The organism is Arthrobacter sp. TmtSoilC79 (genome assembly GCF_059739405.1).
Window position 1 is genome coordinate 785039 of record NZ_AP046051.1, and the last position, 54748, is coordinate 839786.

Sequence of the window (54748 nt, forward strand, 5' to 3'; positions counted from 1 at the left end):
GAAAGGTTCGGCGGTGGGGGCCGCACTGGTGCTGGGGTTTATGGCCTTGATGGTTCTTGCAGCTGCCTTGGAAGCCGGGCCAACGCTGGCGAGCCTCGGCGGACCACTGATGGAAGCGGGCCTGACTCTGACATTGACGGGGTCCGCAGTGGTGGGTTCCTTTGCCTTCACCGCTGATTTCCGCACAGGAAGCTTCAGCCGGCGGGTCTTGCTGTTCCAACGAGGGCCTGTGTTCCTTGGCCGGACAGCAGCTACAGCACTGGCAGCGCTGGTCAGCGGTGCGGTCATTGGCCTGATCTTTTTCCTGGCAGGGAAACTACTGGATGAAGCGTGGCAGTTGGGTTTGCCGGCTTGGCCGGCCTTCGCGGGGATTGCCGGTATGGGATCAATTTGGGGGTTCGCCGCGGGGTCGCTCATCCGCAATCATCTGGTGAGCCTGTTCGCGGTCCCCCTTACGTTGCTGCTTCCCGAGATGTTGCTGGGGCCCGACTCCCGCTTCTTTCCCGTCCTGGCGGCAGACTGGGCCACCCAAGCAACTGTCAACATACCGGCCTGGGGCTCTTTCGCCGAGGCTGCAGCCTGGCTTTTAGTAGTCCTGGCAGTAGCCTTCCTCATTTTCCACAAGCGCGACCTCGCCTGACTGTTCAACCCTTCTCGAAGGAAGATAAAAATGAATCGCAAACCCCTAATCTGGCTGCTGCTGGCCCTGGTGCTCGCCGCCTATTCAGTCTCGATCTTCGTTACCGGCACGGGCCAATCGCCGTGGTCCGTGCTCTCCGGAGTCATCATCGGAGCGGCCTCGCTGGTGATGGTGTGGAAATACAGTCGGGAGACCAGGAACAACCGGCCATCTTGACGGGGCGCGAGATCTGTCACCCACCCAAGAATCCCCGACCGGAGGCACGGGGACGAGCCTGAGTCTATTACAATAGGTGCACATATATGTACGTGTGCACCTAAAGGATGGGTAGATGCTAGCGGTTCTGCGGAACGTGACGTACCGGCAATTGTTCGCCGCCCAGATTGTGGCGCTGATTGGCACGGGCCTTCTTACGGTTGCTCTTGGCCTCTTGGCCTACGATCTGGCCGGGAGTAGCGCCGGTGGCGTGATCGGGACCGCGTTGACAATCAAAATGCTCGCTTACGTGGGACTGGCGCCGGTGATCAATGCCCTGGTTGCCCGTTTGCCGAAGAAGCGCGTGCTGATCGGGGCCGACCTGATCCGGGCCGCCATGGCGTTGTGCCTGCCTTTCATCACTGAGGTGTGGCAGATCTACGTGGTGATCTTCCTGCTGCAGTCGGCCTCGGCGACGTTCACTCCGGCCTTCCAGTCTCTGATTCCGACCATCCTGACCGCTGAGCGGGACTACACCCGGGCTTTGTCGCTGTCCCGTCTGGCATATGACATGGAAGCATTGGTAAGCCCTGCCCTTGCAGCGCTGCTGCTGACCGTAACCAGCTACAACAACCTCTTCGTGGGCACGGTCGCCGGATTCCTCTTCTCCGCATTGCTCGTGGCGCTCACAAACCTGCCCAGGGGAGCCACAGGGACTGGATCGCCGGCCACGTCGCTTTGGCACCGGACTACCTTGGGTACCCGGATCTTCTGGCGAAACCGGCGGCTGCGATCCTTGCTGGCCTTAAACCTGGTGGTTGCCGCGCCGACGGCTCTGGTTCTGGTCAACACCGTGGTCTACGTCCGGAACGTTTTGCACCGGCCGGACTCGGATCTGGCGCTTGCCCTGGCCTGCTTCGGTGTCGGTTCCATGCTGGTTGCTCTCAGTGCTCCACGGTTCCTGGACCGGTTCGGGGACAGGGCCGTGATGCTCACCGGAGCCGCGCTGATCCCCGCAGCTTTGGCCGTGGCGACAATCGTGACTGCTGCCGGGGTTGCCGGGGCGGGGTGGTGGTTCCTGCTGGCCTTGTGGTTTGTGCTGGGAGCTGCGAACTCCACTATCCTGACCCCGTCATCGCGGCTGCTGCGCGATGCGTCAACAGACGAAACCCGCTCCTACGTTTTTACCGCCCAGTTCTCCCTGTCCCATGCCTGCTATATCCTGACATATCCGCTGGCAGGTTGGATCGGGGCCACCGCGGGATTGGGTTGGGCTGCTGCAGCCTTGACGTCTATCGGCGTTATGGGCGCCGTTGCCGCGTTCCTTTCCTGGCCAAGACCCGGTAAGCCGGCAACAGAACCCAACGCCAAGGAGCAGACCAATGACCGCCCAGTCGAGTCCAACACCTGATGCCACTCCCGGGCGCGGGGAATCTTCACTTGTTCACGAGATCATCCCAGGTCCGGCTTTGCTGAACACCGCCGCTGAGACCCTGCGGATGCTAGCCGAACCGACCCGGTTGCACCTGCTCTGGCAACTCGCGGACGGTCCTAAGACTGTCACCGAGCTCACCAATGTCGCAGGGGCACCACGGACCGTGATCAGCCAGCATCTGGCGAAACTGCGCCTCAGCGGGTTGGTGGACACCCGCAAGGATGGGCGTCACGTCATTTACTCATTGCATGACGGTCACCTGATACGGCTGATCAGGGAAACCGTCAATCATGCCGACCACCGCCTTACCGGGGAACCTCTCCACGACTAAAGGCACCTCCAGGTGCAGGCTGGATCCTCCGGAGTGCATGTGGGCGGGGCGCAAACCGCTACCTGCCCGGTTTGACCGGTTTGACCACGATGGCTGAACCACCACCACGTCTGGTGGGTTCGGCAGCAGCGGTCATCTGTCCGTCTTTACCGAACTCGATGGCTGTCGCAGCCCCGATCTCGGCAGCCGATGTGAAGGCGTCCCCGGCCGGAACCAAGTCATGTCCCAAGGACTCAAGCGCAGGACCATAAGCCTCGATGAAGGCCGGTTCCGAGCTGACGGTGGCGCCATTCCGTGGTGCGGCCCGCGGTGCAGCGAGGGCCTCGGAGACTGTCATCCCCAGGTCGAGGCGGTTCAGGATGGTCTGCAACACCGTGGTGATGATGGTCGACCCTCCGGGGGAGCCCAAGGCCAGGAACGGCTTCTGGTCTTTGAGGATGATGGTGGGGGACATCGACGAACGCGGACGCTTGTTCGGCTCGATCCGGTTGGGATCCTTCGGATCGTAGACCGTGCTGAAGTCGGTCAATTCATTGTTCAGCAGGAAGCCGCGGCCCGGTACAACAATCCCCGAGCCACCGGTCTGCTCGATCGTCAGCGTGTACTCCACCACGTTGCCCCACTTGTCGGCGACCGTCAGGTTCGTCGTGGAGATGTTTTCTGTATCCGTCTCATTGGCGAGGGGCGCTACGGGAGCCGGGCACGCGCCGTCGTACGTCTCTATATTGCCGGGGGCTACCGGTTTGGGAGCGGCCGCCGTCGGATCGATTTCGCAGGAGCGTTCCTTGGCGAAGACGTCGTTCAGCAACGTGGTGGTGGGCACCTTGACGAAGGCGGGATCGCCCACATAGGCGCCGCGGTCAGCGAAGGCGAGCGAGCTGGCTTCGAAGTAGTGGTGCAGGGCATCAACGGGCTTCATGCTTTTGAGGTCGTAGTTTTCCAGGATGTTCAGCGCTTCGCCCACCGTGGTGCCGCCGCTGCTGGAAGGAGCCATGCCGTAAACGTCGTAACCCCGGTACCCCACTTTGGTGGCGACCTGGTCCAGGGCCTTGTAGTTGGCAAGATCCTGGGTGGTCATGGATCCGACCGGGACGGGAAGCGTGGTTTCGGCAGTCTTCGGCGGGGCCTGCACGGTCTTGGCGATCTCCTCCGCGAGCGGGCCGCCGTAGAAGGCGTCGGTGCCCTCCTTGGCGAGCAGGCGGTAGGTCTCGGCGAGGTCATGGTTCTGGAAGACGCTTCCGACGGCGGGAGCGTCACCACCGGGGAGGAACAGGTCGCGGGTAGGAGTGAACGCGTCGAAGCGGACCTTGTTGTCCAGGGTCTGCTGGCGGAATGTCTCATCTACAACGAAGCCACGGTTTGCCACCTTGATGGCGGGTTTCAGAGCCTCGTCCAGACCCACCGTCCCCCACCGCTCCAGGGCCCGCGCCCACGTTGCAGGCGTGCCGGGGACACCGACGGAGACGCCGCTGGTGACCAGATCGGGCGTGAATTTGTAAGGTTTCTGGGTGGCAGGGTCGATAAAGGCATCAGGCTTAATGCCCGCCGGAGCTGTTTCCCGGCCGTCAATGGTGCCCACCTGCTTGGTCTTCGCGTCATAGAACACGAAGTAGCCGCCGCCTCCAATGCCGGCGCTGTAGGGTTCGGTGACGCCGAGGGTTGCTGCAGCTGCAACAGCGGCATCAGCTGCATTGCCGCCCTTCTTCAGTACCTCGATGGCTGCCGCGGAAGCCTCCGGATCCACGGTACTCACGGCACCCCCGTAGCCGGTGGCCGTAGCGTTCTTGTCGGTTGCGCGGGGATCGGCGAAGGCCGGACTGGCCATCGCCCCGCTCGTCGCGGTTAGTGCCAGGGCTGCCGTTACGGCAGCCAGCTGACGTCTCACATGTGTCATGGTTTCTCCCAGAGTTGTTCCAGACGGTGATGTGGGTGGACGGTTTGGTCACCCTACCCCGGGGCTCTGCGAGGGGACAACGGTTGAAATTCGGGGCGGATTGGGAGTAAGGGCGTTACTGGGCGGGGATGCTGGAGTGGGCGTTCAGAAACCAGCCTCGCCGGACATATAGGCTCGAAATCTACTCCGGGTCGACGTGTCCTGGAAACGTCACGAGGGAAATAAGTTGATGTATGCCGCTCCCGAATTCGTCAGGTACCAGTCGACACAAGTAGATGCCCGCGGAATCTACGTCGGCATATTCGGCCTGGCCAACGGACTGGCGAAGGACGGAAGGCTAAGCGAAGAGGATCACCGGTGGTGGCAGACCGCGAATGCTTGGTACGACGCCGCTTACCCTGATCCCAACCTCATAGATCCCACGGTGTATGACCGCACCATCAACCCTTACGCCCAAGCGTGGTTCAAAACCAGCGCAGCTCATCTACTGACAAGGGTCCCGGGCTATTTGGACCTCTTGGATCGTCACGACGTGAAATGGCAGGAACTTCGTTCATCAGCCCCGGGACGTGTCCTCTACGAGGACGACGTTCAGGTTGTGGTGGTACCGATCCGCTGAGTAGGTACCGTTGAGCCATTGTTGCCGACGGGGCGGAGAAGGTCGAAGACGGCGTAAAGGACATCCGGATGGTCCGTACCATCCACCAGGACTAGCCTGCAGCCGGGGAACGCCGAGCAACGACAGCCTGAACCCCGACACCTACAAGACCAATGCCCAAGGCCAGCAGAAGAGTCGGAAGTGCCGCTCCGTCTGGACCGAGGGCCTGGCCGAAGACATCGCGTCCCATCGCGAGCATCTCGGGGATATCTCCAGCGAGTACACGTGTTCCCAGAACTGATTGGACCGAGGTGAAGAGTGCAGGAAGCAACCACAGGAAGACAAGGTTGAGCACCCAAGCCACCACGTGACGGGCGTGCCGGAGCCCGCACCAAGCCAGCGCGCAACCGACCAAAACGGCCGGCACCCAGCGGGCAACGGTTGGGACAGCGGTTGGTACGTTCAGGAATCCCACACCGTTCACTACCCACACCACGGCCCATGAGGTGACTGGTATGGCCATGAGTCCGAACCCAATGGTCGCCGTGACGGTTGAAGGTGAAGCGATCAGCAATAACGCGAGCAGCGCTGCAAGTACGCAACCGATAACGCCGGCCAGAAGACCTCCGAAGTAAAGCCCGGACAGGCTTCCAGGCAATAGCCCTTCTTTGAGTACCGTGAACGACTGGATGGTGGCGGTGAAGTGCACCACGAGGACGCCGGATGCGGCGCACCACGTAACGAGTCGACGGCGAACGGGCGACCAGATGCGAACCGCCAGCCCGGCAACACCCCCACCAACTGTGAGAAGAGCCAGGATAGTGGTCGCCTCGTACTGGCTCAGGGGCAGCAGGGCGGGAGGCATCTGCGCTGGCAAAACCTGGGTAGCCCACAAATTTTGTAGCGGTAGGGTGGCTCCAGTGATCCACCAAGGCGCCAGGCCAAGAACGCCGGCGAAAAGCCCTATCAGCCACCCCCGCAGAGCGTCACGTCCGGGAGTACTGGGTGGTTTCCCGGACGGCACGGAATGCTGCACAGTTTGCTCGGGCTGGCTCACGAGGCTCCTCGTTTGAGTCTGACATGGAGTGCCCAGCCTCCAGGAGGTGGGCCAACCGCCAAGACTACACCGAGTGGACTAATTGGAAGTTCAAACAACCAGCCGCAGCGGCCTCTGCCCAAGCTGCACCGTGATTTCCTGCCCCCACGACGCCGTCAGCCGGTCATCCTCAATGCCATCGCCGAAGACCACCAGCTGATCCGACGCCACGGTAATCCGCAGGGCTTCGCCGGCTTCCAGGACACCTTCCGTCAGTGAAGCGCCCGTGACGGGTGAGGGCCAGGCTTCGCGAACGAACCACGCGAGCCGAGGATCGGTGGGTGCCGGCAGTGCCCGTCCGCCGCGTTCCAAGGCAATCGAAGCGCACCAGCCGGTGGCGCCGGTGCCTGTGGAAACGATCAGGCCCGACGACGACTGCCGCTCGGTTTGCCCGCCGGGTTGGGTGAAACTGGGCGCCGTCACGGTGTACTTTGCCGACTGGTGCGAGGCGTGCCCGACGAAAACTTCGTTGAGGGCCGAAAGCTGCTGCCCGTCGTCGAGCGTTGCTGTCACGGTGGTGAGATCCTGGCAGCGCAGCCGTCCGACGTCGGCAGTGGCCAGCAGCGCTGCCGCCGCCGCCGGAGTGTGGCGGACCAGGACGCCGGGGTTGGCGCCGGGCTCCGGGTCGATGCCGATGACGGGCTGGCCGTTCAGGTATTTGGCGACGTTCGCCACCAGCCCGTCCTGCCCCACTACGGCGATGATGTCCTCGGCGGTGAGCAGGAAGCGGCTGAGGTCTGCGCGTTCCACTTCGGCCTGACGCCAATCGGACGGCACGGCAGCGCGGATGGTTGCAAGGGCTGCGGTGAGGTGATCGTGCCGGTCCTGCACGTCCTGGATGCTGCGGCCGCGGGTGCGGAGGAAGAACTCGGCCTGGCCGCGGGTGGCGTGCCGGTCCAGGAGTTCCTGGAGTTCGGTCCGCCGGTGGACAATGACGATGCGCGGGGTGGCCATGATGGGTCCTTACTTGGTGGCTTCAACAGTAGCGGCGGGTTCCTTGAACAGCCCCGCAAGTGCTCCGCTGAGCAGGTCCGGAGTGATGGTCAGGTTCCCGATGTTCGGCAGGCTGCCCGCCGCGTCCTTCAAGGCCAGTGCCAAAAGCGTGGCCTGATCCATAGTGCGGTATACCTCCATGGTTGCGGCTTCGCGGGCGGCGGCGGCTTCACCTACGAGGCGAATCTGGTTTGCCTCGGCCGCTGCGCCAATGCCCTGCCGTTCAGCGGAGCCCTGGGCCTCGATCAAGCCTGCCGCGGCCTTCTCTTCCGCTGCCCTGCGGGCGTTCGCACCCTCTTGGGCTACCAGGTTTTCACGCCTCACGGCCAGTTCGATCTGGCTCGCCATCTCGTTCTCGGAAATGGTGCGTTCACGCTCGACGGCGACTGCCCGCCTCTCGTACACAGCCCGGTCCGCTTCGGCTTGGAGCTGTTCACGCACCGGCGTCTGGAGGGCGCGTTCGACGTCGGCTTCGGGCCGGACGGCCAACACCTGCACGCCGAGGATTTCGATGCCGGTGGACTGCAACCGGGCATCTGCCCGCAGCGCCTCGGTGAGGACAAGCCGGAGTTGGCTGACTCCGCGTTCGAGTGCCTCGGCCAGTGTGGTGGTGGCGATCTGGTCGATCGCGTGACTCTGGCACAGCTGGCCGATGATCGTGGAGACCTGCTCGCGTCCGGTGGCCGGTGCCTTGCCCGCGGTCTGCAGGCCGAAGTCCAGGCGGGTGGAGACAGCCACGGGATCGATGAAGCGGTACGTCACGTTGGCCTGCACGCTGACGTCCTGGTGGTCGCGGGTGATTGCGTGGAACAGGGTAGGGAGCTCCTGGTCGTCCACGGGAATCTCGCTCAACACGGAGTTCGCGGGGCGGAAGAAGAAGGCTTGGCCCACTCCCTGGTGTTTGACGGCGCCCTTTTGAAGGTGGACGACGTATCCGGTGGGGCTGCCAAGGAAGTGGCTGATCCAGGGGTAGCGCTTGATGGTGGCCATGATGTTCTCGCTTTCACATTTCTCTTATCGTCCTTTTGACGATAACTAAACGATAGAGGGACAGAACCTTTATTGTCAACATGACGATAACTTCCTACACTTGATACATGCATGCATCCCATTCCGCCCCCGAGCGCTTCCCGGTGACGGTGGACGTCGTCGCCCTTACTGTCCGTAACAGCCAGCTGAACGTCCTGCTCATCACCCGGCTCATCGAGCCCTTCAAGGGAAAGCTGGCCCTCCCCGGCGGCTTCGTGCTCGCTGGCGAGGACCTGCTGGAAGCGGCGGGTCGGGAACTGGCGGAGGAAACCGGCGTCGAGCATCTTCCCGGGCACCTGGAGCAACTGGGGAGTTACGGCCCCAAGGGCCGCGACCCCCGAGGCGACGTCCTGACCGTCGCGCACCTGCTGCTCGCGCCGGACTTCCCGGTGTTATCAGCCGGCAGCGACGCCGAGCAAGCTGCCTGGTACCCGGTGCGGGAGGTCCTCGACGGGACGCACCAACTGGCGTTTGACCATCCGCGGATCCTCGACGACGCGTTGGAACGCGCCAAGTCGAAACTGGAATACTCGCCGTTGGGCGCGGCCTTCTGTGGGGAAGAATTTACGATCGCGCAGCTCCGGGCCGTTTACGAGGCTGTGTGGGGGACACGCCTGGACCCCCGGAACTTCCACCGAAAAGCGACCGGGACGCCCGGCTTCCTCGAGGACACCGGGCGGATGACAGCGGGCGACGCCGGACGCCCGGCTGCGCTGTTCAGGCTCGCCCCCGAAGCGCGCCCTACGCCGGGCCACCCGGCCCGTGCGGTGCTGAACCCGCCGCTGATGCGGCCGAGGGATTAAGTCGGCTAGGGCTGTGTTTGGGGGGTAGGGATTCAGGATGTTGTAGAGCCAGCGAGAACGAACCTTCACGCACCAATGATCATCGTTGGAACCACGCCCAGACCAAATACTCCGTTCTATGAGCATCGACGGCCAGTACTGGCACCGCACCCTGGGGGAGCAACAATCAAAGCCCCTTAAGGGCGCGAGGATTAGTACAGTGCACGGGTAGAGACTGAGAAGTCCAGAAGTGGCCCGTACGCATAAGCCGATCCCTGACCGGATGGGCGTCTGCAGCGCGCTCACAGTACTGTCAGAGCATGGAACCAATCCGTCGCTTTCCTAATGACGCTTATGCGGGCGCTCTCGAGTCCTGGACGTTTCTAGAGCTGGCGGGCAAACAACCGCTGTTCACATCGCCCTTTGGCGATGTGTTCTTACAAAACACTGATGGATTCTGGTTTCTTGACGTGGTTGGCGGCGAGCTAAGCCACCGATGGCCAACGGAGAAGGAATTCTCCGAGTCCCTAAACTCCCGCGCCGGTCAGGATGAGTACCTCATGCTTGGACTGGCCTCAGGCGCCGATGAAGCCGGCCTGAAGCCCGGGGAACTCGAGATTTACGATTTCAAAATCCCTCCGGTTCTCGGCGGTGCAACCGAACTAAGCAACGTTGCATTGAGCGACTTCGTCGTGGCGCTCAACCTGGCCGGTCAAATTCATGACCGAGTGCGGGACCTTCCATCCGGCACTCCCATTAGCGGTGTCTCACTGACGTAGACGCTAAGTATGTCCCCGGCCCGCGATGTACGGGCGAAGGCAGCAGCTGGAGTTAGGCAAACCGGCGGGCGGAGTCGGAGCCCTACACGCACACATACCGATACCGGATCCTCCACCGGATTTGCTCCCGGCGGTGGGCCAACAGCAGCGGTAAACTAAGGGACCGAGGTTCTGTCGGGAAAGGTAAGACGTGGTATGCCAGGGCAGGTGACAATCGAACTCGACGAGGATCAAGCACTGGTGTTGTTCGATTGGCTATGTCATTTGAACGACGGTAAGGCCCCTGTAGTTACTCATCAGGCCGAGAAACGGGTCCTGTGGGACATTCAATCTGACCTTGAGTCAGTTCTTGTCGCGCCCTTCGAAGCAAATTACACCGAGCTGCTCGCGCAAGCGCGGTACCGCGTGGCAGATGCTGGCCAATAGTCCACTTAGTTCGTCGAACAGGGACGTCCGGTAAAGGATCGGCACGCGGGCACGGATAAAGGCAAGCACAGTTCCCGAAGGCGTCGGTGTGGGCTACTCAGATGGCGTCTCATCGATCCGGGCGAGGAAAACCCACCAAAGATTGTCTCTTCCATCCGGTGAGACTTGGCGTTCCTTTCGAATCTCGTAGGCGGAGTCCACCTCGACGTCTTGACCGACAAGGGCCTCAAGCTCACTGAGAATGTCCTCCATGTCAGTTTTATCTTCGTCAGTGACCTGCGAGAGCTGGAATAGCAGCTTGATCTTGACACCATGGATCTCCACACCCACCGCGAGAGCATGTCTAGGGATCTGACCGCGACTGGCGGACACGGTTTGAGCGACGATGTATATCTCCCAAAGCGGCGCGTGAGCAAGGTCGTTCGGTGCTGGCATGCGCATGGCTTTCATCCTTTTGGCTAAACGACCAAACTCAACCGCGTCCATCCTTTATCTGAAAAATACATCAGTCGCCACAGGCAACACGCCTTAGGGCGCGCGCCCGAAGCCGGTCCTCCACCGGTCGCTCTGCACTCGCTTGGTGCTCCGCGCCAAGCCGTCGACGCCTTGAGGCATTCGGATTCCCGTAAGACCCGCCCGCAAATGCCCGGTGAAGGCGCCTAAAACGCTACACATACACCCAGGTCTTTCGGGCTGGCCCGTTAGCAGGCACGTTCACAGGAAAACTGGTGCGACGACCGCTGGAAATCGCTGCCGGTCACTTCAGAGTCTCCTGGTTCGATCCACGGGCGGCTGAACCCACGTCCATGCTCTTCTTATGGTGCGTACGGCGAGGGCTCCGGTGGATACTGCGGTCATTACTGCGGCGGCGGATGCGGCGACGATCGTCACTCCGATGAGGTGAACGATCACCACACCTAACATCACGAGAGCGTGCGTGTTGATGGATTCCATCTGTAGTTTCTCTGTTTTAGGGGGTTGCTCCGCCAGGTGTGGCGGGGCCCGGTCCAACAAGTTGCACCCTCAGCCGGACGGGAATGCCGTTCGCGGCGAATTCGGCATCCATGTAGCCCTGCGGGGTGGCGAACTTTTTGGCGGGGTCGTTCTGGACCGCGAAGCCTTGAAACTCCCAGTTGTAGACGCTCGTCCACCTCTCTCCGAAGTCTGACAGGTACCGTCCGTTGTCCTGCAATCTGGCGAGGTTGTAATAAACATTGCCTCCGTCCAGCCCGATGGCTTTGATACCGGCATCGGAGATGGAGTATGCCAGCCAGCCTTCAGCGCAACCGAGCACGGTGTAGTACTGCTGCTCCGGTTCCGGGATGGGTTTGATCGCCCGGACCTGGTCGTTGCGGCGGATGTCGATGTTCGCAGGTACGCAAGCGCCAGGGGCGGGACCGGCCGGTGCCGTTGTCGGTGCGGTAGTTGTCGGAGCCTGAACCGGTGGTATCACCGGAACAGTCGGCGTCGGCGCTGTGGTGGCCTCCGCCGTCGACAATGGCGTTGGTGTCGATGTAGGTGTCGGAGTCACTGTTGGTGTTGGTGTCACCGTGGGCGTTGCCGTGGCCGATGCAGTTGCTGTGTTCGTGGTTGCCGGCGCCGGCGCCGATTGTGGCGTCAGGTTCCCGGCAACCACCACGGCCCCGACGACGGCTGCGGCTGCGAGGACCACGCCGGCAGTGGCGCCCCAGGGGGTCCGGCGCGTTCTGCGCTGAGCCATCGGCACCACCTCGGGGTCGGTGGAAAAGACTTCCGACCTGGTCGGGAGCACACCCGGGCTTGTTCCAGGGGCGGGTATTGAAGGTTTGGCGTTCTTCATGAGTTGTTCGATGCGGTCCATGGTTAGACTTCCCGTTCTGTCATGAGATGTGAAGGGGCGGCTTTCGCGAAGGCCTTGCGGGCCCGGTGAAGCCTGACGGCCGCGGCCGACGCCGTACATCCCAGGCTCTCTGCCAGTTCGGCGGTGTTGAGATCGTCCCAGTAGGAGAGCATGAGGATCTCCCGGTCCCGGTCCTTGAGCTTGGAAAGCACGTCAGCGACCTCAGCCTGATGGTCACCGTTGCTCTCGGCGCTTTGGACGCGTACCTCCTCTGCCAGACGGACCATAAGCTCTTCCCGGCGGCGGCGGCCCTTGTATTCGTTGCCCAGAACATTCCGGGCTGTCGCTATCAGCCACCCAATGCCAGGCGGTTCGGCCGGCATTTTTTCCCATACGATCCGGAACACGTCGTTGGCCAGCTCCTCGGCCCGTTCCCGGTCATTAATCCGATACGCGATGTATTGGTAGATGCGGCTGAAGTGTTCAGCATGAAGAGCACTCAGTTCCTGCTCTCTGGTAGCCAACATCTTTATTTCTTTCCCCCGGGCTAGCTCTTGACGATTCAAACACTTAGTTTCCGGCAGGAGGCTGTTTCTTACATAACTGACGAAAACTTAAAAAGAGATGCCCGGCAGGCCTCTGGTTGACTTGCCGGGCATCTGGAGCGCGTGGTCAGGCAGCGTAGCGAAGACTGGTCAGCAGTGCCCGCAGTTTGACGTATTGGTCCGTTTTCATCCACGTTTCAGCGGTTTCCGCCGTCATGGACGCGTCGATCTCGGCGACCGCTGTTGCTGCGCCGTTCGGCATGATCATGAAGCTGTTCAGGGAAGTGCTGCCGGGGCCTTCCGTCATGAAGTAATCAGCAACAACCCCCATGTAGTAACGGACCGGAAAATCAGGGGAGGGATAGTCATCCCGAACGAAAACGAAGTGCGAAGCGCCATCGCGGCTGTGGAACGCGCCAAGTTCCTGGGAGTCGAGGATTTTGCGGTTGACTGGTCCTCCAACAAGACCCCCTGTACCTCCGCTGGAGATATGGGCAACCTTGCCGCCGGTCTCGTCGAAGATGTAGGCCACCAGCGAATTCTCTTTTCCACCGGGATTTTCAGCGTTTTCGTTATACGAATCCTGCTCCACCTGAATACTCCAGCCTGCGGGCACATCGAAGGAGATGTGGCCGTCCGGGAAGGTAAACGTGCCATTCCCGTAGCTAGGGGAGACATGCGGTGTTGAGGGGACAACGGGGGTAACCGGCGCCTCTACGTTGACTGCCGGCGGAGTGGCCACCTCTGAAACGGGGACCGTAGGCTGGGCAGGGACAAGGGGTGCTGCCGGCACTGAAACCGAAGTTGACCTTGACGGCGTCGCAATAACCGGTGTGACTGCTGCAGGTGCCGGAACAGCGGCCGTGGCAGGCTCATCGTTCTGCGTAACAGCCCCGGATCCGGCGGAGGGAATCTCTTCTTCCACGGAAACAGCCGGTGGCAGTGTGAAGGCCGGGACTTCCTCTGAAGCTGCAGCTGTGGTTGACGTTGCAGCCACATGTGCAGCCGGCGTGCAGGCAGTGAGAGTAAGTGCAAGTGCAAGCGATGTGAGCGTGGCAAACTTCGCGTAGTCGGATCGGCGGTACTTCATGGCTGGGTTCCTTCCCCCTTGGACGAGCCGAGCAGATCAGCCTGCTCACACATATTGTTTCCAGGTAAGAACGAGTAATTACACCCGACTCCAAAATCTTTTCGAAACCTGATTCTTTTCCACGGGGGAGGGCCGCTCAAAGCCCGTAAGCCGGTCTTCAAAAGGGCATTGCAGCGCACCAAGGGGAACTTTTACCGGAACATGCCGGCCCATCCATTCAAGGAATGGTGACGTGTTCGTCGACCCAATCTGTGAATGGAGGCTCGTCCGGACAGGCGACCGAAGCCATGACGGGACCCCCGGCATTCGCCGTGTATCGGACACATGCGTTGACAGTCCGCTGCTCCGCCCACCAGCCACCACTGGTGGTGAGATGTTCGCGGTAGTACCGGTCGGCGAAGAAGTTGCCGTCGGGGTCCCAGCCGAACGAGTAGGGAGCACTTACTCCTTGCAACCGTGAGCGCACCTGATCCCGGTCGGATGTATCTACGTTGGCAGTGAATTGGGTGAACCACTCCATGCCCTCTGCAGCGCGTTCCCGGATGGTCCGTTGGCCCATTTCCTCGATGCTTGGACGAGCGCAGGAGGACAAAGCAAAGAGAATAACCATTGCGCAGCAAAGCTTCCAGACACGTGCCATTCATTCCCCCAAGGATGGTGAAGCCCTAGCCTAGCCTTCCGAACTGAAAGGCGGGCTGGCCGAAACTGCCATACCGTTTGGAAGTCATCTGTCCTTCATTTTGCCAACGTGGGCCAGGACCGCCGTGGCTGTGGATTCGGGGTCAGGCGTGGAGATCAACCACGTGCGGGTGGGGGTCTCCACGACCATGGCCGGACCGCCGACCAACAGTCCCCACGTTCGCTGGCCCAAGTATCGGACGCCGAAGCCTTCGGTCAGGGAACTGGACGGCGCCGGGGAGGCATCGATGATGTCCTCCAGCGGGATCGTCTTGGAGTAGAACGGCCTGCACCTGAACACCAAGTTCTGCTCCGTGGCTTCAATGGTCACCCTGATGCGAAGTACTGAGACCGTCAGAAGCGCAATGAGCACAACCAGCCCTGCGCTGATCAACAGGACACCACTGGGAATTGCGGTCACGATGATGAAGACGCACAGCAGGCCCACCACAGTTGCGATGACTTTCTGAGAGCCGCGGCTGATCCCGGCCTCCGAAATCATTCTTGGCGTTCTACTGCCGCTCAAGATCGTGCGTTTCGCTCAGTGAATTCCTCTGCGCACGTTTCAATTGCACCAGCCGATCAACATATAGAACCGCCGCAACTACGACGAAACCGATCAGCAGGGCATAAATAAAGCCCAGAGGCCTCAGTAAAGCAACGTACGTCCCGAATCCGAACACGAAGACCAGCAGGCTGCGTCTGGTTTTGGCACTCATGAAATCCCCCCAAAAAACGCCGTAGTTGGCATGGGGCGAGCCTACCCGGCGGGCGGGAGGGAACAAGTCAAACAGTCGAATGCCAGAGGAACAAGTCCGAGGAGGCTCCCGCAAAGGAGCGGACCTCACCAGGGGCACGCGAGCCTACCCGTCGGCAGGACGGATCTGCATCGTGAGCCCAAAGAGGTCAGGGAGGCCGTGTTCTTCACTGATTTGGCTGTCCACGAAGCGATAGATGTTCATTGCCTGCGCTTGTATAGCTTTACCGGTTGCCGCTATGCCCAGGAATTCTCCTTGGTGGGTGCCCCGGAGCGTGAATCGCGCGGCGACGGTGTTTCCTTCAATAACGGTCTCCTCCAGTGACCACTGGACGTCGGGAAAAGCTTGCCGCATGATCCCGATGATTTGGAGGTAGCCGCTCGGGCCCTGGACCGGCTCGGGCAGGAAGGGCACATGGAACGTGGCCGATGGTGAAATGATCTCATCACCAATCTGCTCATCGGCTGTATTGATGAATTCAACAAAACGGTTCATGCGTTCACGAAGTTCTTCAGTCATTTGCTTGCTTCCTTTACTTAGCGGGTCAGCTGTATCGCTCGGCTGCAGCCATCGGACTGACATCTCGAAGACGTCTCAGCAGTTCCATCAGTTCCTCAGCGCCCTGCTGGCTCAGCGCCGGAGCGAGCCGCAGTTCAAGTTCGGCGTCAACTGTCTTCCGGGCACGTTCCAGGATGGTGCGCCCTTCAGCGGTTAGCTCGATGAGGGAGGACCTGCGATCATCCGGATTGTTTCTCCGACGGCAATAACCGGACTTTTCGATGCGGTCAATGAGCTTGCTGGTGCCGCCGACTGAAATCGCAAGAGCGGTGGCCACGTCCAAAACCCGGCATGCCCCCAATCGGTCAATGACAGCCATCGGCTCAAATCTGCTCATCGGGAGGCCGTGCTCTTTGCGAAGGGTGTTATCGAGCCCGTCCCATAGTTCCGTTTCCAACCGGGTCAGTTCACTGAAAAGGGGGTACAGGGAACGGGTTTCGATGCCCTTGGTCATATCGGAAGCCTAGCATTTAGTTTCCATGGAACCTAGTTCCTTGGAATGCTTGTGGCTCCGATCCCTGCGACGAGCCCATTCAACCCCGCCAGCACCTGCTCCGGGGTCCCGCCGGCGTCCACCACCACAAAGTCATCGAACTCGGGCAGCGAACGGTACGCAGAACGGAAGGCCTGCAAGTCAGCAATGGTCTCGTTGTCGGTCCCGCGGGCCGTGACCCGTTGGTGGGCAAGGCGGGGATCGACGTCGAAATGGACCGCAAGGTCCGGTGTGGGCAGTTTCCCAAGCAGCCATGGAATCAGCCTGCCTCGGCCGAGCCCGTTGGCCTGGCGCAGCGCGAGTTGGCAGTGGAGATGGCGGTCCATCACCACCAACCCGTCGAACTTGTGGGCTCGGGCATGGTTGACCAGCACGTTGAAGAGCCGGACGGTGGTCTCGATGATGTCGGCAGCGCGGGGTGGCAGCTTCCACCCGAACCGCTCGGACCACAGGGATAGTCGCCGACGGGCAGCGTGGTTGGCGAGCAGCAGGGCATCCCGCCCCTCAGCGCGAGCCGATTCAACCAAGGCGCGGGCCGCCGTCGTTTTTCCTGAACCGTCAATTCCTGTCAGAACAATGAGCATGAGGCCTCCCCTCGTTTCCTGACCAACGAAGGGAGGTGCCCTCTTGTCCCGAGGTGTGGCTGGGCTCACGATCCGGGCTGCCACCGGAACTGGGGTTGCTCCCGTGTCAGGAAGGCCTGGATGCCGATCCCCATGTCAGGACTATCCGGCATCGCGGACCACGCCTCAGCCCACTCTTGCTCAATGACCGCCAGACTGGAACCGGGAACATCCGTCAGATCCACGAGTCGCTTCATGGCGTGAATCGAGAACCGCGAACGGCTCCGGAGCGTACTGACCAGCGCTGCGCACTTCTCCTCAAAAGATTCGGAAGGCACGACGTCGGCCACCAGGCTGAGCGCGCAGGCTTCAGTGGCGCTGAACGTCTGTCCGGTGAGGAGGATGTACTTCGCCTTGGCATGACCCACCTGCCGGATGAGCCGTTCCAAACCGGGCCGCGGGTAGATGATGCCGATCTTGGCAGGGGTCAGCCCAATGACGGCCTGATCGTTGGCGATGATGAAGTCGCAGGCCGAGGCAATCTGCCAGCCGCCACCCATGCAGGCACCCTCCACCAGGGCCACCGTTGGCTTGGACACTGAAGCGATGGCAGCATCGGCTGCGCTGAGGTGATCCACGGTGGAACCGTCCGCCTGAGGATCGATCAGCACTGACGCTAGTTCGCTGATGGCCGCCCCTGCGCAGAACGTATTGCCCGCCCCACGCAGCACCACAACTGCGACGTCGGGATCGGCGTCCAACCGCGGCATCAACTCCTGTACCTCCCGGCACATGGCCCGGGTCAGGGCATTCCGCTGGGAGAGGTTGCTGATTTCCACGGTGGCCACGCCGTCAACCACGGAAAGGGAAATGTGGCCCGCGCGGGAAACCTCGGGACGGGCAGTTGCCGCAGGGGACATAACAGTCATCGCTGTGCTCCCATCGTTTCCGGTACCTGCGCGGAAGCCGGTGCGCAGACAAGGCGGCCCTCGCGCTCAAGCCGGGTGACGTCGTCGAGCGTCATTCCACGCTCCATGAGTATCTGGGCGGTGTGCTCGCCCAGCAGCGGTGGGGAGGACAGAATTTCGCTGGCCTCGCCATCCAGGGTCAGCGGGCCGCGGAGAAGGGGCAGGGGTGATCCGTCGCGTCGTTGGCCGTGCTGGACGAGCCCCAAGGCCGCCACCTGCTCAGAGGCCAGCGCCTGGATGTAGTTGTAGATGGGGCCGCAGGGGATGCCTGCCTCGCTGATCAGGGGGACCCACTCGGACGCGGGCTTGGCGGAGAGGGCAACTTCTATGAGCTCCGTCAGCTGGTCCCTGTTGGCCGAGCGGTCCGCGCCGGTCATGAAACGGGGATCCTCCAGGGCGGTGGGCATTCCCAGCAGCCCGCAGAAAGCCCGCCATTGTTTCTCGCTGCCCACGGCGATATTGATGGATTCCGTGGCCGTGGCGAACATGCCATAAGGCGCGATGACGGGGTGGTTGTTGCCCTGGGGAGCAGGTGCTTCGCCGAGGCTGAGCGCCTTTTGCCCTTGGAAGGCGGACAGGTTCAGGGCGGTCTCCAGCAGGGAAGTGGACACGCGGCCCGGGCGCTCGCCGTTCCGTGCCCCCAAAAGCGCTGCCACGATCCCGAACGCGCAGACCATTCCGGAGGTGATGTCCACGATCGGTACGCCCACCCGGTATGCCGAACCAGGTCCAGGCCCAGTGACGGACATCAGCCCGGACATTCCCTGGATGACCTGGTCCAGTCCGGCGTCGTCCTTGAGGGGGCCCGTGTTGCCGAAGCCGGTAACGGATCCCACCACGAGCCCGGGGTTCAGTTCCTCAAGCCGGGATGCCGGAAAGCCCATTTTCTCCAGTGTTCCGGGCTTGAAGTTCTCCACCAGGACATCGGCGTCGGCAATCAAGCCGGCCAGGATTTCGCGTCCCTCGGCCGAATAGAAATCCAGGCACACGGAGCTTTTGTTGCGGTTGACGGACTCGAAGTAGAGGCTGTGACCGTCCTGGAACGGGGGCCATTGACGGGCAGTATCGCCACCGTTGACGCTCTCGACTTTGATGATCCTGGCGCCCATGTCGGCAAGGAGCGCGGTGCAATAGGGTCCGGCGAGGGCACGGCTGAGGTCGACCACGGTGATTCCGCGGAGTGGTTGAAGCATGGTTTCTGTCCTGTCTGTAAAGGGTTCAGAGGCTGGATGGCAGCACCAAGGCGCCTACCAGGAGGAGCGGCCCTGCCACCACCATGGACAAGCCCCAACGGGTGAGGAGCCTGGTGATGCGGGGGCGTTCATCGGCGTCGACCGTGGCCACGAACGTGGCGCCGACGGTGGAAAACGGCGAGACGTCAACAATCGACGAGCACACGCCCAGAGCGGCAATGACAGCCCACCCGGCGACGTCTCCGGAGGCCACCAGCGGAAGTGCCAGGGGCACCAGGGCGGCGAGCATCCCGGTGGTGGAAGCGAAAGCCGAGACGAGGGCGCCGATAGCGCAAATCACCAGTGCCGCAAGCAACGGCGTCCCGACGGCGCCGGCTGCTTGGCCGAGCAAAGAGACGGCTCCCATGGTCTGAAGGACTCCGACGAACGTGATGATCCCGCCCACCAGGAGGACTGTGGACCAATCGATTTTGGTCACAGCTGATTTGCCGGACAGGGGATCGCAGAGCGTGAGGACCGAGGCGAAAGCGAAGCACAGGACGCCGATGTCCGGGCTTGCACCGAGAACTGACATGAGGATGACGGTCACAACCAGTCCGGCCATACACAGCACGGTGATGATCTGGTTGCGGTTCAGCCGTGAAGGCTGCGGCTCAGGGGCCGGTTCGTCCAGGACCTGGACGGCCTGTTCGGCGGCTTGCTTGCCCCGCGCAATGTTGCCTTCGCGCTCAAAAGGGTGCGACGGCGTCGGGCGGCTTGCGCTGAAGCGCGGCACGTTGGTGCCGAAACCGTCAGCCGTGCGGGTGTGGAGCAGCTTGAACCCGCCGAAGAGGACATAGGCGGCAGCCAGCAGCAGGATGTTGGTACCCAGGGCCACGCTGAAGAGGACCAGTGGATCCAGATCAATTCCGGCTGCCCTTGCGGTGCCGTAGGTGACGATGCCGAACAGGCTGGTGGGTGCGAATCCTCCGGCGCTGAGGCCGGAACCGATGGCCAGGCCCATGAGCATGCGGTCGATGCCGTACCTCTTGGCCAGAGGCATGCCGATGGGGGCCATGACCAGTCCAGCCAACGGTGAACCCATGGCGGAGATGCCGATAGTGAGGGCAAAGAAGGCCAAGGGCAGGAAGAAAGCGCGGTCACCCACTTTGGCGATGGCCATCTCGATGATGCGATCGATGGTCCCGTTGGCTTGGGCGATCGCGAAGAAGTAGGTCACACCGACAAGCAGGACAAGGATCCCGATGGGGAAACCTGCCACCACCTTTTCGATGGTCATTCCGGCCATCCAGACGCCGACGCCTGCTGCCGCTGCGAACATGAGCACTCCGATGTGCACTTTGCGCAGGGTTGCCAGGACGAAGACGCCCACAAAGATGGCCAAGGCGAGTATCTGTAATTCCATAGGCCCGGTCTCCAATCAAACTACTTCGGTTCACTGGATGAACCAACGGTTCATTTTGGGAAGTCGCCTGTAATGTAGGGCACTGGAAGTAGTGGGTCAAGCGGGAGGGTTGCATGAGTACGCAGAGCGTCGTCACGGCCATCAGGGTGCTGGAGGCGGTCTCGGACAATCAGCCTGCCGGCCTGTCCGAGCTCAGCCGTGAGGTGGACGTTCCCAAGGCAACCGTGCTCCGCATGCTCAGGACGCTGGCCGAATTGGGCTGGGTGGCGCAGTCCGAGGTCCAGTCCAGCAAGTGGGTGCTGACCAACCATGCGTTCGCTGTTGCCAGCCGGGGGAGCAGCGGATCGGTAATCCGCGACGCCGCCATGGGGCCCTTGAACGCACTTCAGCTGGACACCACGGAAACCGTCCACCTGGCGGTTCCGGACCGGGGATACATGCTCATCATTGAACGGCTGGACACCCCGCACGTCCTGAGGGCGTTCCTGCCCCTGGGTTCCAGGCTGCCAATGCACGCCTCCTCCACCGGGATGGCTTACCTCTCCGCTGCCGACGAGGCTTTCGTTGACGAGTACCTGGCCGGCCCGTTGGAAGCTCTGACCCCACAAACCGTGGTGGACCCCGCGCAGCTTCGCACGATGATTGTGGACACCCGCGCCCGCGGGTACTCCATCAACGAGCAAGGACTCAGTACGGGGATTACCTCCATAGGCGTTCCCCTGCTCGGCCCCGGTGGTGTGGCAGCCGGATCCATCTCCATCTCCGGCCCCTCCAGCAGGATTGTCCCGGACAAGTATCAGGAATATGGGGAGGCCGCCGCCGGCACCGCCCGGGAGATCAGCCGCGCCCTCGGAGCCTTTTCCGCCAAGGGCTACTAAGTTTCCTTTCAAAATACGTCGCCGAAACACAAATGCGCGCTTATCATGATGCTGTGGACGTGCTTCCTTGGAGTATCGGTTCCGTTTGAACCTGTTTCCGAGGGGTACTAAAGCGATATGGAGAACTATTTCTTCGATCGGTGCCCGTTGGCATGGGTGGCGCCCCGTTGTGGGGTACCAGCGGACGCCTTCCTGAATAGACACAATTTATTGAAGGGATGCGTAGCTCAATGAACACACTCTTAGTAATCGCCGGCGTAATCGCGATCATCCTGCTCCTTGTGGGTGGATTCAACCAAGCCCTCAGCTTCTTGCTGTGGGTGGGAATCATCCTCTTGGTGCTGGCCCTCCTGGGCTGGGTCCTTGGCCGTGGCCGGTCGCGCGTATGACCACTGATCCAAGTGAAGTAGCCGGTTTTGCCCAGGTTCGCGATGGAACCACGACCCCCGGAAACCCCATCCCCAGGGACCCGGGAGCGCCTGAATCCAGCGGCCGGGCACCCGTAGACGATGCGTCGCCCGAAGGCACGGACGACGCCGTCGACGCGGGTCCCAGCGAGTCAGCCAACCCGCCGGGACCGGCAGAAGAAAAGGACGAAGGGACCGCGGACGACCGTGGTCTGACCACCGAACCAAATCCCACGGATTGATCGGTACAGCATGGTCGCGGACGGGAGGTTTCCTGTCCGCGGCTGCGCTGTTGGTGAACCTTCTCCTGCCCTTCGCCACTAATTCCGTGAATTTGCACGTTTTGCGATGGGTGAAGAAATGCGTATCGGTTCAATCATCGGGCTGATCGTTGTTGTTTGGCTCGTTATCGGCGCAATTGCGGCCGGCCAGCGGGGTTATTTCAGTGCCCCGCCTGCCCAGTGCTCGCAGTTTGCAACCATAGCCCTGAATATTGTCGCGGGCCCCCTGAATTACACGGGCCTGGACCCGCAGGGCGGCTGTGAGGTTCCGCAGCCGTCATGAGCAGATCCGCGCGATGCCTGGTTGTTCTCCTCGCATCCTTGGCGGTCATGACCGGAGTGCTGACTGGATGCTCACCGGCGTCTGCCGCCGACGCACTGCAACGCCCCGCCAAGGATGTTTCCTCGGCAATCCGGGCGGCCAGCCTCGCGGTGGACCTGAGGATGGAGGACAGCACGACGGCGGCCGCCTCCTCCACCGCCGTGGATGACATGCTGGGCGAGGTGGAGTCGGCCACCCATGAAGTCCATGGCGTGAAGGCCCCGCTGGAGGATGAGTGCGCAGTACGGAACGATCTGCTGGCATCCTTCTCCACCATTTCCCGCGCCCTCCTGCACGCCCGGGACGTCCTGGGCGCACCGGCCATCGGCCCTGGGGAGGGGCAGTCCCAACTGTCGGCAGTGCGGGAAGAACTCCGCGTTGCCACTGGGCAGTTGGACCGTCTCATGGCAAAGGCCGGCATCCAGTGAAGCGGCTCCTCGGTGTTGCGCTAGGCATCCTGACAGCGATCGGGGGCTTTGTCGACATCGGGGACCTGGTGACCAATGCCGTGGTGGGTTCGCGTTTCGGATTGTCGTTGGCATGGGTTGTGGTGGTGGGCGTCGTGGGTATTTGCCTGTTTGCCAACATGTCCGGGCGCGTAGCGGCTGTCTCGGGCCGGGCCACTTTCGAGGTCATCCGTGAACGGATGGGACCAAGGGCCGGACTGGCCAACCTGGGCGCGTCTTTCCTGATCAACCTCATGACGGTCACGGCGGAGATAGGCGGCATCGCGTTGGCCCTCCAGCTGGCGAGCGGTGTGTCTTACATGCTCTGGGTCCCGTTTGCCCTGCTGGCCGTGTGGTTGGTGATCTGGCGGGTGAAGTTCTCCATCATGGAGAACGTCACCGGGCTTGTGGGCCTGTCCCTGGTGGTCTTTGCGGTGGCTCTTTTCCTCCTGAAACCGGACTGGGGCGCCTTGGCCGGGCAGGCGTTTTCTCCTTCAGTTCCGGGCAGCGAGGGTGCCGGCACGTACTGGTATTACGCCATTGCCCTGTTCGGAGCTGCCATGACGCCTTATGAGGTGTTCTTCTTTTCCTCCGGCGCCGTAGAGGAACGCTGGAAGGTCAAAGACCTGGTCCAGTCGCGCATCAATGTCCTCCTGGGTTTCCCGCTGGGCGGGTTCCTGTCGCTGGCGATCGCTGCTTGCGCCGCCGTCGTGCTCCTGCCCGCCGGCATCAGCGTCACTACGTTGTCGCAGGTGGCATTGCCGGTAGCGCAGGCGGGCGGGCAGCTGGCGCTGGCTGTCCTGATCCTTGGCGTGGTGGCTGCAACCTTTGGTGCGGCGTTGGAAACGACGCTTTCGAGCGGGTACACGCTGGCGCAGTTTTTCGGATGGCCGTGGGGCAAGTTCCGCCGCCCTGCGGAGGCCTCGCGCTTCCACGTGGCCATGATGGTGGTGTTGCTGGCTGGTGTTGCTGTTCTGGCAACGGGGGTCGATCCCATCCTGGTGACGGAGTACTCAGTGGTTTTCTCCGCGATTGCCCTACCCCTGACGTACCTGCCGATTCTGATTGTGGCGAACGACCCCCAATACATGGGCAAGCACGTGAACAACAGGGCCGTGAATATTGCCGGGCTCGTCTACCTGGTCATCATTCTGGTGGCTTCCCTGGCGGCCATTCCCCTGATGATTGCGACAGGAGCAGGAGCAGGAGCGTGAGTAAGGCCAAACGCATCCAACCGCCTACCATCAGGCCTGCCCCGCGGCCGGCAGGACTGGTGCTCGATGCCCAGTTGCACTTGCTGGACCGGCAGATGTTGGACGTCGACGGCGTCCCCGTCACCACTGTGGACGATATCGAGCTGAGCGGCCCCGAACCGGACGAGTTGATCCCGGAGGGCGCTGAGGCGCCGCGCATCACGGCTTTCCTGACAGGGCCGGTGTTGGGGACCCGCATCTTCGGCGGCAGGCCGCCGTCGAGCAGGTTGATCCGCATTCCGTGGAGTGTGGTGGCAGGAGTGGACACTGTGGTGACGTTGGGCGTCCGCTCGGACTCGCTGGATGCATCATGGGTGGAGCGGTGGTTGCGGAACCATGTCATCGCGCGGATCCCGGGCGGGCGCCATGATCCTGAATGACATGTTGGGCAGCGACGTGGTGGACAGCGACGGGCAGCGGCTGGGCGAAGTGTCGGATGTGCGTTTCGCCGTTGACGCCGCCCCGGGGCAACTCCTGAGCCAGGCCAGGATGGTGGGGATCGTGGTGAGTCCCCGGACCGCGTCCTCGTTCCTGGGCTTCGAGCGCCAGCGTATCTCCCAGCCCTGGCCCGTGGCGCAGCTCCTGCGGTGGTGGCACCGGGGATCGTTCCTGGTGCTGTGGGAGGACATTGCGAGCATGGGGCCGCGGGTAGTGAAGCTGCGTCCGGGGTTCGAAGCTTACGGTTCCGCGGTGGAACCCTAAGGCCTCGAATGGCCTTTTACTAAGTTTGCTGACTATTATCGTCAAAGGCATGGACATGCCACTAAGGGGCCTTATAGGTTCGAAGTGTTCCATAAACACGTTCCACCGCTCAGGGAAAGGACAGTTCACATGGACCAGCACAATGCCACACCGGAAGAGGAAGTGGGAGGCTACGGCACCCCCACCGCAGAGCAGGAAGCCGGCGGAGGCCAAGCACAGCCCCGCGTGGAAGAAGACATTGAGGAGGCCTCATTGGGAGAAGGTACGGGGGCGCCGAACCTCAGCCACCTGGATCCGGAAGATTCCGACAGCTCGGGAGAGCCCGGCGCAGGCCGATACGGCGGAACCGACGAGCAGTACCTGACCGAGCAGTCCATCCAGCCTGACGGCAACGATGGGGACCTGCCGGACGGCAGCGGCAACGACCTTCCGGAGGAAGAGTCGCCCAACGATGATGACGAAGAAAGTTTCGACGCCGGCTAAGAGCTTTGGCTGGCGGGCTTAAGACAGGCGCGCCACTGGTTAAGCAGCCAGCTGGATGGCGCGCCACCAGCATTACAGCATGAGCACCCGAGACTGGATCGAAGGAGCAAAAACCATGGCAACGGTCAATAAGTCAATTGAAGTAGATGTCCCCGTATCTGTCGCCTACAACCAGTGGACGCAGTTCGAGACGTTCCCCCAGTTCATGAATGGTGTGGAGGCAGTAGAGCAAATTGACGAGACGGGCCTGCACTTTTCAACCAACGTGGGCGGTGTGAAGCGCGAATACAACGCACAAATCATCGAGCAGGTGCCGGATTCCCTGGTGAGTTGGGCCAGCGTTGACGGTCCCCGCAACGGGGGAACCGTCAGCTTCGAGCCCCTCGACGCCGGCCGTACCAGGGTGAATGTTGAAATTGTGTGGGAACCCGAAGGCCTCGCCGAAAAAGCAGGTTCAGCACTGGGTGCGGACAGCTTGCGGGTTGGTGCGGACCTGGACAAGTTCAAGAAGTTCATCGAGGCCCAGGGCCATGAAACCGGGGCTTGGCGCGGCACGGTATCCGGCGGCGACGTTGATGACACGGGGGAAACTTTTGGCAGCGGTGGAGCGGTGACAGCCGAATTTCCTCCCGTCGATCCTGACCTCGCCGCACCTTCAGCAGGCGAGGGACCGGTTGAACCACCCCAGCCCCGCGCTCCGGGACTGTAGCTCCGGGACTGTAGCCCGCGGTTCCAGCACGGGGTTGTACCCGCGGCGGTGCGTGGGAAGTCACTGGCGCCAAGCTGATGACTGGCTCACACTGGATACAGCACCAAGAGACAGCTCCACGGAGGGCCGGCCACCATCACGGGCCGGCCCTCCGGCTTACCCGGAAGGGAGTCCCGACAGCCATGGCAACGTCCAGCACAGTGGAAGCAGAGCGCAAATTCGACGCCGAGGCATCCACCCCGCTGCCTGCACTCGACACCATCGACGGCGTAGCGTCCGTAGGGGCACCGGAAACCCACACCCTGAAAGCGATCTACTTCGATACCCGCCACCTTGCCTTGGCTGCGCGTGGCATCTCCCTGCGCCGGCGCACCGGAGGACACGACGCCGGCTGGCACCTTAAGCTGCCGCTCAGCCCCGGCAAGCGCACAGAAATCCACGCGCCATTGGGTAACGCGGACACCGTCCCGGACGAGCTGATGGACCGGATACTCGCCTATACGCGTGAAGGTACGGTGGCGGCGGTGGCCACCCTCACCACTGAACGCACCAGCTACGCCCTGTACGGGCCCGACGGCGGTCGACTGGCCGATTTCGTTGACGACCACGTGCACGCCCACGTGTCAGTCGGTGAACCGCGGGAAATGGAGTGGCGGGAGTGGGAGGTCGAATTGGCCGCCCAGGATGGTGCCGATGATTCCTTGCTGGACAACCTCACCGGACAGCTCGCAGAGGCGGGGGCGAAACCCAGCGAACGGACCTCCAAGCTGGCCACGGCCCTGGGTGGTTCCTGGCCGGATGCCAAAGAGACCGAGGGGACGGAATACAGCAACGGGAAGGCCGCCGTTGCTCCGGTGATCAGCTTTCTCCAGGCCCAGATGGCAGACCTTCTTTTCCAGGATGCCCATGTGCGGTTGGGCCGGGACGACTCCGTTCATCAGATGCGATCAGTGATCCGGCGTCTCCGGTCGGTATTGCACTCGTACCGCACCCTGTTTGAAACGGCCGCGGTGGAAGAACGTGAGCGCGAGCTGAAATCGCTGGCCAAGACCCTTGGCCACTACCGGGACATAGAGGTCCTGCATGCACGCTTGAGGAAATACCTTGAAGAACTCCCGGAGGAACTGGTCCTGGGGCCACTGCGTGACGAGTTGGACCAACGCATGGCTGCCAGGGCGGACACGGCCATGGCCGCTGTCAGGAACCACATGACCAGCCGCAGGTACTTCCGGCTGCTGGACGAACTCGAAGCTTTCATCGCCGATCCCCCCTTAACAGCCCTTGGGGAGAAACCAGCGCGGAAAACCGTGGCGAAGCTCGTCAACAAAGCAGCCAAACGGCTGGGCAAACGCCATGACGCAGCGGTGGGTGCCGCCGTCGGGCCTGAACGTGACGCGGCCTTCCACGAAGTCCGGAAGGCCGCCAAGAAACTGCGGTTTGCCGCTGCGGCAGCGGAAAGTACCTACGGCAAACGGGCGTCGAAAGTGGAGGCTGCCGCGCACAAGCTCCAGTCGATCCTGGGTGATCACCAGGACAGCGTGATGGCCCGGGCGGAGCTGCTTGACCTGGGTTCAGCGCCGGGCATCGGCAGCGCTGCGTTCACCTACGGCGTGCTGCACGCCATGGAACGCAGCGTCGCCGACGCCACGGAAACCCAATACCTCCGCCACAGCAGGAAGGCGCTGAGGCTCCGGCTAAAGAAACCTACTTCTTGAGGAACCCCAGGAGTGCTTGGTTAATCTCCGCGGCGTGGGTCCAGAGCAGGCCGTGCGGTGCGCCCTCGATTTCCTGGTATTCGGCGCTGGGCAGGGCCTCCTTGAATCGCCGTCCCGTGGCGTCGATGGGCAGGATGTTGTCAGCAGTGCCGTGGACGATCAAGGCTGGAACATCGATCTTGGGGATGTCGGCGCGGAAGTCCGTGAGCCATGTGGGCTGGGCGGCAACTGAAGCGAAAGCACCGGACTTGCTGGCCAGGTTCCAGCTGGCGTCCACGGCCTCCTGGCTGAGGCGGTCCGTGCCCAGGAAAGTGTCTGTGTTGTAGAAGTTCTTGAAGAAGTCCGTGAAGAAGGCATAACGGTCTGCGGTGACAGCTTCAGCGAGGCCGTCGAAGATATCCTGCGGCACGCCGTCGGGGTTGTCGTCGGTCTTCAGCAGGAACGGCTCCAACGAACCCAGGAACACGGCCTTGGCAACACGGGCCGAGCCGTAAGTGCCGAGGTACCGGGCAACTTCACCTGTGCCCATGGAGAAGCCCACCAGGACGGCATCGTTCAGATCCAGAGTTTCCAGGATGGTCTTCAGGTCCGCGGCGAAGGTGTCGTAGTCATATCCCTCGGTGGGTTGGCTGGACTTCCCAAACCCGCGGCGGTCGTAGGTGATGACGCGGTAACCGGCGTCGAGCAGTGCGGCCGTCTGCTTCTCCCACGAGGAACCATCCAAGGGATAGCCGTGAATCAAGACCACTGCCTGGCCTGTTCCATGATCCTCGTAGTAAAGCTCAATCTCAGTGCTGTTTTCGTTTCCGACGGTGATGTAAGCCAAAACCCAGTCCCTTCGATGCGGTTCAACACGAACGTTTCCAGCCTACTGTCCGGCTACGACACCGGCACGGTGGTTGTGCCGCCGCGACTGATGTCCGCTAAAGGTTGGTCATCCGTTCGCCGGCCTCGTTGTACCGGCCACCCTCCACAGTGATCTTTGCCGCGGCCGCCTCGATTTCGTCCAGCTCCGCCCGCGAAAGTTCGACGTCGGCCGCGGCCAGGTTCTCTTCCAGGCGGTGCAGTTTCCGCGTGCCTGGAATCGGCACGATCCACGGTTTCTGTGCCAGCAACCACGCCAAGGCGATCTGGCCCGGCGTCGCGCCCTTTCTTTCAGCGATTCCGGTGAGGAGGTCCACCACGGCCTGGTTGTTCTGCATGGCCTCAGGGGTGAAGCGGGGGATGGTGCTGCGGATGTCGTTGCCGGAGTCGAAGTTGGTGGAGGCGTTGATGGTTCCGGTCAGGAAGCCCTTGCCCAGCGGACTGAAGGGAACAAAGCCGATGCCCAGTTCTTCGCAGACGTCCAGGACCTCTTCCTCCGGCCGCCGCCACCACAACGAATACTCGCTCTGGACGGCGGCAACGGGCAGGACTGCATGGGCGCGGCGGATGGTGCCCGCGGCGGCCTCCGACATGCCGAAATGCTTGACCTTTCCGGCGTCGACGAGGTCCTTGACTGCGCCGGCAACGTCCTCGATGGGGACCTCCGGATCTACGCGGTGCTGGTAATAGAGGTCCAGCGCATCAACCCCGAGCCGTTGCAGTGATCCGTCGACTACTTCCTTGATCACTTCGGGCCGGCTGGTGACCTTACCGCTTGGCTTACGTGCGGCGGAATCGATGTCCCAGCCGAACTTTGTGGCGATAACCACCTGGTCCTTGAACGGGGCCAAGGCTTCACCGACGAGTTCTTCGTTGGCGTAGGGTCCGTAGATCTCGGCGGTATCGAAGAACGTCACGCCACGCTCCACGCCCGTGCGGATCAACGAGATCATTTCCGCGCGGTCAGGCCGTTCGCTGTAGCCCCCGGTCATGCTCATGCATCCCATGCCGATTGCGGAAACTTCCAGTCCTCCGGTGCCGAGTGTGCGCTTTTCCATGGTTGCTCTCCTATGGTGTTCGGGCTGTGGGCTACTTCGACGGTAAGCGCCGGCGGAGGGGCGAGGGAGTCCCTGACATTACCCCTCAACGACCACGTCAGGCAGGCTACTTGCCGGCGTTTGCCGCGGCTGATGCGGCTGCCGCTGCAGCTGCGGCCGCTTCAGCCGCAGCTGCTGCTTCCGAGGCGGCAGTATTGGCGGAGTCCACGGCACCGTCTGCTGCCGCGATGGCATCGTTCATGATTTGCTGATCCACTTCGGTCGTATCCACCAACAGTTTGACCGTCTTGGCGTCGGTCTCGGAGCCTGCAGATGGTTCCGTCGATACGGCTGCCACTTGCTGGCCCGGCTCGAGCGTGGTCCAGGGAGTTCCGTCAGGTCCCACGATGGAGATGGTCAGCCCGGCTCCTGCCAAGGCAGCCTTGGCGTCGGCGAACGGCTTCCCTGCGATGTCCGGAACCGTGGTGTGCTTGGTCGCAGGGCTGGAGGTCGCGGTTTCAGAGGGTTTGGCTTGCGTGGCTTCCGGCGAACCGCCGGAGCATCCTGCCAGCGCTGCGCCGATTACCAATGCCAGCGCCAATGCTGCGGTCTTCTTCATGTGCCATACCCCCAAAATAATCCGCCGGCCGGCTCCTGGTTTGCCAACTCAACGTGGTGCATTTCCAGCGGCAACTTTACCGGCAATCCTCTAGTTGCCCGCAGCAACCAGACGTAAACTGGCCTTCGGTTCACTACGCTTTGGCTCGGAGTCTCCATGCTGTGGAAGGTACTTGTTCGTTTCCTGCGGCCGCACCAGCGGTTGCTGATCGCCGTCGTCGTCTTCCAGTTGGCGCAGTCCATCGCGTCGCTGTACCTTCCGACGCTGAACGCGGACATCATTGATAACGGCGTGGCCGCCGGGGACACGGACTACATCCTGCGCATGGGCGGACTCATGCTGCTCATCACCTTGCTGCAGATCGCGTGCGCAGTGGTGGCCGTGTACTTCGGCGCGAAGGCTGCCATGGGGATGGGCCGCGACCTCCGCTACGCGATCTTCAGCAGGGTAGGGGAGTTCTCCGAGCAGGAGGTCACCCGGTTCGGGGCGCCGTCGCTGATTACCCGGTCCACCAACGACGTCCAACAGGTGCAGCAACTGGTGCTCATGTCCTGCACACTGATGGTCGCAGCTCCCATGCTGAGCATCGGCGGTGTGATCATGGCCGTGCGGCAGGATGCGCAGTTATCGTGGCTGATTGCGGTGTGCGTGCCGGTGCTGCTGGTGGCGGTCGGGCTGATCGTGACGCGGATGGTGCCGCTGTTCCGCAAAATGCAGGTACGGATCGACGCCGTCAACCGTGTCCTGCGCGAGCAGCTCACCGGCATCCGCGTGGTGCGGGCCTTCGTCCGCGAGGACATGGAGGCCGCCCGGTTCGGCAAGGCGAACGACGACGTCACTGACGTTGCGCTCCGGGCCGGACGTTTAATGGCGCTCATGTTCCCCGTGGTCATGCTGGTGATGAACGTTTCGTCCGTGGCGGTGATCTGGTTCGGCTCGTTCAGGATCGAGGACGGCTCCATGCAGGTGGGCACCTTGATCGCCTTCCTGAGCTACCTCATGCAGATTCTTATGTCGGTCATGATGGCCACGTTCATGGCGGTAATGATCCCGCGCGCGTCTGTCTCGGCCGACCGGATCGGCGAGGTGCTGGAGACCGAGTCCAGTGTCCAGCCGCCGTCGAACCCTGTCACCGGGGGTATCCGCCGCGGGGAGCTGGAAATGCGCGACGTCGGATTCGCCTACCCGGGTGCCGAGCAGCCGGTGCTGAGCGGCCTGTCCTTCACGGCCCTGGCCGGCCAGACCCTTGCGATCATCGGCAGCACGGGGGCTGGGAAAACCACGCTCGTGAACCTGATGCCACGGCTCTTCGACGCCACCTCGGGGTCCGTGCGGATGGATGGCGTGGACGTCCGCGAGCTGCATCCTGATCTGTTGTGGGGCCACATAGGGCTGGTGCCGCAGCGGCCGTTCCTTTTCTCGGGTACCGTCCGCAGCAACCTCCAGTACGGCAAACCTGACGCCACCGAGGACGAACTGTGGCAGGCACTGTCCGTAGCCCAGGCCCGGGATTTCGTGGAAGAGATGGAAGGCGGCCTGGACGCTGTCATTTCACAGGGCGGCACCAACGTTTCCGGCGGCCAGAGGCAGCGGCTCGCCATTGCCCGGGCGCTGGTGAAACAGCCGGAGCTTTACATCTTTGACGACTCCTTCTCCTCCCTCGACACCGCCACTGACGCCAGGCTCCGGCAGGCGCTCAAACGCCACACCAACGGTGCCACGCTGGTGATCGTCGCCCAGCGCGTCTCCAGCATCGCGGACGCGGACCAGATATTAGTGCTCGACGACGGCAGGATCGTTGGGCGTGGAACGCACGATGAGTTGCTGGAGACTTCCGAAACGTACAGGGAAATCGTGTCATCCCAGCTCGCAGCGGAGGAGGCAGCATGAGCGGCGCGGCAGCCGGCCCCCGTGGTCCCCAGCGTCCGGCCATGGGGCCGGGCCGTGGTGGTCCGTTCGCCGGGATGAACATCCCCGCAGAGAAAGCCTCCAACTTCTCCGCCTCTGCCCGGCGCTTGCTGGGCACACTGCGGCCGGAGCGTCTCTGGCTGATCCTGGTGCTGGCGTTCGCCGTGGTCAGTGTGTCCTTGTCCGTGATCGGACCCAGGCTGCTGGGCGAAGGCACCAACCTGATCTTCGCCGGCGTCGTGTCCAAACAACTGCCCGCCGGGGTTTCCAAAGCCGAGGTGATCGCGGGGCTGCGCGCCTCAGGCGAGAACAGCAAAGCCGACATGCTGGGCGCCATGACCCTGACGCCCGGCGTCGGAATCGACTTTGGCGCCCTCGCCTCGGTGCTGCTGTGGGCGCTGGCGCTGTATGTCCTGGCCTCAGCGTTCGGCTGGATGCAGGCCTACGTGCTCAACGGCGTCGTACAGCGCACTGTCTACCGTCTGCGGGAGCGGATCGAAGCGAAAATCCATCGACTGCCCCTGCGCTATTTCGACTCCATCCAACGCGGCGAGCTCCTGAGCCGGGTGACCAACGATGTCGACAACATCTCCCAAAGCCTCCAGCAATCCATCAGCCAGGTGGTGTCCTCCCTGCTGACCGTTCTTGGTGTGCTGGTGATGATGTTCCTCCTCTCGCCGCTGCTGGCACTGATTGCCTTGGTGACGATTCCGTTGACGCTGGGCACCACGTTGCTGATAGCCAAGCGCTCCCAGAAACTGTTCGTTGCCCAATGGAAGAACACCGGCGAACTGAACGGCCAGATCGAGGAAAGCTACACAGGGCACGCCCTGGTAAAGGTCTTCGGACGGCAAAACGAAGTGCAGGAAAAGTTCCGCGCGAAGAACGGCGAGCTGTACCAGGCAAGCTTCGGGGCACAGTTCGTGAGCGGCCTGATCATGCCGGCCATGACGTTCATCGGAAACCTTGTCTATGTGGGGATCGCGGTGGTGGGTGGCCTGCAGGTTGCCTCCGGCTCCATGCAGTTGGGCGATGTCCAGGCCTTCATCCAGTACTCGCGGCAGTTCACCATGCCCCTGGCCCAGCTGGGGTCCATGGCGAACATGCTGCAATCCGGTGTTGCCTCGGCGGAACGGGTTTTCGACCTGCTTGACGAGGACGAAGAATCCCCGGAACCGGCTCCTGTCCCGGGGACTGGCCCGGCGCGTGGGCGGCTCGTGTTCGAGAACGTGTCCTTCCGCTACTCACCGGACAAGCCGCTCATCACCGACCTCAGCCTGGTGGCTGAACCGGGGCAGAGCATCGCCATTGTTGGACCTACGGGTGCAGGAAAAACCACCTTGGTGAACCTGATGATGCGGTTCTATGAACTGGATTCGGGACGGATAACGCTCGACGGCGTGGACATAGCCTCGCTCTCGCGGCAGGAACTGCGTTCGCGGATGGGCATGGTCCTGCAGGACACCTGGCTGTTCGGCGGGACCATACGGGACAACATCGCTTACGGCCGGCCTACTGCTTCAGAGGACGAGATCCTTGAAGCGGCGCAGGCGACCTATGTGGACCGGTTCGTGAAGTCCCTGCCCGAGGGGTACGACACCCTTTTGGACGACGAAGGCGGCAACGTTTCTGCCGGTGAGAAGCAGCTGCTCACCATTGCCAGGGCTTTCCTGTCCCGGCCCTCGGTACTGATCCTGGATGAAGCCACCAGTTCCGTGGACACCCGCACCGAGGTCCTGGTACAGAAGGCCATGAACGCCCTGCGCTCGGACCGGACCAGCTTTGTGATCGCCCACCGGCTCTCCACCATCCGGGACGCCGACCTCATCCTGGTGATGGAAGCTGGGCAGATCGTGGAGCAGGGGACGCACTCGGAGCTGCTTGCCACGGGTGGGGCCTACTCACGGCTCTACGAGGCCCAGTTCGCGGCGCCGGTGGCTTTTGAGCCCTAGATTTTACTGGCCCCTGTCCGTTCTGGCCCATCTTTCGACGCCGGTGCGCTTGTCTACAACTTGTGAAGGTTGATTTTTGGAAAGCCGCGGTCCAAAAGTGGGCCAATTCGAATACCCCTCCGGAAATGTCGGCGACGTGTGTAAGAATCCGCAGAGATCAGAAAGCATCAAAAGTGTGGGGGAGCAGCGTGACAGCGGTGTGGCTGGATACATCAACCGAGTACAAGATCGGTGTAGCCGACGGCAAAGTCGTGGCACAGAACAAAGCAGGAAAGATCGTCAAGACTGTCCCAGCTGCGTTGAAGGACGACGAAGCAACCCTACGGCTGCGGGCCTTTGTGGAGTGGACGGCGACGCACCAGCGCGAGTGCGGTGAGCAAGTCCAGGACTGGATGGTCCGCTCACTACCCGTGGCAACGACGCTGGTCAGGGAACTTTGGTTGGATGAGAGCTGGCGGGTCTGGCTGAGGGACGCTGTAGTGCTGCCGTGCACGTCGGACGGCTCTGTGGTGGCCGGAGCGCAGGGCGGGTTCCTACGGGATGTTTCCACTGCGGATGGCACCGTGGGCTTGGTGACACTGGACGGTGAAACCGAATACCACCCCTATTCCTACATTCTTCTCCCTCATCCCGTCTTGCTGGGTTCAGAGCGCGATGATTACAGGGACTTCGCTGCCGAACTGGGGATCGTGCAGAAGCTACGGCAGTTGATGCGTGAGACCTTTGACTCCGGAAACAGGGACGGCGCGGACACCGAGGTGAGAGACTACGCCAACGCATCCTTCGAGCAGCTCAGTCATTTGACCTCCCGCGCCCGCTCACTGGGTTACTTGGTCCGTGGGGGCTTCTGCCAACTCACGGTTTCCGAATCCGGCCGGACTGTCCATGCCCGTGTCTGGATCGGCGCCGAAGACCCGGCGTATCCCGCAGAGACTGGACCCCTTTTCTGGCAGGAAGGCGATACCGTCCTGCCCCTTGGTAGCGTAGGACCCGTCGCCTTCAGCGAGGGTATGGCAATGGCAGCGGGGCTATGTGCCGGCCGCACGATCGAAGCTGAAGGAGAAGACGCATGAGTAACGCTCCCACCACTCAGGACAGCCCGGGAACGCTGCTTGATGCCTTCGTTCGGGACGGTGCCGTGACGTTGTCACACTCACCGGAATCCGTGGAATACCTGGCGCGAAGCTACGAGCACCCCGCCCTTCCGGGCAGGCCCTTTGTTCGGATCATGCCTGAGAAGCTGCAGGCTGCCGAGGACCTTGCCTTGGAAACCCTGCAGCTTGCTCCCAGGGGATCCGTGAATGGGTTCTACGGCCGCCGCAGGAGCATCGGGTTCCCTGCCTGGGCCATGATGAACGATCCCGGAAACTCCCATCACGCCTTAGCCTTGGTGAAGGACCTGCAGCGGGTTGCACGGAAGGCCAAGAGCAAACCAGGGCAAGCCAAAGATGATGCCACGGAACTCGCTGCCTACCTGGGCCGATCAGCACCGCATTTCCTCCCGACGTTCCTGGAAGAGATCGGCCGGATTTATCTCCGCGTCCAGAACGCAAAACTTGCCGCCCAGTTCTTTGGCAAGGCACGCGAGGCAGAGGACACCCATAACCTGCCAATCGACGAGGACCGCAACAGGGAAGTGTTCCTGGAATTTGCCTTGGGCGGTGCTCTGAGCGTCAAAACGCTGAGCGAAGAGTCACGAAAACTATCCCGTCGACTGCCTGCGGAGGAAGCCTATGAAGCTTTCCTTCTTCTGAGCGTTGAACGCGTTCGTGGCGGGTTGCCTCCCTACACCGGCATTTCCAAGGACATCATTGCCCTTTCAAAAGCCGCTGGCCGGGACAGTACGGCTGACGAGCACGAGCTTCTGGCTGAGCTGATGCATTTGCCAGCCACCATGGAGGCACCGGCCGCCTTTTGGAAGAGCATCATCAAACGCCTTGCAAAAGTATGCCGGGAGCGTAGGGACATCGCCCTTGTCTTGGGCGCCACAATACCCAACAATGTTGATCAAAGTCTGTGGCTGGATTTCATCCGTGAGTCGCACATTGACGCCCTTCTAAAATCCGGCGAGATCAATGCTGCCCAGTGGTTGGAACGGTTCCTGGGACACGACCCCGCCACGGCCCCCGACCTTCCCGGGCAGCTCTCCCTTATCCAAGAGCTCGCCCCTCTCATCAGGAGGCAGCTGGCGGAGCGCGGCCGCCAAGGTGGTGCGGACGTGCTGGCAATGGCACCGTATTACTTGCCGGATCCCGATGTGCTTGATTGCCTCTTGGAACACGAAATACCGCTGGCCAAACCCACTTCTTACATGCACCTGTTTTTGTACCTACGGCGCGAAAACAACACTCAGGAACTGACGTTTCTCTTGGCCGATCCGGACTGGAGCGAGGTGTTCTGCGAAGGTGTTAGATACGAACTCCGACGCCACGAGAAGCCCGAGGACTGGACGTTCCCCAACGCTGAACAGCGGAATTTTCTTGCCCACCCCGGCATCCGACTGGCGATGCGAAAGATTGGAGAGGATGCATTGCCCGTTCCGGGGGACACACTTGCGGAACTGGCAACCAAGTGGCACACGCTGCGCCTTTTCCAGCTGGACGTTTTGATGCCGATCGTCTCGGACATTATTGGCGGTCTTGATGTTCCGGACATGAGCCACACACTGGCCGAGGTTCTTCGCAGCGGCATCTACGACGAACTCGGCTGGGATCTCCTCGACCAAGTGGTGGATACCTTCAGGACCAAGTGTCAGGACCCAAAGTGCCTGGGACTGCACCTCAGTGGCGTTACTTTTCAGGAGTCCTGGCCCTACGTCATCGTCAGCAACCAGCAGAGGGCGGTTGTCCTCGGTACGCATGGCGTAGTGGCGGACCATGTCTATTCCATTCCAAAGAAATATCCCGTGAGCACGTGGGCCCAGGTCAGGGTGCAGTATGTTGACGGAGATGTCCAGGTTATTTGGCCCACTGATAGCTATCCCGCCGTCTTCGTGGGTTACTGGCTATCCAAACAGCAGGAAACTTTCGAGATGTCCTCGGACGCATACTGGGGGTTGAGGAACGCCGCCATCCCCAGCCTCGAGGCACCGCAGGGTGGCAGGCTGTATGGCGGAAAACCCTTCGAGGCGGGTACACGCCGGGCGCCGACCACGAACGAAGGGTCATTACTAAGCGATGGCAAGCATTATTGGCTTGCCAAGCCGGAAATTAGTTTCCATAACGCTTACGACCCACCCACGAAATGGGTTGAGTATGATCCATCCACGGGACGCCTGGGCCGTAGTTCATACCCCGACTTCATGGCTCCTGCAGTGTCACTCGAGGATCGACGGCCCGTACGGGCAATGTGCGAAATGTTCCCAGCCCCGGAGGACTTCAAAGACTCGCCCTTTGGTTACCGCGATGGGCTTAAGGGCCAGCGGGCGTGGGTGGAAGGGAACACGCTGCACATGGAACGAATAGACGGCGTCAGCGGGGCCATCCCTGTAACGGCCCGCTTTGGCGGCTCCAACGCGGCCATTGCCACCCTTCCCGGTGGTGCAGCCATGGTCATCATGGGCAACGCGCTCCACAGTTTGGACGGCGCACATGTCCAGGCGCATACGGAGCACGATTCCATGGTCGATTTTAGGCGGGGGACCAAGGCATCCGTTTCCGGCATCATCCAGCACTTCCTGAAAGTCAGGGACAACGCGGGTAGCCTCCGCCTGCGTGAAACCACGCCGGCCCAGGCCCGGCTTCTGCTCGAATCGGCTGAAGCGGAACGGGGTGCCGCGACATCAAAAGCCGAGCAGAAAGCGGTTGGGTTCCTCATCCCCAAGGCCCACGGGCAGCTGGTGGAAGGGGTGATAGGAATCGCGCGGGGAGGCAAACTGTTGGACGGCCTTCTCAGAGGGCTCCGAAATTTAGCCAAGCAAACGCCTTCGTTGGTGGCGTCCTCCGCCACGGTTACGGAGGTGGAGACTGAGCCTGCCCTCGACACAGACTCGGAGCAGCCACCAGCTGAAACGTCACCATTGGACACGGCCGATGACATGTGGTCGGCTGGCCTTGTCGGCGGATGGTACGACCATCGCGATGCAAACATGGCCGTGACCCTGGACAACGTGAAAACTCTGGGCCACCGGATTGACGCCCTGAACGAAATGCTCGGGGCAAAGGATTCGAAGAAACGCCTCTTCCGGGCCTTCACCAAGGGCAGCGCCCCGGCCCTCACCCCGGAGGAAGCCGTGACCGAGGTGGAGACAGCTGTTTCCTCCAAAGGCCGGTCGGGAGTGTGGCCGTCGTTCCTGTCCAGCCCTCAAGCACTTATTTATAGGGCCGCCTCACCCATGTGTCCGCCGTCCACGCGCCAACGGATTCTAGCGCTGGTGGAAGGCTTGCTCCGAAGCGGCTTCATTGGGGACGATCGTCCGGACCGCCTGGTTCGGTTCAGCTGGCCTAATGTGTACAACAAACGCCCAAAAATCATGGCGGCCGGTTCTACGGTCACTGTGCCCCTAGGCTCCGCTGCATGGGAAACGGATGCCTCCTCCCACTGGGTTTACTGGGCTGTCCAAATCGGAGGAACTGAGCTGCCGCCCGACTGGATTCTTCATCCGACCCCCGCAGGCCCGGAACCCATGTCCTCTGCTGCTCTGGAGGAAGCCATCTCACTGCTGAAGAGCGGCTTTACCTTCACCATCAGCCGGGCAAACGTTGACGCGTTGGCTGGTCTCACCGGTCTCCCTGAGGCGTCATGCATGGTTCTGCTGAGTGGATGGTGGGATTTTGCCGTATCCAACAGTGAGGATCCCACCCAGCGAATCTCTGCAGCCGATGCGAAGACGACGGCCGCGCTGTTTGCGGACGTACCGCTGGGCATTAAGCGCACCCTGCTGTCCGCTGCACTGCCCTTGGATATGTCGAGCTGTCGCTTGAACGGCCCGGCTGTCGAACGGCTCGCACAGGAATACAACAAGCATTTTGGCGGGCAGATGGCGTGGGATCAGGATCTGGCGGCCAAAGCCGCTTCTGACTTGCGTGGGGTAAAGCCGATGCTCAAGGGCGTCATGGAAGCCCTGCGGAGTGATTCGCGGGAGCGGCTGGACGTCATGGGTAAAGACCACGTGGGCCCGCTGCTGTGGTTGTCCTATCGGTTGCCGGCCGGGCACCCGATTCGCGGCACGCTCGCAGGCTCTTGGGAAGCGGTCCGGGAGAGTGTTGCCCGGAGCGCTGGAATGGAAGAACTCGCGCACGACGTCAAGGGAGCGCTGAGGCGCACCCTCGCCCTTCCCGTTGGCGGAGAGGCCCGTGTGGACACGGTGGGCCCCTTCAAGGTTGAGTACGTCCCGGACCACTGGTACGAAAGCAGGGACTCCGTCTCCGCTGCGCCCGCAGCGCTAACCAGGGAGCATGTGGGCGTACTGCAGGCGTGGCTTGATGCGGACCAAGGAACCAGCATTTCTCCCGGTGTCTACGTGAGACCGGCGGTTGGCCAGTTGGTCACCCTGCTGTCCGACGACCTCGATGATCTGATCCATCGCCTCGGTAGCGAGAACGCAACCGGGTTCCTGCAGGACCCGGCGGTAGGTGCGCCGGAGGTATTGGAGAAGGCTTGCGCGGAACTGGGGCTGAGTACTGATGCTGGAAGGCTCTTCCTGCAGTTGCTCGCTCTGCACGACCCGAGCACCAAAAATGTGCGCGAGTGGAACGGGTGGACGTTGGCTGCCTACCGAAAAGCAGGAGCAGAACTGGTAGACAAAGCATTGGTGCTGACGGCTAAACGACCCAGGGCCGGTAGGGAATTGTTCCTCCCGGGAGCCTGGATCAAGATCAACGATGTTGATTTGCCCGTGGAAGGTTGGAAAGCGCCGATGTTCGGCATTAAACCCATGGACCGTCCGCATCTGCCGCTGGGGGTCCTGCTGCCGCGAATGCACGTTTCGGCACTCTTCGAGAGGGCTTGGGCAAGGTACACCTCCGGGGACCAGCCGGCTCTTGAAGAACTGACTACAGGCGGGAAACGATGACCACTGTAACAACCGAGGGAGCGGGAGTTCCGCAGAGGCAGGCGACGCTTCCAGAGGAAGCACACGCTGACGAGCTCGCCTTCCTGGCAGCGTACGACGACGGTCCCAGGCCGCCGGGTTGGGCGCTCACCCCCCGCAGTGTGGTGACCTTCGTGACGGGTAGCCAAGGGGAGCTTAAGCTACCCAGAGGTTCAGGATCCGGAACCTTACCCGGGCGCCTTTCCATCGCGCCAAAGTACGTTGGTGACCACGCCGTCGTCGAACGTGCCGTGGTCACACTGGCGGGTGAGCGGGGCTTGATGCTGGTAGGGGAGCCGGGCACTGCCAAATCCATGCTGTCCGAACTTTTGTCAGCGGCGATCTCCGCGACATCACAATTGACTGTCCAGGGAACGGCGGGCACCACTGAAGACCAGCTGCGCTATGGCTGGAACTATGCACTGCTGCTGGCTCATGGTCCAACCCCTTCGGCCCTGGTGCCGAGTCCGGTCATGACTGCAATGCGGGAAGGAAAAGTTGCCCGGATCGAAGAGATCACCCGATGCTTGTCAGAGGTTCAGGATGCCATGGTGTCCATTCTCAGTGACCGCAGGATCTTTGTGCCTGAACTCGGCGAAGCCGTACATGCGGCGCCGGGGTTTGCCCTGATCGGCACAGCGAACCTTAGGGACCGCGGTGTTAGCGATATGAGCGCGGCCCTCAAACGCCGCTTCAACTTTGAGGTGATCCGGCCCATCGCCGCCTTGGAGGATGAGATTGCGCTGGTAACGCGACAAACGGTCTCTGCCCTGGAACGATGTGGTGCCCCACGACAGGTGGACAAAGTTGTCATAGAAGCGCTGGTTACGGCCTTCAGGGACATGCGGAGTGGAATCAGCGTGGAAGGATGGCCGGTTGAAAGACCATCCACTGTGCTGTCCACGGCGGAAGCTGTTTCTGTCTCGACATCAATCGCCTTGACCGGCGCCTATTTTGGCTCCCGGAAGGACCTTTTGGACCTCGTGCCCGGGCATCTGCTGGGAGTGGTCAGGAAAGATGACGACAAGGATGCGGCCCGGCTACTGGCGTATTGGGATTCCACCGTCAAGCGCCGAGCCCAAGCGGGAACCCGCACGTGGGCCAGGATCTGGGAGCTCCGTGACCAGCTTCACCAGTGACTCCCCGGCCGGGGTTGTGGAGGGCTCGGAGGGCTCGAAGCACATTGCGGCAACCGTGGACTTGCTGTGCAGTTCCACGATGCCCTTTCTGATTGGCGTCCGCCATCATTCGGCCGCCCTGGCCTCAGTGATCCCCCGGCTGCTGGAGGACTTTGGACCGGACGTTCTCTTGCTGGAACTACCTCAGGACGCACAGCCCTGGCTTGAATATATTGCATCTGAAGAAACCATGGCGCCCATAGCTTTTGCCGGGGTCAGCAGGTATGGACACGTCAGCCTCTACCCCTTCGCTGATTTCAGCCCGGAGCTTGCCGCCATGCGGTGGGCAGCCAAGCAAGGGGTTCGAGTCATTTGCTGTGATGCGCCCATGACAACCTACGCGCGGGAAACCCAAGAGGTACATGCGCCCGACGGTGAACCTGAGAAAAAACGGGACACCTTGGCAGAGCGGGCGGGAATCCAGCTCCCTGCTGGCTTGTGGGACACCTTGGTGGAGGGCAGGGCGAGCGGAGCCGAAGCGGAGCAGTTGCGCAGGGCCGGGCTGGCGGCGGGCTGGGCCTTCCGTGCACAAGCCCAGGAGTCCGTGGACGGCATTCCACATCACGACCTCTACCGCGAGTCCCATATGCGCCGGACACTAGCCGAGGTTTTGGCGGCCCCGCCCATAACGAAAGGCGAGCCACCAAGGGTGGCGGCCGTCGTCGGGTCCTTCCATGCAGCAGCCCTGCTGCAAGCGCCGCAGTCCCAGCAGCAGACGGAAGCTGGCTGGGAGGCAGACACCAGGGAAACCTCCAAGCCGGTCGTCTGCTCACTGGTCCCCTATGCGTTTGCGCAACTTGATGAAAGGTCCGGCTACCCGGCGGGTATCAGTGACCCCGAATGGCAGCAAAGTGCTTTTGAATGTGGTCTGCAACCCGACGGCCTGATCCAGCTGGTTACAGCGTTGAGCACGCGTATGGCCCGTGAATTGCGCGCACTCGGCCATCCTGCGGGCCCCGGCGAATCGCGTGAAGCAGTACGGCTGGCCGCGGACCTTGCGTCCCTCCGGGGGAAGCGGGCGCCGGGACGGACTGAGCTCCTCGAAGCGTTCGTCACGGTCTTCGCCCAGGGCGATGTCCTGGGCAAGGGCCGCGCAGTGGCACGCGTTGCAGAGCAATTGTTGGTGGGTGAGCGTCGCGGGGCAGTTGCCCCGAATACCCCTGTGTCAGGTCTGGCCGCGGCCCTGGACTCGGATTTCCAGCGTCTGAGACTTCCGTCCAAGGAGACGCTGGGAGGCCAGGTGCGTGTTCTTGACCTGGACCCTTACAGAACCCTGGACTCGGGAAAGCCGGCACTCGACTGGCACCGCCAGAAATTTCTGGCCCGCCTCCATGTTGCAGGGATCGCCTACGGCACCCAACAGCAAGTATCGGGCGTCGGCGGATTTCCGGCCCTTACCCATCGCTGGGAGGTGGCGTACTCTGCCGCAACCGCCGCCACTGTTGAACAGGCAGCACTCCTGGGAGTCACCCTGAAACAAGCTGCTGCGGGCCGGGCGTCGGCAGCACTACGTCGCTATTGCGAGTCGGATCAAGACAGCCAAGGAATCGCGGCGGTGGTGGCTGGTGCAGGTGAGTGTGCTCATTCAGACCTTCCGGCCGTCTTCGAAAGCTATTTGGACGTGATGGCGGCACAGCTTCCTGAATCGGGCAGTCTCACCCACATCATGGCGGGACATTCGTTGCTGGCCGGCATTCGGCAGGGAGAGGTGGCCGTCTTTTCTCCGGAACGGCAACTTGCAGCAAGGATGGCCGAAGTGGAGGCGGAGCTGCTGGGGGCTGCCATGCAGCAAGTGGAAGCCCTCACGGGAAGCGATGCACTTGCGGACGCCGAGGCTTTGATCTCGTTGGTGGGTACCCTGAATCGGCTGCCGGAGCGGATGGTGGTCGCTTTGGCGGGCATGCTGGTTGACGGGTCACCCCTCATGCAAGGAACGGCCGCTGCGTTGTTGACCCGGAGAGACCAACGCACTTCGGCTTGGCTCCGCTCGCAGCTCTCGGCCTGGGTGTGGGCTGCAGGTAACCCGGAACAGCGGGCGGGGTTGAAAGCAAGGCTCTCCGGGTTCTGCTTGGCTGCCGGCGAACTGCTCGAAATCGGTTCGGACGTCCTCAAAGGATTCATGGATCAGATCGAAGAGTTTCCCGATCGGGATTTTCTGGACAGGGCCCCCGCAATGCGCGGAGGGTTTGATACCTTGTCCCCGGCAGTCCGCCAACGCATCCTTGAATCGGTCATCGGCGCTGACCAGGACGCTGGAAAATTAGCTGTTGACGCAAACACGTTGCTGGCATGGGCCTCCGCAGATGAACGTGCCTGCGCTGAATTGGAGCGGCTCGGATTATCCCGTGCCCTGGCACCGGTTGACCGTTGGCGGCTCTTGTTGGGGAGGGACACGGCCGGAATGCCTGAAATCTCCCGCAGGTACGCCCGGACGCTGGACGAGCTCTATGGAAGCGGTGCAGGCGAGGGGTCTTGGGAAGACCGGATGAATACCCCATCCGGGGGCGATGACCTTCCCTATCCCGGTGCGCGTGAGTGGGCAGCTGATATTGATGAGCTGTTTGGGCCGGCCATTCGGGAAGAAGTCCTGGCCGAAGCAGCAACCCGCGGTCGGTCGGAGGCATTGCTCCAGCTGGACCCCGAGACGACGCGACCTTCTGTGGAACTGTTGTCCAACATCCTCGCATTGGTGGGTGCTCTGCCTGAAAGCCGTGTGACCGGCGCCCGACGTCTCGTTGCACGCATGGTGGAGGAGCTGTCCAAAGAGCTGGAGTCCGATCTTCAGCCGAGCCTGATTGGCATCTCACTGGCACGTCCAACATTCCGGAAGACGCCGGTTATTGACCTGCATCGAACCATTCTGGCCAACCTGAAAACCGCCACCGCCGTGGAAACAACAGGACCGGACGGCGTTCCAAAGACCAGCTGGCGCCTCCTCCCTGATCGTCCGGTCTTCAGGACTCCGGCCGGCAAGAGCTCCCAATGGCATGTCATTGTGCTGGTGGATGTTTCAGGGTCCATGGAAGCCAGTACAGTTTTCGCGGCTTTGACGGCCGCCATTCTCACGGGAGTGAACTGCCTCGAGGTGTCGTTCGTGACGTTTTCCACCCGAATCGCGGACCTGTCCCGTCATGCGGTGGACCCGCTCACTCTTTTGCTGGAGATCCAGGTGGGTGGCGGGACTAATATCGCGGGGGCCTTGGCCTATGCACAGAGTATCGTCACATCGCCCCAACGCACTCTCTTGGCAGTTATCAGCGACTTCGAAGAGGGCGGATCGGTGTCGGCGCTCGTCCAGTGCGCCGCTGAACTCCACAGCTCGGGAGTGAAACTCTTGGGCTGCGCTGCCCTTAATGCCGCAGGGAAAGGCGCGTACAACGCCGCTGTTGCGCGGAGGTTGGTGGCCGCCGGAATGCCGGTGGCCGCTGTTTCACCGCAGGAACTCGCCCAGTGGGTGGGCGATATGGTGCGATCTTGACAGCCAAGGATCCGGGCGGGTTGCGGTTGTTGCTTCCCGCTGCGGAGCCCGGGCTGGTGGCCGAGGTTTTGGAAGCATTGCCGGTCCGCTTGCGTAAGAAGCTCGACGGCGGTGTGGACACTGGCGCTTGGATCGTGACGGAGGGTTGCGCGGTCATGGGGGCGGCCAGTGTGCGGTTTGCATCCAAGGTGATTGCATCCCTCAGTGATGTCACGTGCGACTGCTTGCTGGCTCCGAAATGCCTGCATCTGGCGTCATTCTTGAGTGTTTGCCGTACAGCCGGCGAGACCCCTGTCGACTTAGCCGGTCCTGCATTGGTCGTCCTCGAAGCCCAAGGCGCGGGGCTGTCCGCGGCGCCATCCGTATTGAGTGCTGCCCAGGAAGCGATAGTCGCTGAAGGTTCACTGTTGGCAAGTCGCCTGCTGTACTCAGGGCTCGACCGCTCCGATGCCTTGAATTATGCGGCCGTGTTGAAGTTGGTTCACCGTTCCCGGGCCACCGGATTGCATCGGTTGGGACGCCATGGCGCCATGTTGGCACGAAGCCTGCCCCAACACGCTGAGATGGAGACACGCCGGGACCGCCGGATGCACGCACTCCTCGACTTCAGCCTAGCCTTGCACCTCCTGGCACGCTCTCATTCGCAAGCGACGGTGTCTCCGACGCTGCTTGGTACGGCCCGGCAAACACAGCGGGATGTCCCTGCCATGAAACTGCAGGGGGTCTACTGTGAGCCCATCATCTCAGCGGGGGGCTACAACGGATGCGTGACGCACCTACGCAGCGGAGATGGGGGTAGCTGGTCAGTTTCAAAGTTCATACAAAACCGCTCCGGCTTCACCGAACTGGCTGATGCTCGATCCGCAACCAGGTCAAGCTATGCGCAGGCTCCTGACCTGGGGCGTATCTCCGTTCCGCAGCAGGATCTGTGCCGGGGCGGCCTCCAGGTATCCAATGCCACGGCCTCCCGGTCCGGCAGACTCGGCGCTGGTGCGAAGGTACAAGCCATTGCCCTTCCCGGCGAAAGATGGCCGGATTGGTGGTTCCGGGACACTGCTGGTCATCCGGGGCAGGGTGAACCGGGGGACGTGCCTCCGGATCAATTCCTGGAAGGGGAAACCATTGGCACCAAGGACGGCCAGCTTGTCATTGCCACGCCTCGGGGCCAGCGCATCCTCCACCCGTTGCCTGCAGCGGAGGCTCTGGGTGCCGTCGAGTCTTTTAGATTGCTGGGACTCAACCCCGGCATTCATCTTCGGGCCGTGACTCGAAAAGAATCCGGGCGGACCTACTTGCTGGCCTGCGAATTCCGGCCAGCCGAAGTACTTTTGCCGGATCGTTTGAAGCAGCGGTTCATGCCCGGCCTGGACAAGCTGGATCCTTCCAGCTTTCTACGCAGCGAGGTATCAGGGGAGCCCGCAGGGGTGCCGGTCACCGAGCCGTTCAACCCGAATTTTCCGGGAATCGAGGTTCTGAACGGCTGGTTGGAGCGGACCGCTGTTTACGGACACAGCGCCTTGCCGGCAAGCAACCCTGCCTTGGTACGGGATATCACGTTCTTGTACCGGCATGGGGGCTATCACTCAAGCAAGCTGTTGGATGAACTGCAGCTTAGCGCGCACTCTCCGCTGCGTGACTTTGACGGCACCGCGCTTCCCAATCCCGCCTCCCTGCATAGAGCCTGGCTTCGTCTTGGCATTGTTGTGCGGGCCCTCGAAGAATGAATACTGTGGACATCCCTGGCCTCATCAATCTCACCCCCGAAGCCCGGCGGGTTCTCGATTCCCTTCGTGCCGCCGGTGGTCGCCCCCTCATTGTTGGAGGCTCCGTCCGGGACGCGTTGCTCTCCCGTGCCAGCGGTGTGCTGGTGGACTCAAAAGACATCGACATTGAGGTCTATGGGCTGACCACTGCCCAGGTGTCAGCGGCATTGCCTGGATACGTCATGGAAGTAGGGCAGCAGTTCGGGATCGTTTCGGCCACTGTGAACGGCCAGGTTTTTGATGTCTCATTGCCGCGCCAGGAATCCGGGACCGAGGCCTTCTCCCGGCGGGACTTCACCATCAATGCCATGGGCTGGGATGACAGGAGCGGGACCGTTGTGGACCCGTTCGGGGGACAGGTCGACCTGGCAGCGGGAATCCTTCGCCACACGAGCCCGGCTTTTAGCGATGATCCGCTGAGAGTTCTCCGGGCCATGCAGTTCAGTGGCCGTTTTGGGTTCCGGCTGGTTCCGGAGACAGCGCAGCTGTGCCGCAGCCTCTTTCCGGCCTTCCCGGACCTGCCGAGGACTCGGATTTGGGGGGAGTTTTACAAGCTGGCCTCGAAAGGCGTCTATATCTCTGAGGCGCTGGAAACGCTTTTCATGTCCGGTTGGGAAGAGCATTTCCCGGAACTGGCTGCGATAAGGGGCGTTCCACAAGACCCGGAATGGCATCCGGAAGGTGATGTGAACATCCACCTCGGTTTAGCCGGCGACCAAGCAGCCCGGATCGCGCGGCGCGACAATCTGGGCGCCGATGAAACCGCAGCCTTGGTACTGGCCGCCATCACCCATGACTTCGGCAAGGCTGTCTCTACCACCATCGATTCGAACGGCCGGATCACTTCCAACGGACACAACGTCACAGGGGTTGAGCCCGCCCGGAGTTTCCTGCGCCGGATCGGAGCGCCTGGCCGATACGAGGACAAGATCCTGCCTCTCATCCGGGAGCACATGTGCCACACTCCTGAAGGTCCCCAAGGTGTCATCAGTGATTCGGCGGTCCGGAGGCTGGTACGGCGCCTGAACCAATCCAACGGTGGTCCGTCCATCAAGGACTGGGCGCGCCTGGTGGAAGCCGACAAAGCAGGCCGCGGGCCGGGCGCACGTCAGGGCGTCAACCATCTGCCCACTTGGCTGGCAAAAGCTGAGCGGCTGGGCAAGGATCCTGTTGCAGGGACCACTCTGTTGAAGGGGGCCGCCTTGGCTGAGGCGGACATTCCGCGCGGGAGACTGTGGCACTTTGTTATTGAGCAGAGCCGGGACGCCCAGGACGATGGGTTGTTCAGCGACGAGGCAGGCGCGGCGGCTTGGCTTCATGCCAACCGGGAGGCAGTTGTGGCAGGGGCATTGAGACGGCTGGACGAATTCGAGGCTGCGGGGGAGAAGAGCAAAGCAACGGGTGTGGCTCCCTGACCTTGTTTGCCGGTCAGACCCCTGGTTTCCAACCTGGGAGGGTTGAATAGCCGGTCCTGAGGCGGCAAAGAGGGTCAGGAAGCTCACGGTCCTGGACGCGGCGTCGGGCCACGGCGTAGGAAGGTTCACGGAGTCGCTTGGTCCAGCCGTAGGTCCCGGCTGTTGGAAGCGGGTTCAGGACCGGATCAAATCTTTCGGCAGTGTCACTGCCGTGGATATCAGCCAGGGCGAGAGTCAACGTTCCAAACCTGGTCCACGGTCCCAACGGGCTTGCATGATGGAGTTCGAGGATCCAAGGATGTTGGCCAAGATGCGAGCGGAACGCGCGTGGTTCGGCCGGCAGCTGTGGCGGTCCTTCGATGGTCCTTGCCGCTATCAGCACAGGGCCCGCCTCTGATTTGTAGGGCATCATCGTGGTGAAAACTGCTGATGCGGCATCCCGTCGGAGCCGGAGGATAAAGCGGCCAAGTCCCGTGGCTCCTGTGCTCGCGAGCAGCAGGTCGGACCGTTTGTCCTGCTCGATGAAGCGGACAGCCAGTCCGATGATGTCCGGGAAAGAACCCGGCATTCCCAGCGAACGTGAAATTCGTGCCTCCACCCGGTTGCTTCCGGCCATGTCCATCCACGGGATTCCCGATGCCCGGAGCGGAAGTCCGTCCCTCTCCAGGGTCCCCACAAGATGGACCCCTTCGGGGTGGTTGGGCCTGTTGGGACGAACTACTTTGATGGCCCGGAATAGTGCAGCGAAAGCAGAACCGGCGAAGGCCTGGGCGTTCTTGCTCAATCTCTTCACGCATTCACCTTATGCGCGAGCAGCCTTGAAAGACAGGTCCCTTATGATTTGCGGACAGTGATCACGGCAATCGCGACGGCCGCAGCACGTTGGCATCCCCGGCTTTGCCCGGATCCAGGGCAACGGGGCTGACCAGTACCGCCGGTCCCCGGCGCAGCAGCCCACCTGCAATGACCTGGCAACGGACGCCGCCACGCCCACGCATAGACTTGTGGGCTCCCGGGGCAAGCATTTCATCCATCCAGGCGCAGGGGTGTGCAGGCCGCCCGACCTTGAGTTGCACGGCATGTCCGCCGGATTCGATCGTGAACTCGTGACCGAGCAAAGGAGCAAGCTCAACTCCGCGGAGAACCACGTTCCTCCGTGTCAGCAGGGGATCGAAAGGCCCGGCCCCAAGTTCGGCGGCGATCGCTTCCAGTGCCTCCACGGCAAAGAGGGTCACGGCGGCATCCATGTGCGCGGCTTTCCCAAAGAACCTGTCGCCAACAATTCCTTTGCCGGCCACCAGCTCTGCCTGCCCGGCATCGATGGTGGGAACATCGGCGGCGCCTTCCCTGGCGCGGCCAAAGTAGGCGTGGGCCGGCGACACCAAAAGGTGCAGCACCTCGACGTCGTACCTGTACTCGGTGGTCATCCCTCAACGCTAGCTCCAGCGTGGGAAGTATGCACCAAGGATTGTCCCCCTGTGTAAAGGGTGCTTTACTTCAGGCATGAGTAAAGTTTCCTTTACATCGAAGCGTGCGCCATTTCATCATTACGTCCTGGCTGCCACCCTCGCGGCCATAATGACCTTGGCCGTCGCGCTTTTGGTCGGAGCATCAAACCCGGCTGACTTCTGGCCTGCTGCAGCGATCGGAGCCCTTTGTGCCGCCTACCCGGCGATGTCCCTCGGTGCCAAGGTCTTCATTTCCCGCCACACCGTCACCCGCGACCCCCATGGTGAGCAGAGCGTGGAACTCCAGTGGATGAGACAAGCCGGTGCCGGTGCGTTCCTGGATGTCCTGGTCGCCACCATCGTTGTTGCCCTGGTGCTGACGGTTGGTCGGTTTCAGATCGAAGCACTCCCGGTGTTGCTCGGTCTTGTTGGGCTGAGCGCGGTTGACGCCGGGCTGCGATACGTGGCCATTCGCCACCGCGCGCTGAAGTGAAGAACAACCTCGCCGGGCGTCGAGCTGAACGCCGCTGGACACAGGCTGACCTGGCGGCGGCACTCGGGGTTTCCCGGCAGACTGTCATCTCCATTGAGAAAGAGAAATTCGACCCCTCGCTGCCTCTGGCCTTCCTCATTGCCCGGACGTTCGACTGTGCCATCGAGGACATCTTCACAGCGGAGTAAGGTCCTTGTGTCCCACGCCGCAGCGCTTTGAAGGCCTCCCGGATACTGTGGCACGGTGAACTTTGCGCAAGCCCCCGACGGCGCTGAACTCGCCTGGACTTCCGAAGGCGACGGCGAACCAATGCTGCTCATCGCCGGGCAGGCGACATCCATGGACGGTTGGGGCCCGACGGCGGAGCTTCTGTCCCGCCATTACCGCGTCATCCGCTTTGATCACCGGGGGATTGGGCGGAGTGGGAAGGGCGAAGCGGACCGCTACACCACGCGGCTCTTCGCCGAGGACGCTGCCGCAGTCCTTGATGCCGCCGGAGCCGATTCAGCACACGTGTACGGCCATTCCATGGGTGGGCGGGTTGCCCAGTGGCTGGCCGTGGATTACCCCCGGAAGGTCCGTACCCTGATCCTCGCCGCAACGAGTGGCGGGAAATGGCCGGATGCCGGAACGCAACCGGATAAGGCAGCTTTGGAAGCCCTGGTCAGCGGCGACATGTCACGGCTTGAGCCACTCTTCTTCGATGCTGGATGGGTAGGCGCCAATCCCGAGGCGACGCATACCTTCTTCAACTCGCCAGCCTCGGCCTGGGCCAAAGCGCGTCATTTCAAAGCCAGCCGGGAACACGATGCCTGGCGTGACCTCGGATCGGTCCAAGCGCCGACGCTGATCCTGCATGGCACCGAGGATGCCTTGGCACCATTGCCGAATGCACTCCTGCTCCGCGAGCACATTCGCGGCTCGGTACTGGTGCGCGTACCAGGAGCTGGTCATGGCCTGCATCTGGACCATCCTGAGACGGTGGAGTGGATCCGGCAATTCGTCGCCAGGAAGAGCAGCTAGCGCGGGGGAACCCTCAACACCTCGAGCGCCGCCATCAGGTACGGGGCCGGGTCAGGATCGGAGCCGGCGGCCCACTGCATCCATGCCTCGAAGGTCGCGGCCAAGTAGGCGGCACTCAGGAAGCGGGCCGCGGAATCGGACAGGCCGTCCTCGACCAGGAATGCCAGGGCCCTCTCCCGCTGTGGTGCCAGGGACTCGTAGCTGCGGCTGGTCAGCTCCGCGTGCTCGGCAATCAGCCGGAGCCGTCCCCGGGTCACGGATAGGTCGGGGATGACGGCGACCCCGGCAACAGCTGCTTCGCGCAACCCGGTCAGCACATCGCCGTCGGACTTTTCCTGCCTGTGGAAAGAACCGAAGGCGAGGGTTGACGCTTCGACTACAGGCTCGGTGCCACCCCACACCAGGTCCGCCTTGCTGGCGAAGTAGCGGTAGAGGCTCTTGCGCCCGATCCCGGCTGCCCGGGCGATGTCTTCCATGGACGTGTTCTGGTACCCGTGTTCGGCGAACAGCTCCAAAGCGAGCCCGGCTACGGCGTCGGGGTCGATGGTGACGGGGCGACCACTGGCACGCAGGGTCTTGGCATCTTCCGAAGTCATCCCTCCAGTATTCACTCTTACATAATGACACAGAGTGTCATAAGCTGGCTTCACTACCCGGAAAATACTGGAAGGACATCATGGGCAACGACGCTTCATGGCAGGAGGCCACTACCCCCGGCCGTTTTGCCGGCAAGACCATCATCGTCACGGGCGCGGCCTCGGGAATCGGCCAGGCCACCGCTTTGCGCATCGCCAAGGAAGGCGGCAGGGTGATAGCGGCGGATATCAGCAAGGACCGGCTGGATGCCCTCGTGGAGGAAAACGCAGGACTTGAACTGGTGCCCGTCGCCGGAGACATCTCCACGGAGGAGACCGTAGCCGCAGTCGTGGCGGCCGCCGGTGGACGGGTGGATGCCTTGGCCAACGTTGCCGGCATCATGGACAACTTTGCGCCCATCCATGAGGTGGATGACGAGCTTTGGGAACGGGTCTTCCGCATCAACGTCACCTCGCTCATGCGACTGACCCGCGCCGTGGTGCCGCTCATGCTCGACGCCGGGACCGGATCAGTGGTGAACGTTGCGTCCGAGGCAGGCCTGCGTGGTTCAGCAGCCGGTGCTGCCTACACCGCATCCAAGCATGCGGTAGTGGGCCTCACCAAGAACTCGGCCGTGATGTACGGACCCAAAGGTCTGCGGTTTAACGCAGTAGCTCCCGGTCCCACCATCACCAACATCGTTGCCAACTGGGGCTCGCAGCTGGCTGCGGAACGCCTTGGCCCGCTGATGCAAGCCACGGTTCCCACTCCAGCGTCGGCTGCGCAACTGGCCGCGTCCATCACTTTCCTGCTCAGTGACGACGGCACCAACGTCAACGGTGCCATCTTGGCGTCCGACGGCGGGTGGTCGGCTCTATAGGGATTCCCCGCCAAGGTGCCGGACCAGTGCGTCCACAATGGGGAGTTGCCCCTTGACGAGTTTGGTCCGGGCCTCGGCCTCTTCAAACCAACGGGCATCGTCGATTTCCGGGAAGTCCTTGATGACACCTGAACCCTTGGGCCACTCCATGGGAAAGGTGTTGCTGATGATCTGCTCCGGCTGGAAGTCAGTCGCTTCGGCTGCGTAAGCAGTGATGAGCTTCCCTGAGGGCTGCCGGAAAACCCCCAACAATTCGTAGCTGGCAGCAGGCGCAGCAGAACCTATCTCTTCGGCAAATTCGCGTTTGGCTGCAACCAATGGGTCTTCATCGTCAAGAAATTCACCCTTGGGGATGGACCAGGCATGTTGGTCTTTGCGCGCCCAGAAAGGGCCGCCCATGTGGGCGATCCATAGCTGCAATTCGCCGCTGTTCGAGGTTCGGTGGAGGAGAATGCCGGCACTTCGGATGGTCATGTTTTTCCTGGATGACGTGCTGATCAGCGGGTTTTCCTGGCGGGGACGGATCTGTCCAGAGTACTGCGCAACTATCGACCGTTATCCAATTGATGTTGAAACAGTCATATTCAATGCCTATTTCGCTTCCAGCAGCGTCCCGGCTACTCGATAATCGAGGAGTTGCACGTTCCTCGGGGGTGGAACGTGACTGCGGTCTCCGGCAATTGCCGGAGACGTTTCTGGGCGCATCAACTGGAGGACACAGCTATGGCATCGTCAATGAGTCTCCTTCCAACCGGGGGAAGAAAAATAATGGGAATGGCCGCCGTCATGGCGGTTGGTTTATCACTGTTCACGGGCATCAACCCCTCACACGCCGCGGATACCACGCCCATGGCCGAGGATCCTGGACCTGTGGGCAGTTTCGCGTGGAAGGGCTTCAACTGGCAAAAGCGTTTTTGGGGCGGCGGGCCCATGTACAACGCCAGCTGGGACGCCAACAACGTCAGCAATCCTGACGCCAACGGGTATGTGAAACTTTCCATCAGCAACCCCACTGGTTCTGCTCCGAAGGGCGCAGAATTCCAGTCCACCCGTGAAGGCTTCGGCTACGGCACGTACAGCACCACAGTGGAGAAGGATGTCAGTGCGTTGCAGAAGGAAGTAGTGTGGGGCTGCCTCTTCACCTATGATCCCGCAGCGGAACCGGGCTACACGGAGATCGATCTGTGTGAAGCGTCGGCGTGGGGCGGTGGGGCTGCCTATGGCGAAGACTGGCCGGTCACGCAGGGCCACGGGTATTGGTTCGACGCCACCAAGCCTCCGGGCCAGGGCAATAACACCATCAATTTCGATGTCACGAACGCCCCGATCCTTACCCACAGGATGGTCTGGGAACCAGGAAAACTGACTTTTGAGACCTTCGCGGGGGAGGGTTACGGCGGGCCGCTGCTGAAGAGGACCGTCCTGCAGGGCTCCACTGTTCCGCTTCCGGCCAATGAACAGATCCACTTCAACCTCTGGGTTACCGGTGGCGGCGGCGGAGATCCGGCGCATGTAGCTCCCGAAACCGTGACCATCCGTGATTTCTCGTTCGTCCCGGGGATTCCGCTGACCGCTCCCGTTCCAACAGTGACTGGAACAGCAGCTGTAGGTTCAACCCTGACCGCAAACCCCGGAACCTGGACCACCGGAACCGCCTTGACGTACCAGTGGTACCGGAACGGTGTTGCGATCGCCGGCGCCACCGCTGCAACAAGGGTGCTCGCAGCAGCGGACCAAGGCACCACCCTGACGGTAAGGGTGACGGGAACCAAAACCGGGTACGCAACAACCACCAAGGAATCAGCCCAAACGGCCGCAGTGGTCCCGGGTACCTTGGTGGCACCTACACCCACTATCACTGGAACGTTGAGCGTCGGCTCCACATTGACGGCCAACCCCGGGACGTGGACGTCCGGAACCACCCTGGCGTATCAGTGGTACCGCTCCGGTGTTGCGATTACCGGAGCCACGGCAAAGACCTACACCCTGGTGGGCGCTGACCAAGCGGACACCATGAGGGTCAGGGTTACCGGCACCAAGGCCGGTTACACCACGGTGGCCAAGTTCTCGGCCATTTCTGTCCCTGTCACCTGACACATGGGCTTGCCGCTTAAATGACAAACCCGCAGTTGTGTCGCGCTGGGGGGTTTGCGACACAACTGCGGGACTGCCAGGCCTGGTTAGTTCTTCTGCGCCTTGACGGGGACGATCCTCTTGACGGCGAGGCCGAGTGCCAGCATGGCGAAGGCAGCCAGTGCGAACCAGAAGAGGTCTCCTGCTCCGGTCATTGCGAGGGCTCCTGAGCCCATACCGGCTGCGGTGGCTCCTGCGAGGGGGGCTGCTGGGTTGTTGTACATGAGTCGTTTACCAAACTTTCTTTCTGTTGAGTGCTGCATCCAGGTACGCCTTGGCGTGAACAGCCTGGAGGAAGATATCGATGACGGTTTCGTACATGGTTGCGGCCAGCAACATGTACCTCCAACCCCGGAAGCGCAGGGTTACTATGCGCTCCAGGACGAAGATTGCAGTAACAGCTATCCAGAAGGGGTGCAGGTTCAGGCCCATTCCGGTGGTCAAAGCGAAGATGATGGAGCCGAAGTAGGCCAGCGTCACCACGAC

58 protein-coding genes (2 of these 58 cut by a window edge) are annotated in these 54748 nt (G+C 62.0%); 32 read left to right on the forward strand and 26 right to left on the reverse strand.

Annotated features, from left to right (window positions below):
• From AC6JA3_RS03780 to AC6JA3_RS03795, 4 genes are all read left to right on the forward strand, one after another.
• Positions 1-640 carry the 3' portion of a hypothetical protein gene (locus AC6JA3_RS03780; protein ID WP_347782605.1) on the forward strand. Its footprint begins 44 nt before the window's first position, so the window shows 640 of its 684 coding nt (coding positions 45-684); the start codon falls outside the window, past its left edge; the stop codon is at positions 638-640.
• A 30-nt stretch (positions 641-670) separates the two neighbouring features.
• Positions 671-856 (forward strand): hypothetical protein, encoded by a 186-nt coding sequence (locus tag AC6JA3_RS03785; RefSeq protein ID WP_347782606.1) that lies wholly within the window; start codon positions 671-673, stop codon positions 854-856.
• 115 nt (positions 857-971) lie between these two features.
• Positions 972-2246: an MFS transporter gene (locus AC6JA3_RS03790; protein WP_347782607.1), complete on the forward strand. Its 1275-nt coding sequence runs from the start codon at positions 972-974 to the stop codon at positions 2244-2246.
• Positions 2218-2601, forward strand: coding sequence for an ArsR/SmtB family transcription factor (locus AC6JA3_RS03795; protein WP_026546978.1), 384 nt, complete (start codon positions 2218-2220; stop codon positions 2599-2601). The genes AC6JA3_RS03790 and AC6JA3_RS03795 overlap by 29 nt, the downstream gene beginning before the upstream one ends.
• Before the next feature lie 58 nt (positions 2602-2659).
• Here AC6JA3_RS03795 and ggt read toward each other — a convergent pair whose 3' ends face one another.
• The gene (ggt, locus tag AC6JA3_RS03800; protein ID WP_497919904.1) at positions 2660-4495 is read right to left on the reverse strand and encodes a gamma-glutamyltransferase; all 1836 of its coding nucleotides are present in this window, start codon (positions 4493-4495) and stop codon (positions 2660-2662) included.
• Between the two features lie 229 nt (positions 4496-4724).
• Between ggt and AC6JA3_RS03805 the strand changes: the two genes are divergently transcribed.
• A complete protein-coding gene (locus AC6JA3_RS03805) occupies positions 4725-5114 on the forward strand; it encodes a hypothetical protein (RefSeq protein ID WP_347782609.1) in 390 nt (129 codons plus the stop codon).
• A 91-nt stretch (positions 5115-5205) separates the two neighbouring features.
• Here AC6JA3_RS03805 and AC6JA3_RS03810 read toward each other — a convergent pair whose 3' ends face one another.
• The 3 genes from AC6JA3_RS03810 to AC6JA3_RS03820 all read right to left on the reverse strand — a co-directional run bounded on the left by AC6JA3_RS03810 (position 5206) and on the right by AC6JA3_RS03820 (position 8172).
• Positions 5206-5958 carry a hypothetical protein gene (locus AC6JA3_RS03810; RefSeq protein ID WP_347782610.1) on the reverse strand — a complete coding sequence of 251 codons (753 nt, stop codon included), beginning with the start codon at positions 5956-5958 and terminating at the stop codon, positions 5206-5208.
• 282 nt (positions 5959-6240) lie between these two features.
• Positions 6241-7143 carry a diacylglycerol kinase catalytic domain-containing protein gene (locus tag AC6JA3_RS03815; protein WP_347782611.1) on the reverse strand — a complete coding sequence of 301 codons (903 nt, stop codon included), beginning with the start codon at positions 7141-7143 and terminating at the stop codon, positions 6241-6243.
• Positions 7144-7152: 9 nt separating this feature from the next.
• The gene (locus tag AC6JA3_RS03820; protein ID WP_347782612.1) at positions 7153-8172 is read right to left on the reverse strand and encodes an SPFH domain-containing protein; all 1020 of its coding nucleotides are present in this window, start codon (positions 8170-8172) and stop codon (positions 7153-7155) included.
• 107 nt (positions 8173-8279) lie between these two features.
• Between AC6JA3_RS03820 and AC6JA3_RS03825 the strand changes: the two genes are divergently transcribed.
• From AC6JA3_RS03825 to AC6JA3_RS03835, 3 genes are all read left to right on the forward strand, one after another.
• A complete protein-coding gene (locus AC6JA3_RS03825; RefSeq protein ID WP_347782613.1) occupies positions 8280-9014 on the forward strand; it encodes an NUDIX hydrolase in 735 nt (244 codons plus the stop codon).
• A gap of 299 nt (positions 9015-9313) precedes the next feature.
• A complete protein-coding gene (locus AC6JA3_RS03830) occupies positions 9314-9772 on the forward strand; it encodes a T6SS immunity protein Tdi1 domain-containing protein (protein ID WP_347782614.1) in 459 nt (152 codons plus the stop codon).
• Between the two features lie 207 nt (positions 9773-9979).
• Positions 9980-10198 carry a hypothetical protein gene (locus tag AC6JA3_RS03835; RefSeq protein WP_347782615.1) on the forward strand — a complete coding sequence of 73 codons (219 nt, stop codon included), beginning with the start codon at positions 9980-9982 and terminating at the stop codon, positions 10196-10198.
• A 93-nt stretch (positions 10199-10291) separates the two neighbouring features.
• Here the strand turns inward: AC6JA3_RS03835 and AC6JA3_RS03840 are convergent, their stop codons facing one another.
• From AC6JA3_RS03840 to AC6JA3_RS03900, 13 genes are all read right to left on the reverse strand, one after another.
• Complete coding sequence (locus tag AC6JA3_RS03840) at positions 10292-10639, reverse strand: hypothetical protein (protein WP_347782616.1); 348 nt, start codon at positions 10637-10639, stop codon at positions 10292-10294.
• 529 nt (positions 10640-11168) lie between these two features.
• The gene (locus AC6JA3_RS03845; protein ID WP_347782617.1) at positions 11169-11918 is read right to left on the reverse strand and encodes a hypothetical protein; all 750 of its coding nucleotides are present in this window, start codon (positions 11916-11918) and stop codon (positions 11169-11171) included.
• A 122-nt stretch (positions 11919-12040) separates the two neighbouring features.
• On the reverse strand, positions 12041-12544 hold the full coding sequence (locus tag AC6JA3_RS03850) for an RNA polymerase sigma factor (RefSeq protein ID WP_026546967.1): 504 nt from the start codon (positions 12542-12544) through the stop codon (positions 12041-12043).
• Between the two features lie 145 nt (positions 12545-12689).
• Positions 12690-13652: a hypothetical protein gene (locus tag AC6JA3_RS03855; protein ID WP_347782618.1), complete on the reverse strand. Its 963-nt coding sequence runs from the start codon at positions 13650-13652 to the stop codon at positions 12690-12692.
• A gap of 217 nt (positions 13653-13869) precedes the next feature.
• Positions 13870-14211, reverse strand: coding sequence for a hypothetical protein (locus tag AC6JA3_RS03860; protein WP_347782619.1), 342 nt, complete (start codon positions 14209-14211; stop codon positions 13870-13872).
• 165 nt (positions 14212-14376) lie between these two features.
• Positions 14377-14832: a hypothetical protein gene (locus AC6JA3_RS03865; RefSeq protein WP_347782620.1), complete on the reverse strand. Its 456-nt coding sequence runs from the start codon at positions 14830-14832 to the stop codon at positions 14377-14379.
• A gap of 10 nt (positions 14833-14842) precedes the next feature.
• Complete coding sequence (locus tag AC6JA3_RS03870; protein ID WP_026546963.1) at positions 14843-15049, reverse strand: hypothetical protein; 207 nt, start codon at positions 15047-15049, stop codon at positions 14843-14845.
• Between the two features lie 144 nt (positions 15050-15193).
• Positions 15194-15607: an ester cyclase gene (locus AC6JA3_RS03875; protein WP_347782621.1), complete on the reverse strand. Its 414-nt coding sequence runs from the start codon at positions 15605-15607 to the stop codon at positions 15194-15196.
• A 25-nt stretch (positions 15608-15632) separates the two neighbouring features.
• Positions 15633-16100 (reverse strand): MarR family winged helix-turn-helix transcriptional regulator, encoded by a 468-nt coding sequence (locus tag AC6JA3_RS03880; RefSeq protein WP_347782622.1) that lies wholly within the window; start codon positions 16098-16100, stop codon positions 15633-15635.
• A 32-nt stretch (positions 16101-16132) separates the two neighbouring features.
• A complete protein-coding gene (locus tag AC6JA3_RS03885; RefSeq protein ID WP_347782623.1) occupies positions 16133-16723 on the reverse strand; it encodes a nucleoside/nucleotide kinase family protein in 591 nt (196 codons plus the stop codon).
• A 65-nt stretch (positions 16724-16788) separates the two neighbouring features.
• A complete protein-coding gene (locus AC6JA3_RS03890) occupies positions 16789-17631 on the reverse strand; it encodes an enoyl-CoA hydratase/isomerase family protein (RefSeq protein WP_347782624.1) in 843 nt (280 codons plus the stop codon).
• A complete protein-coding gene (locus AC6JA3_RS03895) occupies positions 17628-18863 on the reverse strand; it encodes a CaiB/BaiF CoA transferase family protein (RefSeq protein WP_347782625.1) in 1236 nt (411 codons plus the stop codon). Before AC6JA3_RS03895 ends, AC6JA3_RS03890 begins: the two co-directional genes overlap by 4 nt.
• A gap of 25 nt (positions 18864-18888) precedes the next feature.
• Positions 18889-20268: an SLC13 family permease gene (locus tag AC6JA3_RS03900; RefSeq protein ID WP_347782626.1), complete on the reverse strand. Its 1380-nt coding sequence runs from the start codon at positions 20266-20268 to the stop codon at positions 18889-18891.
• A 113-nt stretch (positions 20269-20381) separates the two neighbouring features.
• On the opposite strand from AC6JA3_RS03900, the gene AC6JA3_RS03905 reads away from it, so the two are divergent.
• From AC6JA3_RS03905 to AC6JA3_RS03955, 11 genes are all read left to right on the forward strand, one after another.
• Positions 20382-21146 (forward strand): IclR family transcriptional regulator, encoded by a 765-nt coding sequence (locus AC6JA3_RS03905; protein ID WP_026541996.1) that lies wholly within the window; start codon positions 20382-20384, stop codon positions 21144-21146.
• 230 nt (positions 21147-21376) lie between these two features.
• Positions 21377-21535 (forward strand): hypothetical protein, encoded by a 159-nt coding sequence (locus AC6JA3_RS03910; RefSeq protein ID WP_167332882.1) that lies wholly within the window; start codon positions 21377-21379, stop codon positions 21533-21535.
• Positions 21532-21795, forward strand: a complete 264-nt coding sequence (locus AC6JA3_RS03915) for a hypothetical protein (RefSeq protein WP_223943734.1) — start codon at positions 21532-21534, stop codon at positions 21793-21795. The genes AC6JA3_RS03910 and AC6JA3_RS03915 overlap by 4 nt, the downstream gene beginning before the upstream one ends.
• 118 nt (positions 21796-21913) lie before the next feature.
• Positions 21914-22117: a hypothetical protein gene (locus AC6JA3_RS03920; RefSeq protein WP_026541994.1), complete on the forward strand. Its 204-nt coding sequence runs from the start codon at positions 21914-21916 to the stop codon at positions 22115-22117.
• Complete coding sequence (locus tag AC6JA3_RS03925; RefSeq protein ID WP_347782627.1) at positions 22114-22584, forward strand: hypothetical protein; 471 nt, start codon at positions 22114-22116, stop codon at positions 22582-22584. Before AC6JA3_RS03920 ends, AC6JA3_RS03925 begins: the two co-directional genes overlap by 4 nt.
• Complete coding sequence (locus AC6JA3_RS03930) at positions 22581-23816, forward strand: NRAMP family divalent metal transporter (protein ID WP_347782628.1); 1236 nt, start codon at positions 22581-22583, stop codon at positions 23814-23816. The genes AC6JA3_RS03925 and AC6JA3_RS03930 overlap by 4 nt, the downstream gene beginning before the upstream one ends.
• Positions 23813-24235, forward strand: a complete 423-nt coding sequence (locus tag AC6JA3_RS03935) for a hypothetical protein (protein WP_347782629.1) — start codon at positions 23813-23815, stop codon at positions 24233-24235. The genes AC6JA3_RS03930 and AC6JA3_RS03935 overlap by 4 nt, the downstream gene beginning before the upstream one ends.
• A complete protein-coding gene (locus tag AC6JA3_RS03940) occupies positions 24222-24557 on the forward strand; it encodes a PRC-barrel domain-containing protein (RefSeq protein WP_347782630.1) in 336 nt (111 codons plus the stop codon). Before AC6JA3_RS03935 ends, AC6JA3_RS03940 begins: the two co-directional genes overlap by 14 nt.
• A gap of 129 nt (positions 24558-24686) precedes the next feature.
• Entirely contained in the window at positions 24687-25040 is a 354-nt protein-coding gene (locus tag AC6JA3_RS03945; RefSeq protein WP_026541989.1) for a hypothetical protein, read from the forward strand.
• 79 nt (positions 25041-25119) lie between these two features.
• Positions 25120-25749, forward strand: coding sequence for an SRPBCC family protein (locus AC6JA3_RS03950; RefSeq protein ID WP_223943730.1), 630 nt, complete (start codon positions 25120-25122; stop codon positions 25747-25749).
• Between the two features lie 182 nt (positions 25750-25931).
• Positions 25932-27464 (forward strand): CYTH and CHAD domain-containing protein, encoded by a 1533-nt coding sequence (locus AC6JA3_RS03955; protein ID WP_347782631.1) that lies wholly within the window; start codon positions 25932-25934, stop codon positions 27462-27464.
• Here the strand turns inward: AC6JA3_RS03955 and AC6JA3_RS03960 are convergent.
• From AC6JA3_RS03960 to AC6JA3_RS03970, 3 genes are all read right to left on the reverse strand, one after another.
• Positions 27454-28290, reverse strand: a complete 837-nt coding sequence (locus AC6JA3_RS03960) for an alpha/beta fold hydrolase (RefSeq protein WP_347782632.1) — start codon at positions 28288-28290, stop codon at positions 27454-27456. The genes AC6JA3_RS03955 and AC6JA3_RS03960 overlap by 11 nt on opposite strands.
• A 97-nt stretch (positions 28291-28387) precedes the next feature.
• Positions 28388-29386, reverse strand: coding sequence for an aldo/keto reductase (locus tag AC6JA3_RS03965; RefSeq protein ID WP_026546952.1), 999 nt, complete (start codon positions 29384-29386; stop codon positions 28388-28390).
• Between the two features lie 106 nt (positions 29387-29492).
• Entirely contained in the window at positions 29493-29984 is a 492-nt protein-coding gene (locus tag AC6JA3_RS03970; protein WP_347782633.1) for a PASTA domain-containing protein, read from the reverse strand.
• Positions 29985-30140: 156 nt separating this feature from the next.
• Here AC6JA3_RS03970 and AC6JA3_RS03975 point away from each other — a divergent pair, with 156 nt between their 5' ends.
• From AC6JA3_RS03975 to AC6JA3_RS04010, 8 genes are all read left to right on the forward strand, one after another.
• Positions 30141-31874, forward strand: coding sequence for an ABC transporter ATP-binding protein (locus AC6JA3_RS03975; protein WP_026546950.1), 1734 nt, complete (start codon positions 30141-30143; stop codon positions 31872-31874).
• A complete protein-coding gene (locus AC6JA3_RS03980; protein ID WP_347782634.1) occupies positions 31871-33844 on the forward strand; it encodes an ABC transporter ATP-binding protein in 1974 nt (657 codons plus the stop codon). Before AC6JA3_RS03975 ends, AC6JA3_RS03980 begins: the two co-directional genes overlap by 4 nt.
• 188 nt (positions 33845-34032) lie before the next feature.
• Entirely contained in the window at positions 34033-34917 is an 885-nt protein-coding gene (locus AC6JA3_RS03985) for a DUF4132 domain-containing protein (RefSeq protein WP_497919905.1), read from the forward strand.
• Positions 34914-39857, forward strand: coding sequence for a hypothetical protein (locus AC6JA3_RS03990; protein ID WP_026541980.1), 4944 nt, complete (start codon positions 34914-34916; stop codon positions 39855-39857). Before AC6JA3_RS03985 ends, AC6JA3_RS03990 begins: the two co-directional genes overlap by 4 nt.
• Positions 39854-41014, forward strand: a complete 1161-nt coding sequence (locus AC6JA3_RS03995; RefSeq protein ID WP_026541979.1) for an ATP-binding protein — start codon at positions 39854-39856, stop codon at positions 41012-41014. Before AC6JA3_RS03990 ends, AC6JA3_RS03995 begins: the two co-directional genes overlap by 4 nt.
• Positions 40995-44531, forward strand: a complete 3537-nt coding sequence (locus AC6JA3_RS04000) for a DUF5682 family protein (RefSeq protein ID WP_162150855.1) — start codon at positions 40995-40997, stop codon at positions 44529-44531. The genes AC6JA3_RS03995 and AC6JA3_RS04000 overlap by 20 nt, the downstream gene beginning before the upstream one ends.
• Positions 44528-46255 (forward strand): hypothetical protein, encoded by a 1728-nt coding sequence (locus tag AC6JA3_RS04005; RefSeq protein ID WP_026541977.1) that lies wholly within the window; start codon positions 44528-44530, stop codon positions 46253-46255. The genes AC6JA3_RS04000 and AC6JA3_RS04005 overlap by 4 nt, the downstream gene beginning before the upstream one ends.
• A gap of 5 nt (positions 46256-46260) precedes the next feature.
• Positions 46261-47709 carry a CCA tRNA nucleotidyltransferase gene (locus AC6JA3_RS04010; protein ID WP_051421614.1) on the forward strand — a complete coding sequence of 483 codons (1449 nt, stop codon included), beginning with the start codon at positions 46261-46263 and terminating at the stop codon, positions 47707-47709.
• Positions 47710-47722: 13 nt separating this feature from the next.
• On the opposite strand, the gene AC6JA3_RS04015 is transcribed toward AC6JA3_RS04010, so the two are convergent.
• Complete coding sequence (locus AC6JA3_RS04015) at positions 47723-48502, reverse strand: hypothetical protein (RefSeq protein WP_238324936.1); 780 nt, start codon at positions 48500-48502, stop codon at positions 47723-47725.
• 61 nt (positions 48503-48563) lie between these two features.
• Entirely contained in the window at positions 48564-49136 is a 573-nt protein-coding gene (locus AC6JA3_RS04020; RefSeq protein WP_026541976.1) for an MOSC domain-containing protein, read from the reverse strand.
• A gap of 76 nt (positions 49137-49212) precedes the next feature.
• Between AC6JA3_RS04020 and AC6JA3_RS04025 the strand changes: the two genes are divergently transcribed.
• From AC6JA3_RS04025 to AC6JA3_RS04035, 3 genes are read left to right on the forward strand one after another with little or no spacing between them, the layout of a single operon-like run.
• Entirely contained in the window at positions 49213-49650 is a 438-nt protein-coding gene (locus tag AC6JA3_RS04025; RefSeq protein WP_026541975.1) for a hypothetical protein, read from the forward strand.
• A complete protein-coding gene (locus AC6JA3_RS04030; protein WP_026541974.1) occupies positions 49647-49838 on the forward strand; it encodes a helix-turn-helix transcriptional regulator in 192 nt (63 codons plus the stop codon). Before AC6JA3_RS04025 ends, AC6JA3_RS04030 begins: the two co-directional genes overlap by 4 nt.
• A gap of 55 nt (positions 49839-49893) precedes the next feature.
• Positions 49894-50673 carry an alpha/beta fold hydrolase gene (locus AC6JA3_RS04035; protein ID WP_026541973.1) on the forward strand — a complete coding sequence of 260 codons (780 nt, stop codon included), beginning with the start codon at positions 49894-49896 and terminating at the stop codon, positions 50671-50673.
• Here AC6JA3_RS04035 and AC6JA3_RS04040 read toward each other — a convergent pair.
• A complete protein-coding gene (locus tag AC6JA3_RS04040; protein WP_026541972.1) occupies positions 50670-51269 on the reverse strand; it encodes a TetR family transcriptional regulator in 600 nt (199 codons plus the stop codon). The genes AC6JA3_RS04035 and AC6JA3_RS04040 overlap by 4 nt on opposite strands.
• An 80-nt stretch (positions 51270-51349) precedes the next feature.
• On the opposite strand from AC6JA3_RS04040, the gene AC6JA3_RS04045 reads away from it, so the two are divergent.
• Positions 51350-52129, forward strand: coding sequence for an SDR family NAD(P)-dependent oxidoreductase (locus tag AC6JA3_RS04045; RefSeq protein ID WP_026541971.1), 780 nt, complete (start codon positions 51350-51352; stop codon positions 52127-52129).
• On the opposite strand, the gene AC6JA3_RS04050 is transcribed toward AC6JA3_RS04045, so the two are convergent.
• On the reverse strand, positions 52124-52603 hold the full coding sequence (locus AC6JA3_RS04050) for an NUDIX hydrolase (protein WP_026541970.1): 480 nt from the start codon (positions 52601-52603) through the stop codon (positions 52124-52126). The two genes, AC6JA3_RS04045 and AC6JA3_RS04050, sit on opposite strands and share 6 nt — an antisense overlap.
• A 300-nt stretch (positions 52604-52903) precedes the next feature.
• On the opposite strand from AC6JA3_RS04050, the gene AC6JA3_RS04055 reads away from it, so the two are divergent.
• Positions 52904-54223, forward strand: coding sequence for a hypothetical protein (locus tag AC6JA3_RS04055; protein ID WP_238324935.1), 1320 nt, complete (start codon positions 52904-52906; stop codon positions 54221-54223).
• An 86-nt stretch (positions 54224-54309) separates the two neighbouring features.
• On the opposite strand, the gene AC6JA3_RS04060 is transcribed toward AC6JA3_RS04055, so the two are convergent.
• Positions 54310-54525: a hypothetical protein gene (locus AC6JA3_RS04060; protein ID WP_497919906.1), complete on the reverse strand. Its 216-nt coding sequence runs from the start codon at positions 54523-54525 to the stop codon at positions 54310-54312.
• On the reverse strand, positions 54494-54748 hold the final stretch of the coding sequence (locus tag AC6JA3_RS04065; protein ID WP_026541968.1) for a glycosyltransferase family 2 protein. The gene runs 903 nt beyond the window's last position; 255 of the gene's 1158 nt are visible here — the last part of the coding sequence; the start codon falls outside the window, past its right edge; the stop codon is at positions 54494-54496. Before AC6JA3_RS04065 ends, AC6JA3_RS04060 begins: the two co-directional genes overlap by 32 nt.

What these genes read in the sequence shown, in the direction of transcription:
- AC6JA3_RS03785 (WP_347782606.1), top strand. Translation starts at nt 671, where the DNA reads ATGAATCGCAAACCCCTAATCTGGCTGCTGCTGGCCCTGGTGCTCGCC.
- AC6JA3_RS03790 (WP_347782607.1), top strand. Translation starts at nt 972, where the DNA reads ATGCTAGCGGTTCTGCGGAACGTGACGTACCGGCAATTGTTCGCCGCC.
- AC6JA3_RS03795 (WP_026546978.1), top strand. Translation starts at nt 2,218, where the DNA reads ATGACCGCCCAGTCGAGTCCAACACCTGATGCCACTCCCGGGCGCGGG.
- ggt (WP_497919904.1), bottom strand. Translation starts at nt 4,495, where the DNA reads ATGACACATGTGAGACGTCAGCTGGCTGCCGTAACGGCAGCCCTGGCA.
- AC6JA3_RS03805 (WP_347782609.1), top strand. Translation starts at nt 4,725, where the DNA reads ATGTATGCCGCTCCCGAATTCGTCAGGTACCAGTCGACACAAGTAGAT.
- AC6JA3_RS03810 (WP_347782610.1), bottom strand. Translation starts at nt 5,958, where the DNA reads ATGCCTCCCGCCCTGCTGCCCCTGAGCCAGTACGAGGCGACCACTATC.
- AC6JA3_RS03815 (WP_347782611.1), bottom strand. Translation starts at nt 7,143, where the DNA reads ATGGCCACCCCGCGCATCGTCATTGTCCACCGGCGGACCGAACTCCAG.
- AC6JA3_RS03820 (WP_347782612.1), bottom strand. Translation starts at nt 8,172, where the DNA reads ATGGCCACCATCAAGCGCTACCCCTGGATCAGCCACTTCCTTGGCAGC.
- AC6JA3_RS03825 (WP_347782613.1), top strand. Translation starts at nt 8,280, where the DNA reads ATGCATGCATCCCATTCCGCCCCCGAGCGCTTCCCGGTGACGGTGGAC.
- AC6JA3_RS03830 (WP_347782614.1), top strand. Translation starts at nt 9,314, where the DNA reads ATGGAACCAATCCGTCGCTTTCCTAATGACGCTTATGCGGGCGCTCTC.
- AC6JA3_RS03840 (WP_347782616.1), bottom strand. Translation starts at nt 10,639, where the DNA reads ATGCGCATGCCAGCACCGAACGACCTTGCTCACGCGCCGCTTTGGGAG.
- AC6JA3_RS03845 (WP_347782617.1), bottom strand. Translation starts at nt 11,918, where the DNA reads ATGGCTCAGCGCAGAACGCGCCGGACCCCCTGGGGCGCCACTGCCGGC.
- AC6JA3_RS03850 (WP_026546967.1), bottom strand. Translation starts at nt 12,544, where the DNA reads ATGTTGGCTACCAGAGAGCAGGAACTGAGTGCTCTTCATGCTGAACAC.
- AC6JA3_RS03855 (WP_347782618.1), bottom strand. Translation starts at nt 13,652, where the DNA reads ATGAAGTACCGCCGATCCGACTACGCGAAGTTTGCCACGCTCACATCG.
- AC6JA3_RS03860 (WP_347782619.1), bottom strand. Translation starts at nt 14,211, where the DNA reads ATGGGCCAACGGACCATCCGGGAACGCGCTGCAGAGGGCATGGAGTGG.
- AC6JA3_RS03865 (WP_347782620.1), bottom strand. Translation starts at nt 14,832, where the DNA reads ATGATTTCGGAGGCCGGGATCAGCCGCGGCTCTCAGAAAGTCATCGCA.
- AC6JA3_RS03870 (WP_026546963.1), bottom strand. Translation starts at nt 15,049, where the DNA reads ATGAGTGCCAAAACCAGACGCAGCCTGCTGGTCTTCGTGTTCGGATTC.
- AC6JA3_RS03875 (WP_347782621.1), bottom strand. Translation starts at nt 15,607, where the DNA reads ATGACTGAAGAACTTCGTGAACGCATGAACCGTTTTGTTGAATTCATC.
- AC6JA3_RS03880 (WP_347782622.1), bottom strand. Translation starts at nt 16,100, where the DNA reads ATGACCAAGGGCATCGAAACCCGTTCCCTGTACCCCCTTTTCAGTGAA.
- AC6JA3_RS03885 (WP_347782623.1), bottom strand. Translation starts at nt 16,723, where the DNA reads ATGCTCATTGTTCTGACAGGAATTGACGGTTCAGGAAAAACGACGGCG.
- AC6JA3_RS03890 (WP_347782624.1), bottom strand. Translation starts at nt 17,631, where the DNA reads ATGACTGTTATGTCCCCTGCGGCAACTGCCCGTCCCGAGGTTTCCCGC.
- AC6JA3_RS03895 (WP_347782625.1), bottom strand. Translation starts at nt 18,863, where the DNA reads ATGCTTCAACCACTCCGCGGAATCACCGTGGTCGACCTCAGCCGTGCC.
- AC6JA3_RS03900 (WP_347782626.1), bottom strand. Translation starts at nt 20,268, where the DNA reads ATGGAATTACAGATACTCGCCTTGGCCATCTTTGTGGGCGTCTTCGTC.
- AC6JA3_RS03905 (WP_026541996.1), top strand. Translation starts at nt 20,382, where the DNA reads ATGAGTACGCAGAGCGTCGTCACGGCCATCAGGGTGCTGGAGGCGGTC.
- AC6JA3_RS03910 (WP_167332882.1), top strand. Translation starts at nt 21,377, where the DNA reads ATGAACACACTCTTAGTAATCGCCGGCGTAATCGCGATCATCCTGCTC.
- AC6JA3_RS03915 (WP_223943734.1), top strand. Translation starts at nt 21,532, where the DNA reads ATGACCACTGATCCAAGTGAAGTAGCCGGTTTTGCCCAGGTTCGCGAT.
- AC6JA3_RS03920 (WP_026541994.1), top strand. Translation starts at nt 21,914, where the DNA reads ATGCGTATCGGTTCAATCATCGGGCTGATCGTTGTTGTTTGGCTCGTT.
- AC6JA3_RS03925 (WP_347782627.1), top strand. Translation starts at nt 22,114, where the DNA reads ATGAGCAGATCCGCGCGATGCCTGGTTGTTCTCCTCGCATCCTTGGCG.
- AC6JA3_RS03940 (WP_347782630.1), top strand. Translation starts at nt 24,222, where the DNA reads ATGATCCTGAATGACATGTTGGGCAGCGACGTGGTGGACAGCGACGGG.
- AC6JA3_RS03945 (WP_026541989.1), top strand. Translation starts at nt 24,687, where the DNA reads ATGGACCAGCACAATGCCACACCGGAAGAGGAAGTGGGAGGCTACGGC.
- AC6JA3_RS03950 (WP_223943730.1), top strand. Translation starts at nt 25,120, where the DNA reads ATGAGCACCCGAGACTGGATCGAAGGAGCAAAAACCATGGCAACGGTC.
- AC6JA3_RS03955 (WP_347782631.1), top strand. Translation starts at nt 25,932, where the DNA reads ATGGCAACGTCCAGCACAGTGGAAGCAGAGCGCAAATTCGACGCCGAG.
- AC6JA3_RS03965 (WP_026546952.1), bottom strand. Translation starts at nt 29,386, where the DNA reads ATGGAAAAGCGCACACTCGGCACCGGAGGACTGGAAGTTTCCGCAATC.
- AC6JA3_RS03970 (WP_347782633.1), bottom strand. Translation starts at nt 29,984, where the DNA reads ATGAAGAAGACCGCAGCATTGGCGCTGGCATTGGTAATCGGCGCAGCG.
- AC6JA3_RS03975 (WP_026546950.1), top strand. Translation starts at nt 30,141, where the DNA reads ATGCTGTGGAAGGTACTTGTTCGTTTCCTGCGGCCGCACCAGCGGTTG.
- AC6JA3_RS03980 (WP_347782634.1), top strand. Translation starts at nt 31,871, where the DNA reads ATGAGCGGCGCGGCAGCCGGCCCCCGTGGTCCCCAGCGTCCGGCCATG.
- AC6JA3_RS03990 (WP_026541980.1), top strand. Translation starts at nt 34,914, where the DNA reads ATGAGTAACGCTCCCACCACTCAGGACAGCCCGGGAACGCTGCTTGAT.
- AC6JA3_RS03995 (WP_026541979.1), top strand. Translation starts at nt 39,854, where the DNA reads ATGACCACTGTAACAACCGAGGGAGCGGGAGTTCCGCAGAGGCAGGCG.
- AC6JA3_RS04020 (WP_026541976.1), bottom strand. Translation starts at nt 49,136, where the DNA reads ATGACCACCGAGTACAGGTACGACGTCGAGGTGCTGCACCTTTTGGTG.
- AC6JA3_RS04025 (WP_026541975.1), top strand. Translation starts at nt 49,213, where the DNA reads ATGAGTAAAGTTTCCTTTACATCGAAGCGTGCGCCATTTCATCATTAC.
- AC6JA3_RS04040 (WP_026541972.1), bottom strand. Translation starts at nt 51,269, where the DNA reads ATGACTTCGGAAGATGCCAAGACCCTGCGTGCCAGTGGTCGCCCCGTC.
- AC6JA3_RS04045 (WP_026541971.1), top strand. Translation starts at nt 51,350, where the DNA reads ATGGGCAACGACGCTTCATGGCAGGAGGCCACTACCCCCGGCCGTTTT.
- AC6JA3_RS04050 (WP_026541970.1), bottom strand. Translation starts at nt 52,603, where the DNA reads ATGACCATCCGAAGTGCCGGCATTCTCCTCCACCGAACCTCGAACAGC.
- AC6JA3_RS04055 (WP_238324935.1), top strand. Translation starts at nt 52,904, where the DNA reads ATGGCCGCCGTCATGGCGGTTGGTTTATCACTGTTCACGGGCATCAAC.
- AC6JA3_RS04060 (WP_497919906.1), bottom strand. Translation starts at nt 54,525, where the DNA reads ATGCAGCACTCAACAGAAAGAAAGTTTGGTAAACGACTCATGTACAAC.